70 protein-coding genes and 3 pseudogenes (1 of these 73 only partly in view) are annotated in these 54,987 nt (G+C 60.9%); 55 read left to right on the top strand and 18 right to left on the bottom strand.

The window, feature by feature from the left end; translation table 11 throughout:
- Positions 1–435: 435 nt before the first annotated feature.
- Positions 436–1,053, top strand: a complete 618-nt coding sequence (locus EP30_RS04930) for a M23 family metallopeptidase (RefSeq protein ID WP_094664628.1) — start codon at positions 436–438, stop codon at positions 1,051–1,053.
- 92 nt (positions 1,054–1,145) lie between these two features.
- On the opposite strand, the gene EP30_RS04935 is transcribed toward EP30_RS04930, so the two are convergent.
- The gene (locus tag EP30_RS04935; protein ID WP_094664626.1) at positions 1,146–2,270 is read right to left on the bottom strand and encodes a GuaB3 family IMP dehydrogenase-related protein; all 1,125 of its coding nucleotides are present in this window, start codon (positions 2,268–2,270) and stop codon (positions 1,146–1,148) included.
- Positions 2,271–2,419: 149 nt separating this feature from the next.
- Here EP30_RS04935 and EP30_RS04940 point away from each other — a divergent pair, with 149 nt between their 5' ends.
- The 26 genes from EP30_RS04940 (at position 2,420) to EP30_RS05065 (ending at position 27,544) form a co-directional block, all read left to right on the top strand.
- The gene (locus EP30_RS04940) at positions 2,420–3,634 is read left to right on the top strand and encodes an NADP-dependent isocitrate dehydrogenase (protein ID WP_140556676.1); all 1,215 of its coding nucleotides are present in this window, start codon (positions 2,420–2,422) and stop codon (positions 3,632–3,634) included.
- Positions 3,635–3,819: 185 nt separating this feature from the next.
- A complete protein-coding gene (locus EP30_RS04945; protein WP_158216884.1) occupies positions 3,820–5,340 on the top strand; it encodes a substrate-binding domain-containing protein in 1,521 nt (506 codons plus the stop codon).
- Positions 5,341–5,566: 226 nt separating this feature from the next.
- Positions 5,567–6,067 carry a hypothetical protein gene (locus tag EP30_RS04950; RefSeq protein WP_094664620.1) on the top strand — a complete coding sequence of 167 codons (501 nt, stop codon included), beginning with the start codon at positions 5,567–5,569 and terminating at the stop codon, positions 6,065–6,067.
- A gap of 76 nt (positions 6,068–6,143) precedes the next feature.
- Positions 6,144–8,210 (top strand): long-chain fatty acid--CoA ligase, encoded by a 2,067-nt coding sequence (locus tag EP30_RS04955; protein WP_094664618.1) that lies wholly within the window; start codon positions 6,144–6,146, stop codon positions 8,208–8,210.
- A gap of 3 nt (positions 8,211–8,213) precedes the next feature.
- A complete protein-coding gene (locus EP30_RS04960; protein ID WP_094664616.1) occupies positions 8,214–8,693 on the top strand; it encodes a peptide deformylase in 480 nt (159 codons plus the stop codon).
- Between the two features lie 206 nt (positions 8,694–8,899).
- Positions 8,900–9,724 (top strand): 30S ribosomal protein S2, encoded by an 825-nt coding sequence (rpsB, locus tag EP30_RS04965; protein ID WP_094664614.1) that lies wholly within the window; start codon positions 8,900–8,902, stop codon positions 9,722–9,724.
- Positions 9,725–9,823: 99 nt separating this feature from the next.
- Positions 9,824–10,675, top strand: coding sequence for a translation elongation factor Ts (gene tsf / locus EP30_RS04970; protein WP_094664612.1), 852 nt, complete (start codon positions 9,824–9,826; stop codon positions 10,673–10,675).
- 156 nt (positions 10,676–10,831) lie between these two features.
- Complete coding sequence (pyrH, locus tag EP30_RS04975) at positions 10,832–11,596, top strand: UMP kinase (protein ID WP_094664610.1); 765 nt, start codon at positions 10,832–10,834, stop codon at positions 11,594–11,596.
- Positions 11,597–11,657: 61 nt separating this feature from the next.
- Positions 11,658–12,212 (top strand): ribosome recycling factor, encoded by a 555-nt coding sequence (frr, locus tag EP30_RS04980; protein ID WP_094664608.1) that lies wholly within the window; start codon positions 11,658–11,660, stop codon positions 12,210–12,212.
- A gap of 21 nt (positions 12,213–12,233) precedes the next feature.
- A complete protein-coding gene (locus tag EP30_RS04985) occupies positions 12,234–13,217 on the top strand; it encodes a phosphatidate cytidylyltransferase (RefSeq protein WP_140556679.1) in 984 nt (327 codons plus the stop codon).
- Between the two features lie 67 nt (positions 13,218–13,284).
- Entirely contained in the window at positions 13,285–14,460 is a 1,176-nt protein-coding gene (rlmN, locus tag EP30_RS04990) for a 23S rRNA (adenine(2503)-C(2))-methyltransferase RlmN (RefSeq protein ID WP_140556681.1), read from the top strand.
- A 128-nt stretch (positions 14,461–14,588) separates the two neighbouring features.
- The gene (gene hisF, locus EP30_RS04995; RefSeq protein WP_140556683.1) at positions 14,589–15,359 is read left to right on the top strand and encodes an imidazole glycerol phosphate synthase subunit HisF; all 771 of its coding nucleotides are present in this window, start codon (positions 14,589–14,591) and stop codon (positions 15,357–15,359) included.
- An 81-nt stretch (positions 15,360–15,440) separates the two neighbouring features.
- Positions 15,441–15,863: a phosphoribosyl-AMP cyclohydrolase gene (hisI, locus tag EP30_RS05000; protein WP_094664600.1), complete on the top strand. Its 423-nt coding sequence runs from the start codon at positions 15,441–15,443 to the stop codon at positions 15,861–15,863.
- Complete coding sequence (locus EP30_RS05005; RefSeq protein WP_140556688.1) at positions 15,860–17,425, top strand: anthranilate synthase component I; 1,566 nt, start codon at positions 15,860–15,862, stop codon at positions 17,423–17,425. Before hisI ends, EP30_RS05005 begins: the two co-directional genes overlap by 4 nt.
- Positions 17,426–17,517: 92 nt before the next feature.
- Positions 17,518–19,605 (top strand): bifunctional indole-3-glycerol phosphate synthase/tryptophan synthase subunit beta, encoded by a 2,088-nt coding sequence (locus EP30_RS05010; RefSeq protein WP_140556690.1) that lies wholly within the window; start codon positions 17,518–17,520, stop codon positions 19,603–19,605.
- A 41-nt stretch (positions 19,606–19,646) separates the two neighbouring features.
- Positions 19,647–20,516, top strand: coding sequence for a tryptophan synthase subunit alpha (gene trpA / locus EP30_RS05015; protein WP_140556693.1), 870 nt, complete (start codon positions 19,647–19,649; stop codon positions 20,514–20,516).
- Between the two features lie 92 nt (positions 20,517–20,608).
- On the top strand, positions 20,609–21,541 hold the full coding sequence (gene lgt / locus EP30_RS05020; protein ID WP_140556695.1) for a prolipoprotein diacylglyceryl transferase: 933 nt from the start codon (positions 20,609–20,611) through the stop codon (positions 21,539–21,541).
- 69 nt (positions 21,542–21,610) lie between these two features.
- Positions 21,611–22,276 (top strand): ribulose-phosphate 3-epimerase, encoded by a 666-nt coding sequence (gene rpe / locus EP30_RS05025; protein ID WP_094664652.1) that lies wholly within the window; start codon positions 21,611–21,613, stop codon positions 22,274–22,276.
- A gap of 83 nt (positions 22,277–22,359) precedes the next feature.
- Complete coding sequence (locus EP30_RS05030) at positions 22,360–22,623, top strand: phosphoribosyl-ATP diphosphatase (protein WP_094664590.1); 264 nt, start codon at positions 22,360–22,362, stop codon at positions 22,621–22,623.
- 54 nt (positions 22,624–22,677) lie between these two features.
- A complete protein-coding gene (gene hisG, locus EP30_RS05035; protein ID WP_094664588.1) occupies positions 22,678–23,529 on the top strand; it encodes an ATP phosphoribosyltransferase in 852 nt (283 codons plus the stop codon).
- Between the two features lie 14 nt (positions 23,530–23,543).
- On the top strand, positions 23,544–24,194 hold the full coding sequence (locus tag EP30_RS05040; protein WP_140556870.1) for a CDP-alcohol phosphatidyltransferase family protein: 651 nt from the start codon (positions 23,544–23,546) through the stop codon (positions 24,192–24,194).
- Positions 24,195–24,441: 247 nt separating this feature from the next.
- On the top strand, positions 24,442–25,152 hold the full coding sequence (locus tag EP30_RS05045) for a DUF881 domain-containing protein (protein WP_181160796.1): 711 nt from the start codon (positions 24,442–24,444) through the stop codon (positions 25,150–25,152).
- Entirely contained in the window at positions 25,152–25,484 is a 333-nt protein-coding gene (locus EP30_RS05050) for a small basic family protein (RefSeq protein ID WP_140556872.1), read from the top strand. The genes EP30_RS05045 and EP30_RS05050 overlap by 1 nt, the downstream gene beginning before the upstream one ends.
- Before the next feature lie 6 nt (positions 25,485–25,490).
- Positions 25,491–26,327, top strand: a complete 837-nt coding sequence (locus tag EP30_RS05055; protein WP_140556699.1) for a DUF881 domain-containing protein — start codon at positions 25,491–25,493, stop codon at positions 26,325–26,327.
- 4 nt (positions 26,328–26,331) lie between these two features.
- Positions 26,332–26,772 (top strand): FHA domain-containing protein, encoded by a 441-nt coding sequence (locus tag EP30_RS05060; protein WP_094664582.1) that lies wholly within the window; start codon positions 26,332–26,334, stop codon positions 26,770–26,772.
- Positions 26,773–26,875: 103 nt separating this feature from the next.
- Entirely contained in the window at positions 26,876–27,544 is a 669-nt protein-coding gene (locus EP30_RS05065; protein ID WP_140556701.1) for a MerR family transcriptional regulator, read from the top strand.
- Between the two features lie 188 nt (positions 27,545–27,732).
- Here the strand turns inward: EP30_RS05065 and EP30_RS05070 are convergent, their stop codons facing one another.
- The 15 genes and pseudogenes from EP30_RS05070 to EP30_RS05135 all read right to left on the bottom strand — a co-directional run bounded on the left by EP30_RS05070 (position 27,733) and on the right by EP30_RS05135 (position 42,728).
- Positions 27,733–28,452 carry an HAD hydrolase-like protein gene (locus EP30_RS05070; RefSeq protein WP_140556703.1) on the bottom strand — a complete coding sequence of 240 codons (720 nt, stop codon included), beginning with the start codon at positions 28,450–28,452 and terminating at the stop codon, positions 27,733–27,735.
- 115 nt (positions 28,453–28,567) lie between these two features.
- The gene (locus EP30_RS05075; RefSeq protein WP_094664576.1) at positions 28,568–28,915 is read right to left on the bottom strand and encodes an RNA polymerase-binding protein RbpA; all 348 of its coding nucleotides are present in this window, start codon (positions 28,913–28,915) and stop codon (positions 28,568–28,570) included.
- Between the two features lie 89 nt (positions 28,916–29,004).
- A complete protein-coding gene (locus EP30_RS05080) occupies positions 29,005–31,611 on the bottom strand; it encodes an RNA helicase (RefSeq protein WP_140556705.1) in 2,607 nt (868 codons plus the stop codon).
- Entirely contained in the window at positions 31,611–32,687 is a 1,077-nt protein-coding gene (locus tag EP30_RS05085; RefSeq protein WP_181160797.1) for a diacylglycerol kinase family protein, read from the bottom strand. The genes EP30_RS05080 and EP30_RS05085 overlap by 1 nt, the downstream gene beginning before the upstream one ends.
- Complete coding sequence (locus tag EP30_RS05090; protein WP_140556710.1) at positions 32,671–32,967, bottom strand: hypothetical protein; 297 nt, start codon at positions 32,965–32,967, stop codon at positions 32,671–32,673. The genes EP30_RS05085 and EP30_RS05090 overlap by 17 nt, the downstream gene beginning before the upstream one ends.
- A 103-nt stretch (positions 32,968–33,070) precedes the next feature.
- Positions 33,071–34,138: pseudogene (locus tag EP30_RS11330) on the bottom strand (helix-turn-helix transcriptional regulator); the annotation flags it as partial.
- A gap of 128 nt (positions 34,139–34,266) precedes the next feature.
- A pseudogene (locus EP30_RS11335) lies at positions 34,267–34,993 on the bottom strand (WYL domain-containing protein); the annotation flags it as partial.
- Positions 34,994–35,129: 136 nt separating this feature from the next.
- On the bottom strand, positions 35,130–36,521 hold the full coding sequence (locus tag EP30_RS05100; RefSeq protein ID WP_140556875.1) for a UTP--glucose-1-phosphate uridylyltransferase: 1,392 nt from the start codon (positions 36,519–36,521) through the stop codon (positions 35,130–35,132).
- A 399-nt stretch (positions 36,522–36,920) separates the two neighbouring features.
- Positions 36,921–37,328: pseudogene (locus tag EP30_RS05105) on the bottom strand (DUF805 domain-containing protein); the annotation flags it as partial.
- 274 nt (positions 37,329–37,602) lie between these two features.
- On the bottom strand, positions 37,603–38,388 hold the full coding sequence (locus EP30_RS05110; protein WP_140556715.1) for a class I SAM-dependent methyltransferase: 786 nt from the start codon (positions 38,386–38,388) through the stop codon (positions 37,603–37,605).
- 130 nt (positions 38,389–38,518) lie between these two features.
- Positions 38,519–38,863, bottom strand: coding sequence for a multidrug efflux SMR transporter (locus EP30_RS05115; protein WP_219846793.1), 345 nt, complete (start codon positions 38,861–38,863; stop codon positions 38,519–38,521).
- A gap of 385 nt (positions 38,864–39,248) precedes the next feature.
- Positions 39,249–40,430, bottom strand: a complete 1,182-nt coding sequence (locus tag EP30_RS05120) for a site-specific integrase (protein WP_140556717.1) — start codon at positions 40,428–40,430, stop codon at positions 39,249–39,251.
- Positions 40,431–40,582: 152 nt separating this feature from the next.
- On the bottom strand, positions 40,583–41,827 hold the full coding sequence (locus tag EP30_RS05125; protein WP_140556719.1) for a Fic family protein: 1,245 nt from the start codon (positions 41,825–41,827) through the stop codon (positions 40,583–40,585).
- A gap of 83 nt (positions 41,828–41,910) precedes the next feature.
- Positions 41,911–42,345 carry an ImmA/IrrE family metallo-endopeptidase gene (locus EP30_RS05130; protein WP_140556722.1) on the bottom strand — a complete coding sequence of 145 codons (435 nt, stop codon included), beginning with the start codon at positions 42,343–42,345 and terminating at the stop codon, positions 41,911–41,913.
- A 35-nt stretch (positions 42,346–42,380) separates the two neighbouring features.
- Complete coding sequence (locus EP30_RS05135; protein WP_258185375.1) at positions 42,381–42,728, bottom strand: hypothetical protein; 348 nt, start codon at positions 42,726–42,728, stop codon at positions 42,381–42,383.
- 158 nt (positions 42,729–42,886) lie between these two features.
- On the opposite strand from EP30_RS05135, the gene EP30_RS05140 reads away from it, so the two are divergent.
- The 24 genes from EP30_RS05140 to EP30_RS05230 all read left to right on the top strand — a co-directional run bounded on the left by EP30_RS05140 (position 42,887) and on the right by EP30_RS05230 (position 51,259).
- Positions 42,887–43,138, top strand: coding sequence for a helix-turn-helix transcriptional regulator (locus tag EP30_RS05140; RefSeq protein ID WP_258185376.1), 252 nt, complete (start codon positions 42,887–42,889; stop codon positions 43,136–43,138).
- A complete protein-coding gene (locus EP30_RS05145) occupies positions 43,138–43,392 on the top strand; it encodes a hypothetical protein (protein WP_140556726.1) in 255 nt (84 codons plus the stop codon). The genes EP30_RS05140 and EP30_RS05145 overlap by 1 nt, the downstream gene beginning before the upstream one ends.
- Positions 43,392–43,757 (top strand): hypothetical protein, encoded by a 366-nt coding sequence (locus EP30_RS05150; RefSeq protein ID WP_140556728.1) that lies wholly within the window; start codon positions 43,392–43,394, stop codon positions 43,755–43,757. Before EP30_RS05145 ends, EP30_RS05150 begins: the two co-directional genes overlap by 1 nt.
- A gap of 115 nt (positions 43,758–43,872) precedes the next feature.
- Positions 43,873–44,091 carry a helix-turn-helix domain-containing protein gene (locus EP30_RS05155; RefSeq protein ID WP_140556730.1) on the top strand — a complete coding sequence of 73 codons (219 nt, stop codon included), beginning with the start codon at positions 43,873–43,875 and terminating at the stop codon, positions 44,089–44,091.
- A 12-nt stretch (positions 44,092–44,103) separates the two neighbouring features.
- Positions 44,104–44,280 carry a hypothetical protein gene (locus tag EP30_RS10870; RefSeq protein WP_181160798.1) on the top strand — a complete coding sequence of 59 codons (177 nt, stop codon included), beginning with the start codon at positions 44,104–44,106 and terminating at the stop codon, positions 44,278–44,280.
- Positions 44,281–44,480: 200 nt separating this feature from the next.
- Entirely contained in the window at positions 44,481–45,002 is a 522-nt protein-coding gene (gene ssb, locus EP30_RS05160; RefSeq protein ID WP_140556732.1) for a single-stranded DNA-binding protein, read from the top strand.
- Complete coding sequence (locus EP30_RS05165) at positions 45,002–45,298, top strand: hypothetical protein (RefSeq protein WP_140556734.1); 297 nt, start codon at positions 45,002–45,004, stop codon at positions 45,296–45,298. Before ssb ends, EP30_RS05165 begins: the two co-directional genes overlap by 1 nt.
- A gap of 2 nt (positions 45,299–45,300) precedes the next feature.
- Positions 45,301–45,453, top strand: a complete 153-nt coding sequence (locus EP30_RS10875; RefSeq protein ID WP_181160799.1) for a hypothetical protein — start codon at positions 45,301–45,303, stop codon at positions 45,451–45,453.
- On the top strand, positions 45,450–45,746 hold the full coding sequence (locus EP30_RS05170) for a hypothetical protein (RefSeq protein WP_140556736.1): 297 nt from the start codon (positions 45,450–45,452) through the stop codon (positions 45,744–45,746). The genes EP30_RS10875 and EP30_RS05170 overlap by 4 nt, the downstream gene beginning before the upstream one ends.
- A gap of 10 nt (positions 45,747–45,756) precedes the next feature.
- Positions 45,757–45,993, top strand: coding sequence for a hypothetical protein (locus tag EP30_RS05175; RefSeq protein ID WP_140556738.1), 237 nt, complete (start codon positions 45,757–45,759; stop codon positions 45,991–45,993).
- A complete protein-coding gene (locus EP30_RS05180) occupies positions 45,974–46,333 on the top strand; it encodes a hypothetical protein (protein WP_140556740.1) in 360 nt (119 codons plus the stop codon). The genes EP30_RS05175 and EP30_RS05180 overlap by 20 nt, the downstream gene beginning before the upstream one ends.
- Positions 46,330–47,466, top strand: a complete 1,137-nt coding sequence (locus tag EP30_RS05185) for a helix-turn-helix domain-containing protein (RefSeq protein ID WP_181160800.1) — start codon at positions 46,330–46,332, stop codon at positions 47,464–47,466. Before EP30_RS05180 ends, EP30_RS05185 begins: the two co-directional genes overlap by 4 nt.
- Before the next feature lie 14 nt (positions 47,467–47,480).
- On the top strand, positions 47,481–48,098 hold the full coding sequence (locus EP30_RS05190) for an exonuclease domain-containing protein (protein ID WP_140556745.1): 618 nt from the start codon (positions 47,481–47,483) through the stop codon (positions 48,096–48,098).
- Complete coding sequence (locus tag EP30_RS05195; RefSeq protein WP_140556748.1) at positions 48,083–48,550, top strand: hypothetical protein; 468 nt, start codon at positions 48,083–48,085, stop codon at positions 48,548–48,550. The genes EP30_RS05190 and EP30_RS05195 overlap by 16 nt, the downstream gene beginning before the upstream one ends.
- Positions 48,541–48,741: a hypothetical protein gene (locus EP30_RS05200; protein ID WP_140556750.1), complete on the top strand. Its 201-nt coding sequence runs from the start codon at positions 48,541–48,543 to the stop codon at positions 48,739–48,741. The genes EP30_RS05195 and EP30_RS05200 overlap by 10 nt, the downstream gene beginning before the upstream one ends.
- Positions 48,738–48,932 (top strand): hypothetical protein, encoded by a 195-nt coding sequence (locus EP30_RS05205; protein ID WP_140556753.1) that lies wholly within the window; start codon positions 48,738–48,740, stop codon positions 48,930–48,932. The genes EP30_RS05200 and EP30_RS05205 overlap by 4 nt, the downstream gene beginning before the upstream one ends.
- Positions 48,932–49,075, top strand: coding sequence for a hypothetical protein (locus EP30_RS10880; RefSeq protein WP_181160801.1), 144 nt, complete (start codon positions 48,932–48,934; stop codon positions 49,073–49,075). The genes EP30_RS05205 and EP30_RS10880 overlap by 1 nt, the downstream gene beginning before the upstream one ends.
- Entirely contained in the window at positions 49,075–49,305 is a 231-nt protein-coding gene (locus EP30_RS05210; protein ID WP_140556755.1) for a hypothetical protein, read from the top strand. Before EP30_RS10880 ends, EP30_RS05210 begins: the two co-directional genes overlap by 1 nt.
- Complete coding sequence (locus EP30_RS05215; RefSeq protein ID WP_140556757.1) at positions 49,302–49,580, top strand: hypothetical protein; 279 nt, start codon at positions 49,302–49,304, stop codon at positions 49,578–49,580. The genes EP30_RS05210 and EP30_RS05215 overlap by 4 nt, the downstream gene beginning before the upstream one ends.
- A complete protein-coding gene (locus EP30_RS10885; RefSeq protein WP_181160802.1) occupies positions 49,577–49,735 on the top strand; it encodes a hypothetical protein in 159 nt (52 codons plus the stop codon). The genes EP30_RS05215 and EP30_RS10885 overlap by 4 nt, the downstream gene beginning before the upstream one ends.
- Entirely contained in the window at positions 49,732–49,905 is a 174-nt protein-coding gene (locus EP30_RS10890) for a hypothetical protein (protein WP_181160803.1), read from the top strand. Before EP30_RS10885 ends, EP30_RS10890 begins: the two co-directional genes overlap by 4 nt.
- The gene (locus EP30_RS05220) at positions 49,871–50,062 is read left to right on the top strand and encodes a hypothetical protein (RefSeq protein ID WP_140556759.1); all 192 of its coding nucleotides are present in this window, start codon (positions 49,871–49,873) and stop codon (positions 50,060–50,062) included. The genes EP30_RS10890 and EP30_RS05220 overlap by 35 nt, the downstream gene beginning before the upstream one ends.
- Positions 50,059–50,307: a WhiB family transcriptional regulator gene (locus tag EP30_RS05225; protein WP_140556761.1), complete on the top strand. Its 249-nt coding sequence runs from the start codon at positions 50,059–50,061 to the stop codon at positions 50,305–50,307. The genes EP30_RS05220 and EP30_RS05225 overlap by 4 nt, the downstream gene beginning before the upstream one ends.
- 133 nt (positions 50,308–50,440) lie before the next feature.
- Complete coding sequence (locus EP30_RS05230) at positions 50,441–51,259, top strand: hypothetical protein (RefSeq protein ID WP_140556764.1); 819 nt, start codon at positions 50,441–50,443, stop codon at positions 51,257–51,259.
- Between the two features lie 153 nt (positions 51,260–51,412).
- On the opposite strand, the gene EP30_RS05235 is transcribed toward EP30_RS05230, so the two are convergent.
- Positions 51,413–51,619: a hypothetical protein gene (locus EP30_RS05235; RefSeq protein WP_140556766.1), complete on the bottom strand. Its 207-nt coding sequence runs from the start codon at positions 51,617–51,619 to the stop codon at positions 51,413–51,415.
- On the bottom strand, positions 51,609–51,752 hold the full coding sequence (locus EP30_RS10895) for a hypothetical protein (RefSeq protein WP_181160804.1): 144 nt from the start codon (positions 51,750–51,752) through the stop codon (positions 51,609–51,611). The genes EP30_RS05235 and EP30_RS10895 overlap by 11 nt, the downstream gene beginning before the upstream one ends.
- Before the next feature lie 296 nt (positions 51,753–52,048).
- Here EP30_RS10895 and EP30_RS05240 point away from each other — a divergent pair, with 296 nt between their 5' ends.
- From EP30_RS05240 to EP30_RS05255, 4 genes are all read left to right on the top strand, one after another.
- Positions 52,049–52,396 carry an HNH endonuclease gene (locus tag EP30_RS05240; protein WP_140556768.1) on the top strand — a complete coding sequence of 116 codons (348 nt, stop codon included), beginning with the start codon at positions 52,049–52,051 and terminating at the stop codon, positions 52,394–52,396.
- A gap of 111 nt (positions 52,397–52,507) precedes the next feature.
- Positions 52,508–52,924 carry a hypothetical protein gene (locus tag EP30_RS05245; RefSeq protein WP_140556770.1) on the top strand — a complete coding sequence of 139 codons (417 nt, stop codon included), beginning with the start codon at positions 52,508–52,510 and terminating at the stop codon, positions 52,922–52,924.
- A complete protein-coding gene (locus tag EP30_RS05250; RefSeq protein ID WP_140556772.1) occupies positions 52,902–54,341 on the top strand; it encodes a terminase in 1,440 nt (479 codons plus the stop codon). Before EP30_RS05245 ends, EP30_RS05250 begins: the two co-directional genes overlap by 23 nt.
- Position 54,342: 1 nt before the next feature.
- On the top strand, positions 54,343–54,987 hold the 5' portion of the coding sequence (locus EP30_RS05255; RefSeq protein WP_140556774.1) for a phage portal protein. The gene runs 867 nt beyond the window's last position; 645 of the gene's 1,512 nt are visible here — the first part of the coding sequence; the start codon lies at positions 54,343–54,345; its stop codon lies off the right edge, out of view.

A 54,987-nucleotide genomic window follows, 5' to 3' on the forward strand; every position in this document is an offset into this window, starting at 1 on the left:
CATTCTTGGAAGGGGTTCCTGACGGCATGACCGTCAGGAACCCCTTTGCATACCCGGACAACACCCCCAAATTCTGTCCTATAACCCTATAACCCATAATGGGACTTACTGTGCTCGGACTTTCCATTTGCGTTTTCCCGTTTTACCGGTGATATAGGCATCCGTCTTGCCATACCTCAGACTGGTCCGTAGCAGTTGAGTAAGCTGAGTCCTCTTGTGCGTTTTCGTTTTTGCGTTCCCTTCGGCGCATTGGCGCGGCTAGCAGCTACACATTCAGATATGAAGATCCGTTCTTTATTCATGGTTTCAGCATTGGGTGTGCGTCTGTCTGCAAATCGGAGGAGGGGACATTCGACCACATTGTCCGGCTGATCTGTACTTTTCATCACCGATTCGGTTGCCTTGAATGACACGTCCATTTCAAGGAGGACCACAATGAACAGGGATGATGAGCGTCGTAGGATGTTGCGCCGGCTGATCTGGGGAGCGCATCGCGAGCGCCAGCGACGACGAAGAAACCTGACCACGGGGCTACTGTTGGTTCTCATGGTGTCCATGGGGTTTATCGCGTTTCCGTATACCGAGGTGCAAGCCACGCAAGTCATGTCAGGTTGCGGCTTGGGGTTTGTCTGGCCGATCGAGTCAAAATCATCTCCCATGATCGTGCGAGACTTTGATAATCCAGCGCAGCCATGGCTGCCCGGCCATCGTGGCGTGGACCTTCAGGTATCGTATGGCGTCGTTGTGGTAGCCCCTTCAGACGGAACCCTTGTCTTTGCCGGACAGGTGGGGGGAAAGAATGTGCTGACTATCGATCATGGGAACGGTCTCTCAACCACGTACGAGCCTGCGACGACAACATTGCCCGTTGGCACGGCACTACGCAGGGGAGAGCAGTTCGGCAAAGTCGACGGCCATTCCGATCATTGCGATGGTCAATGCCTTCATTGGGGATTGCGGGAGGGAAAACAACGATATCGGAATCCGGAGCATGCGGTCAGGCAGCAACGAATCGCACTGAAACCGGTCGATGACGCCTCAGCCATTCAATGAACTGATGCTGCACAAACACAAACGTGGTCGCATGCCCCAGAGCATGCAACCACGTCATATATGCAGTTGGTGATTATACGGAATCAGCTGTTTCAGATCTGCTCGTAGGGAGTGACCACCACGCCACAGCGCTGGAATTCCTTCACATCGATGTAGCCGGTATACGCCATAGCTCGACGAAGCGCACCGATGTAGTTCATCGAGCCGTCGGTACGGTTACTCGGTCCGAACAGAATCTGATCCATGTCGCCGACCGTGCCCACATGATAACGACGGCCACGAGGCAGTTCGGCATGCCGGGCCTCGGCCCCCCAGTGCTCTCCATGACCGGGAGCTTCGATGGCACGTGCTAGCGGCACGCCCAGCATGACCGCATCGGCACCCAGCGCGAAGGACTTGACGAAATTGCCGGAAGTGCCGGTACCGCCGTCGGCGATGACGTGCACGTAACGGCCACCGGACTCATCCATGTAGTCACGGCGCGCCGCAGCGACATCGGCAATCGCGGTGGCCATCGGGGCATGCATGCCAATCGTGGTACGCATGGTGGAAACGGCACCTCCGCCGATGCCCACGAGCACGCCGGCCGCTCCCGTCCTCATGAGGTGCAGAGCGGCCTGATAGGTAGCGGCACCACCGACGATCACCGGCACATCAAGCTCATAAATGAACTTCTTCAGATTCAGCGGCTCATGCGTGCGAGAGACATGTTCGGCAGACACCGAGGTGCCGCGAATCACAAACAGATCGACGCCAGCTTCGATCACTGTGGAATAGAATTCCTGAGTGCGTTGCGGTGTCAACGCGCCCGCGACGGTGACACCGGCCTCACGGATCTCATGCAGACGCTGCGTGATGAGATCCGCTCTGATCGGCGCAGTGTACAGCTGCTGCATGCGGGCGGTGCTCTCCTCGGCAGGAGCCTCAGCAATCTCCTTGAGCAGCGGTTCCGGATCATCGTAGCGGGTCCACAATCCCTCGAGATCAAGCACACCCAATCCGCCAAGCCGTCCAAGCTCGATGACGGTCCTGGGGCTCATCACGGAATCCATCGGAGCTCCGATGACTGGGATGTCGAACTCATAGGCGTCAACCTGCCAGGAGGTGGACACGTCCTCGGGGTCGCGGGTTCGACGGGAGGGGACAATGGCGACATCATCCAGCGAATAGCACATGCGGCCGGACTTGCCCAGGCCGATTTCAGTCTCTTGGGTCATGCAACCTAGGCTAATGCGGCGTAGCGACGGGAACATGCATATTCCGTGTTTTATGGACGTTTCTGACGGACGAAACATGAATCATGTATGAAAGACACTGTCATTGTGAGCAAATCAATGATCGTGCCTTAGCAAAAGGAGCAACGTTCATGGCGAAAATCAAAGTCAAAGGCAAGGTCGTCGAACTCGACGGCGACGAGATGACCCGAGTCATCTGGAAGGACATCAAGAACCGTCTGATCCTTCCTTATCTCGACGTTGATCTCGATTACTACGATCTTGGCATCGAGAACCGTGATGCCACCGATGATCAGGTGACCATCGATGCCGCCAAGGCCATTCAACGTGAGCACGTGGGAGTCAAGTGCGCCACCATCACCCCGGATGAGGCCCGCGTCAAGGAATTCGGCCTCAAGAAGATGTGGAAGTCGCCCAACGGCACGATCCGTAACATTCTCGGTGGCACCATCTTCCGCGAGCCGATCGTCATCTCCAACATCCCCCGTTTGGTTCCGGGCTGGACCAAGCCGATCGTCGTGGCCCGTCACGCATTCGGCGACCAGTACAAGGCCACTGATTTCCGCGTTCCCGGCGAAGGCCGACTGACCATTACCTTCACCCCCGCAGACGGCAGCGAACCAATCGAACACGTTGTGTTCGACTACCCCGGATCCGGTGTGGCACAGGTGCAGTACAACCTCGACGAATCCATCAGGGGATTCGCTCGCGCCTGCTTCAACTATGGCCTGCTGCGCCACTACCCGGTATATCTGAGCACGAAGAACACGATTCTGAAGGCCTACGACGGTCGTTTCAAGGACCTGTTCGCAGAGATCTACGAAACGGAATACAAGGCACGCTACGAGCAGGAGGGGCTGACCTACGAGCACCGTCTGATCGACGACATGGTGGCCAGTTCGCTGAAATGGCACGGTGGCTATGTATGGGCATGCAAGAACTATGACGGCGACGTGCAGTCCGACACCGTCGCCCAGGGCTTTGGCTCGCTCGGACTGATGACGTCCGTGCTGATGACCCCCGACGGCGAGACCGTCGAGGCAGAGGCCGCTCATGGCACGGTGACCCGCCACTATCGCCGTTGGCAGAAGGGGGAGAAAACCTCGACCAACCCGATCGCATCCATCTACGCGTGGACCGGTGGTCTCAAGCACCGCGCCAAGCTCGACGGTACGCCGGAAGTCGCGCATTTCGCGGAGACACTGGAACACGTCATCGTCTCCACCGTCGAATCCGGCCGCATGACCAAGGATCTGGCACTGCTCATCGGACCGGATCAGCCCTGGCTGGATACCGAAGGATTCATGGACGCTCTCGACGAGGAACTCGCCAAGGCGCTCGCCTGATCGTGGACGAAGTGCTCGTGACTGCCGCCATGAGCACTTCGATGGTGGTCCTCATAACAAGTGCCGACCGATGCTGTCATCGGCCGGCACTCGTTTTTTCCGCGTCGGTAAAATGCCCTAGAATGCCCATAGTCGGCTTTGACGGACACGGGATGCTCCCGAGCCTTACCGAAGGAAGTGATGTTGTGCGCGGAAGGAACGATTGGGGCGCGAAGATTATTGCGCTGCTGACCGGAACGATGATGATATGGTCGCTTTCGGCCTGTGGGCAGCAGCAGGCTCCCAGTCCGGCACCATCCCCCACGCAGTCGTCGTCCTCCTCGACCGTTGACACGGGGCAGGTCGCGGTTTTCCTGCCCGATGACGGGATCACCCTTTCGCAGAGCACTCCGCTGAACAAGTGGACCAAGCTGAATTCCGCTCTGGAAAATGCATTGACCGACGATGGTTTCGCCGACAAGGATGTCACGTCCGTCAAGTCCAAGAACATTGATGACCAGACCAAGTCCATCAATGACTACATCGATCGACACGGTGATGATGCCCGTCCGTCCACGATCATCATCGCGCCGGTCGCGCAGCCTGATGACATCACACGGCAGTATGGGGATTACGTCTCACAGTCGCTGCCTACGGAGGCGGACGCCTCCTCCGGCAACCCCGACGACATCGATCAGGCTGGACGGGCGGCGAATCTGTCCGCCGCCCTCACCAAGGCGAAGGATGCGGGAATCCACGTGATCATGGTGGCCAACACCATCGAAGGATATGCTCCCGACGCCTACGTCAGCATGTCGAGCATTCGGGAGATCGCTCATACCCAGGCCACACTGCTCTCCGACAAGCTTGAACTGTCCAAGGCGACTGCCGACAATCCGAGGAGCATCGAGATCCTGCTTCCCTCCAACGGCGACGACACGGCCGATCAGGAGGCCTTCGCCGGCATATGGGAGGTACTTGGTCCCTACTTCAAGTCCGGTGCCGCGATCAGCCCATCCGGATTCCTCACCACGGAAAGCGATGAAAACAGTTGGAGCCGGGTGACCTTCTCCGGCACCGATAAGGACTCCGCCAGGTCGGTGCTGACCGAGCGTCTGAAATCGGACTCCGAAAATGCGCATGTGCCCATTGATGGCGTTCTCGCCATGAACGATCTTGTCGCGTCGGGGGTATTGTCCGCGCTTTCGGATCTTGGCTATGAGGGTACTTCGGCCGACATCAATCCGAAGATCACCATCGGCGGGATCGTCGATAACATTGCTGGGAACAAGGATCTCAAAAAGAACAAGGTTCCCGAGCCGCAGAAGATGTCGGGATCGCAGCAGAGCGTCGATGGTGGCTCCGGGGACGGTTCCGGGACCTCGTCCGATGGGCAGCGGCAGCCGGTCGACGATCCGGCCTGGCCGATCGTGACCGGGTATGGCACGTACCTTTCGAACCTGTCCTCGGTGGTCAATGGCCAGCAGTGGAGTACCGGTCTGGAGCGTCGCGATGATTACGCCAAGGCCATAGCCATGGCGAGCGCCGCGTTGAATACCGGCGAGAAGCTCGGTGATGTCAAGGATCTGCCCTTGTCCGGCAATACCGAGATGAACGGTGTTGATGTCTCCACCATTCATCTGTCATTGCAGAATGTTTCGGCGGGCAATCTCAAGAGCGCACTGATCGATCCGGGGTATATCAGTGCGGCGGATGCCGGACTCTGATCATTGCTGAACATCATGTTGTTCTGTGATTGGCGCCGGTGCTGATCGCCGTCGAATAATTGCTGGAAATGTGATCTTGCAGACAGAATCCAGTAATATCTCAGGATTTGTCCACATTTTATGAAGTGTGAGTTGACCAGAAGGTGGGGAAGGGGGCATCCTATGCATGACGGGAGACGTTGCGGGTAGTTCGCTCGTAGCAGGGTCGTCCCAGGAAAGAAGAGAGATGAAGGATAAGAATCCGGATTCAGCGTCGAATCGCATGCCGAACTTCAATGAGGAAGGCATGGCAATATCGTTTGTCGTACCGAACTTCTATGGCGAGAACGCAGAAGGCGGTGTGCGCATGCGTGTCAGTCGTCTCGTGCCTAGGGACATCAGTGTTCAGGAGAGTATGGATCTTGCCGTCAAGGCATGCCGGTTGGCCTGCCTGGGGGCTGATGTCATCCGTGGGCGTCTTCCTGGGCGCATGCTGGAACGGTTCGTGTCGAACAACAGTCTTGACCGCATTCTGTATCTGTCCCAGCTGATGCAGTCCGATTCCAATGAGGGGCCGCTGCATCGGCACATGCCGTCGGTTCCCGCCTATTTGTTCGGGACGGTGGTCAATCGTGACTGCTTCGACGCATGTGTGGGGTTGTCGGTCGGATATGACGACTATCAGGTGAGTCTGGTGTTGCGCCGCAAAGGCGGACGTTGGGTGTGCACGACGTTGGATTTCGGCTGACCGATTCCGGATTTCCGCCGGTCCCCCTGTTGTGGCATGTTCCGAAGCTGACGGCGGTAAAGCTATGATGGTGCCTATGCTGCGTGAATATTCGGTGGATGTCATTCGTCCCACCACGGAAAAGGATACGATCTATTCGCTGCTCGCCAACAGGGTCGAACGTGATCCCGACGATCTCATCGCCCAGTGGCAGGATGAGTCACGACAGTGGCGTGACGTCAAGGCGGGGGAGATGCTGGACTCGGTCCGCGGGGTGGCGAAGGGGCTTATGGGCCTTGGCGTCCGTCCGGGGGACCGCATCGTGATCTATTCCCCTACGTGCTACCAGTGGGGTGTTGTTGATTTCGCGTGTGCGTCCATCGGCGTGGTGAGCGTGCCGATCTATGAGACCGACTCCGCCAAACAGGCCGAGAACATCATCGAGGACGTCGAGCCCCGTCTTGCGTTCGCCGGCGATCACGATCACGCGCAGACGCTTGAGCTGATTCGCAAGGATCACAATTCGCTGGAGTACGTGTTCAACTTCAAGGCCGATGGCATCGCCGCGATCTCCGACTTCGGCAGGTCGGTGACCGATGACGAACTGGATGATGCGATCTCCCACGTGAAGGCCGACGATCTCGCCACGATCGTCTACACGTCGGGTTCGACGGGCAAGCCGAAGGGCGCCATGCTGTCACACCGCAACTTCACCCATACCGTGCTCAACGGATATGAGGTGCTGAACGACATGCTCTACCAGCCCAGCAGGCTGCTGCTGTTCCTTCCTCTTGCGCACTGTTTCGCACGATACATCCAGTATGTGGCGATCGGATCGCACGGTGTGGTCGGCTACATTCCGGGAGCCAAGCACCTGCTGGCGGATCTGCGAGGCTTCAAGCCCACGTATCTTCTTGGTGTACCGCGAGTCTTCGAGAAGGTGTACAACGCCGCTTCGCAGAAGGCCGGCACCGGGATGAGCGGTCGAATCTTCGCCAAGGCCGTCAGCCACTTCGTCCAGTGGTCGAAGCAGGAGCAGGAGAACGGACGTCATTCGATCATCGACCGGATCCTGCACGCTTTCTATATGAAGACCGTGGGCTCTTCGATCCGTTCCGCACTCGGGCCGAACCTCAAGTATCTGGCCTGCGGTGGAGCGCCGCTGAATACGGATCTGGCCCACTTCTTCAACGGATTCGATGGCATCACCTTCATTCAGGGCTACGGCATGACCGAAACGGCGGCTCCGTGCATGGTGAACTTCCAGGACGCGAATGAGATCGGTTCAGTCGGTCTTCCCGGATGCATGGAGGTGAAGCTGGCGGATGATGACGAGCTGATGATCCGCGGCGCCAGCGTGTTTCTGGGATACTACAAGCAGCCCGAGCTCACTGCCGAGGTGCTGGAACCCGACGGCTGGCTGCACACGGGGGATCTTGCGCGCATCGATGATCGGGGATTCACCTTCATCACCGGACGCAAGAAGGACATCATCATCACCGCCGGCGGCAAAAACGTCTCCCCGGCGCCATTGGAGGACACTATCGCCACGTGTCCGATCGTCTCGCATGCCGTCGTGATCGGAGATGGCCGACCGTTCATCTCCGCGTTGATCGCACTGGACCCGGATATGCTGGCATCCTGGATGGCGGCACAGGGCCTTGACGAGACCATGACGCCGGAGCAGATCGCCGACAGCGACGCGGTGAGGGCCTTTATCCAGCAGTATGTGGACCAGGCGAACGCCACCGTGTCCCGCGCGGAGTCCGTCCGCAAGTTCGCGATCCTCGACCATGATTTCAATCAGGAGGAGGGCACCCTCACCCCCAGCATGAAGGTTGTTCGCCCCGCGGTGCTGAAGCGGTACGCCGATGTCATCGACAAGGTGCTGTATGCGCCCAAGGCGGGGGCGAAGACCGCTCAGCCCACGGCGTCGGCCCAGTTCCTTGAAAAGGTTCAGGAGACCGCCATTCCCCGCATCAAGGAGGCGGGAGAACGCCTGGAGCCGATGATTGATCAGGCGAAGAGCGTGGGTGATTCCCTAAATGCCGTGTCACGACGGCTCAAGACTCTCGACGAGGATCAGGAGAAGGACCCGAGGGCGGGGGAGTCCGGTACTCTAGATGGCGACAATGCCGAGAAGACCAACGATAAGGAGCAATGACCAGTGGCTATCAGGCAGATCAGAGTGGTCCCCGATCCGATTCTCCGCACTCCGTGCGACGAGATCACGACGATCACTCCGGCGATTGAACGACTCGTGACGGATCTGCTGGAGACCGTGAACGATCCCGGGCGTGCGGGGCTGTCCGCCAACCAGATCGGTGTGGGACTGCGCGCGTTCTCGTACAACATCGAAGGAACGATCGGGTACGTGCTCAATCCGGTACTGGAGGAGACCAGCGGCGAACAGTATGGCGACGAGGGTTGCCTATCGGTTCCCGGCCTGTGGTACAAGACCCGTCGCGCCGACTATGCCCGTGTGACCGGCATCGATCTGGAAGGCAAGAGGGTGGTGCTGGAAGGCAAGGGGCTCATGGGGCGCATGCTGCAGCATGAGTGCGATCACCTTGACGGGCATGTGTACCTTGACCGTCTGGAGAAGGAGGAGCGGCGCGAGGCGTTGCGCCTCATGCGCTCCAGATGACACGCGGCGTGTCTCATGATAAAGTCTTGCCTTGCGTGCCAATTCGGCGTGTCCATGTAGTCGCAGACATGGATCACCCAATCATTATTCCCTAACCGGCACGTGAATACGCGCCATGCCGGCGACGGCCTGTGTCGGTCGGCTTCCTCGAGGAAGTTGCACGCAGGCGCGCATGGCCAGGAAAGAACCGACAAGAAAGGTATATCATGGCACAGATCACCATGAGCCAGATGCTCAAGGCTGGCGTTCACTTCGGACACCAGACCCGCCGTTGGAACCCCAAGATGAAGCAGTACATCCTGATGGAGCGCAACGGCATCCACATCATCGATCTGTTCAAGTCCCTCGACCTGATCGACAAGGCCTACGACTTCATCAAGCAGACCGTCGCCCACAACGGCACCGTTCTGTTCGTCGGCACCAAGAAGCAGGCCGCCGAGGCGATCAGCGCCCAGGCCACCCGCGTCAACATGCCGTACGTCTCCGAGCGTTGGCTCGGTGGTATGCTCACCAACTTCCAGACCGTGAGCACCCGCGTCGCCCGCATGAAGGAGCTCGAGGAAATGGACTTCTCCGATGTCCACTCCTCCGGTCTGACCAAGAAGGAGCTGCTGCTCCTCGAGCGTGAAAAGGACAAGCTGGTCAAGCAGCTTGGCGGTATCCGCAACATGAACCGCACTCCTTCGGCCCTGTTCGTGGTCGACATCAACAAGGAGTCCCTGGCCGTCGAGGAAGCGCACAAGCTGCACATCCCCGTGGTCGCTCTGGTCGACACCAACACCGACCCCGATCTGGTGGACTACCCGATCCCGGCGAACGATGACGCCATCCGCGCCGTCGAGCTGCTCACCTCCCTGATGGCCGACGCCGTGGCCGATGGTCTGCTGGAGCGTTCCGGCAAGGCCGCAGCCAAGGCTGACGGCAAGGCCGACGCCCAGCCGATGGCCGAGTGGGAGACCGAGCTGCTAAAGAAGGACGGTGCCGCCGAGGCGCCCGCCGCCGAAGCCGCCGAGGAATCCAAGGCCGAGTGACCTGACGTTCAGCCGTCCGCCGAAAAGGGGACGGCTGATGTCTATGATGGTAACGGTCGTGACAACACGGCCGCCTATGTACTGAGGAGACAACAAGCTATGGCAAAGATCACCGCCGCTCTCATCAAGCAGGTTCGTGAAGACACCGGTGCCGGCATGATGGACGTCAAGAAGGCCCTTACCGAGGCCGAAGGCGACGTCGCTCGCGCCAAGGAAATCATCCGCGCCAAGGGCATTCAGGCCGCCGGCAAGCGTGAAGGCCGCAAGGCTCAGGAAGGCACCATCGCCTCCACCGTGGTCGACTCCGCCAACGGTCAGGTCGGTTACGCCGTCGAGCTCAACTCCGAGACCGATTTCGTGGCCAAGACCCCGAAGTTCGTGGAGTTCGCCGATGGCATTCTTGCCGACGTCGTGAAGGCTAACGCCGACAACGTCGAGGCCGTTCTGGCCGCTCCCGCCGAGGATGGCACCGTCAAGGAAGCCATCGAGGAGGCCGCCGCCCTGTTCGGCGAGCACGTCAAGCTCGGTCAGTTCGCCAAGCTCGAAGGCCCGCACGTGGAGATCTACGCCCACAAGAAGTCCGCCGAGATGCCGCCGAGCATCGTGGCCATGATCGCCACCGACGAGGCCGGTGCCTCCGTGGCTCACGAGGCCGCTCTGCAGATCTCCGCCATGGGCGCCCAGTGGCTGACCCGTGAGGACGTTCCGGCCGACATCGTCGAGTCCGAGCGCCGCGTCGCCACCGAGAAGTCCCTGGCCGAGGGCAAGCCCGAGAAGATCGTCCCCAAGATCGTCGAGGGCCGTCTCAACGCCTTCTTCAAGGAGAACGTGCTGCTGGAGCAGCAGTTCGTCAAGGATCCTTCCAAGACCGTCGGCGACCTGTTCAAGCAGGTTGGCGGCAAGGCTCTGGCCTTCGCCCGCGTCGAGGTCGGCAAGGGCGAGGAGGCCTGATCCTCCCGTTCTCGGCATCGTGTCGTGATCGGCACCGCCGGTAGCAGCAAAGGCGATCCCGTGTATGCGGGATCGCCTTTTTCAGTGTCGATCCCGGTGATGTCAGCGTTCGCGGTTACGATTAAATACGGTTTTTGCACAGACGAAAGGTGTGGTATGTCTGACAACTGTTCCCATGGTGCGCATAGCGGCGACCAGAACGGACGTAGGGTCCTGCTCAAACTTTCCGGAGAGGCGTTCGGCGGAGGTCGCGTCGGTATCGATCCTCAGGTGGTCCGTCGCATCGCCTCCGAGATCGCGGAGGCCGTCCGCCGGAATGTCCAGGTCGCGATTGTCGTGGGCGGTGGTAACTTCTTCCGTGGCGCCCAGCTGCAGCAGGCCGGCATCGACCGTTCTCGAGGTGATTACATGGGCATGCTCGGCACGGTGATGAACTGTCTCGCATTGCAGGATTTCCTCGAGCAGGAAGGTCAGGCCACTCGAGTTCAGTCCGCGATTCACATGACTCAGGTCGCCGAGCCCTATATTCCTCTGAAGGCCATTCGCCATCTTGAAAAGGGTCGTGTGGTGATCTTCGGTGCCGGTGCCGGCATGCCGTATTTCTCCACCGACACCGTGTCCATTCAGCGTGCGTTGGAGATCCATTGCGATGAGGTGCTGATGGGCAAGAACGGCGTGGATGGCGTGTACACCGCGGATCCTCACAAGGATCCCGAGGCCAAGATGTTCACCAGCCTCAGCTACAATCGCGCGCTTGTGGACAACCTCGCCGTGATGGACGCGTCGGCGCTGTCCATGGCGAGGGACAATGCGATGAAGATCCGCGTGTTCGGGCTTGAGGGCGTCGGCAACGTCACTGCGGCGCTCAGCGGTCAGCCGCTGGGAACCCTGGTGGGCACGGACGATTCCGAGACGAAGTAGTCCGGCACCCAGAGAAGATTTCAATTGTACGCCGCTGGCGTACCGTCATTAAGGAGACAATATGGCAACCATCGTCGATCAGGCGACCACGCAGATGGGCAGGACGGTCGAGTCCACCAAGGAGAACTTCGCGGGCATCCGCACCGGCCGTGCCAATCCGGCGCTGCTCAATGGCATCGTGGTGGACTATTACGGCGCTCCGACTCCGCTCAAGCAGATGGCGACCATCGGCGTTCCCGAGCCCCGCACCCTCGCCATCACCCCGTTCGACGTGTCGCAGGCGTCCGCCGTCGAGAAGGCGTTGCGCGACTCCGATCTTGGTGTGAACCCGAACCGTGACGGCAACGTGATCCGAGTCACCCTTCCCGAACTGACCGAGGACCGTCGCAAGGAGTACGTCAAGCTTGCCAAGGGCAAGGCCGAGGACGGCAAGGTCGCCATTCGCAACATCCGCCGCAAGGCCAAGGAATCCATCGAGGCCGCTGTCAAGGATGGCGACATGGGCGAGGACGAGGGCAACCGTCTGCAGAAGGATCTCGACAAGGCGACCAAGAAGGTCACGGACGAGATCGATGCGCTGTTCGCCGCCAAGGAGAAGGAAATCCTTGAGGTCTGATCGGACTACACCATCGCTGCAATGAGCACATCCAAACGTAAGGAGGAGGCCGAGGAGGCCATCGACTCCATCAACAAGCGAACCGGCAGGAACATGCCGCAGGCCATAGGTACGGGGGCGCTGCTTGTCGTACTGATACTGGCCAGCCTGTTGATCAACGTCGATGTCTTCGTCGGCCTCGTCGTCGTCTTTATGATTCTGGCCCTGTGGGAGCTTCGCGTCGACTTCGCGACGGTGGGCATCCGCATTCCGGTGTTGACGCTGTGGCTGGCATCCGCCGTGACCTTGGTCTCCACGTACGCATTCCCGAATCATATCGCCGCGATGTCGGCAACGGTTTCGGTCGCTCTGGTCGTTGTGGCGCTGACCGCCTCGACACGATTGAGCATGGTGGGGCAGCGCGTGTCCATGGCGGTGGCGTCGAAACTGTCGAGCTCGGATGCGCAGATGCGTGAGTTCTCGTCATTCAACGTCGACCCCGCATCCCATCGGGTATCTCGTCTGACGAACGTCAGCGTATCGTTGTTCACCATGATGTACGTGCCGTTTCTGGCGTGCTTCATCATACTGCCGCTGACGGGGGAGCATCCGGTGGCCCATGCGTTCTTCCTGGTGTTCGTCCCGTCGCTGGGCGACATCGGAGGACTCGTGTTCGGCGCCTGGATGGGCAAGCACAAGCTGTCCCCGCGCATCTCCCCGAAGAAGTCGGTGGAGGGTCTGCTGGGATCCATCCTGTTCTGCTTCCTTGGTTCGCTGGTGATCTTCCTGGCCACGTACGATCATGCGATCTGGTCGAGCCGATGGTGGGTGCCCCTCCTGCTGGGCGTACTGGTCGGCATGGTGGGTACGTTCGGTGATCTGTGCGCGTCCATGCTCAAGCGTGATCTGGGCATCAAGGACATGGGGCATCTGCTCAAGGGCCATGGCGGCGTGCTCGACCGCGTCGATTCCATTCTCATGGCCGCCCCGTTCATCTGCATCACGCTGGCCGCGACCGGCCTGTGACCTGTGATAGGATGGCCGATCTGGAAACCGCATTACGTCCAACATATCGAGGCACGTGGGGGAGAGCATGAACGAGGAGATTGAGACCGGCATCACCGCAGGAGGCGCAGACGGGGCGTTCAGGGACATCCTATCCAAGGATCATGCGCGGCGAGGCAAGCCTCCGGTGCATTTCGTCGACATGACGCCCGAGGAGCGCATCGCCGTGGCCGGCGAACTGGGACTGCCGAAATTCCGGGTCAAGCAGCTTGCCAACCACTATTTCTCCCATTTCGATGTCAATGCCGAGGAGTTCACCGATTTCCCGGCCAATGCCAGGGCGGCGGCGGCCAAGGCATTCTTCCCCACGCTGATCACGCCGATGCTGCAGCAGAAGGCCGATCAGGGCCTGACCGTCAAGACCCTGTGGAGCCTGTTCGATGGCTCTCGCATCGAATCGGTGCTCATGCGCTACCCCAATCGCGCCACGCTGTGCATCTCCAGTCAGGTGGGGTGCGGCATGGGCTGCCCGTTCTGCGCCACCGGCAAACTGGGCCTCACCCGCAACATGTCCACCGGCGAGATCCTCGAGCAGGTGCGCGTCGCCGCCGTCCAGATGAGGGACGGCGATATCGCCGGCGGTCCGGGACGTCTGAGCAATATCGTCTTCATGGGCATGGGGGAGCCCATGGGCAACTATCGTTCCGTACTGTCCGCGGTTCGTCAGATCAGCGCTCCAGCGCCGGAGGGGTTCGGCATTTCGGCGCGTAACATCACGGTCTCCACGGTGGGAGTGGTTCCCGGTATCAGAAAGCTCGCCGCCGAGGGCATTCCGGTCCGTCTGGCGGTGTCCCTGCACGCGCCCACCGATCGGTTGCGTGACGAACTGGTGCCGATGAACCGCCGGTTCAACACCACGCAGGTGCTTGATGCCGCCCATGACTACTATCTGGCCACCAAGCGCAGGGTGAGCATTGAATACGCACTGATGCGGGGCATCAATGATCAGGCCGTCCATGCGCGTCAGCTCGCGAATCGTCTGAACTCCTACGGTGACGACTGGGCGCATGTCAATCCGATTCCGCTGAACCCGATCGAGGGGTCCAAGTGGACGGCCTCGGATCCGGAGGACGAGCGCACGTTCCTCGACATTCTTCACAAGGCTGGCATCACCGCCACACTGCGTGATACGCGCGGCTCCGATATCGATGGCGCTTGCGGACAGCTTGCCGCCAAGACCATGGAGCGTCACGTCCGGTTCTGAGCCGGGCAGGCCAGACACATACCGGTGGTTTCACCATGTGGGCATGTCCCCGATGAAACCACCGAACCGTCTGATAGTGACGTTAACCTGTTTCCCAGTGCACACGATACGAGCGCAAAGGGGTAAACATGTCGCTGGCGGTGAGAGTCATTCCATGCCTTGACGTAGATGCTGGGCGTGTGGTCAAGGGCGTCCACTTCGAAAACCTGCGGGACGCCGGAGACCCGGTGGAGCTTGCCGCGGAATATTACCGGCAGGGTGCCGACGAGCTCACGTTCCTTGACGTGACGGCGTCGAGTTCGCACCGTCAGACCATGTACGACGTGGTGCGACGCACCGCCGAGGAACTGTTCATCCCCCTGACCGTGGGCGGTGGCGTCCGCACGGTCGACGACGTCGATATGCTGTTGCGATGCGGCGCGGACAAGGTTGGCGTCAATACCGCGGCCATCAACAATCCCCAGATGATCAGCGACGTCTCCAGCCGGTTCGGCCGTCAGGTGCTGGTCCTGTCCGTGGACGCCCGACGGGAACGCGGCGAGCGCCACACGAAGTCGGGGTTCGAGGTCACCACGATGGGCGGTCGGGAATCCACGGGCATCGACGCCCTGTGGTGGGTCAAACGGGCCGAACAGCTCGGCGCGGGGGAGATCCTGCTGAATTCCATGGACGCCGACGGCACGCAGAACGGATTCGATCTTGACATGATCGAGAAGGTACGCAACGAGGTGTCGATTCCGATCATCGCCAGCGGCGGTGCCGGCAAGGCCGAGGATTTCCCACCGGCGATCAAGTCCGGTGCCGATGCCGTACTCGCCGCGTCGGTCTTCCACTTCGGACAGATCACCATCGGCGAGGTCAAGGCCGAACTGGCGGCGCACGGGTACGCGGTCCGCTGACGTCGACGGCACGTGACCATATCGGTCACGAGGATACGCCGGACGATCTATGGACCGATCGAAATGACAAAGGGAAGCAGCATGCAACAGCAGCAGGATGAGTACGACAACACCACTGGCCTCGACCCGAGGATCGCGGCGCGGCTGAAACGAGACGCCAAAGGGCTGGTGGCCGCGGTGATCCAGCAGTACGACACCAGGGAGGTGCTGATGGTCGGCTACATGAACGATGAGGCCCTCCGTCGCACCCTCACCACCGGCCGGGTCACGTTCTGGTCCCGGTCCCGACAGGAATACTGGCGCAAAGGCGACACCTCCGGCCACCGGCAGTATGTGAAGAGCGTCCGTCTGGACTGCGATGGCGACGCCCTGCTGGTGGAGGTCGATCAGGTGGGCGCAGCCTGCCACACCGGCAAACGATCCTGCTTCGACGAGGGCGGCCCACTGCCCGTGGTCATCGGCGAACGCAATCAGGAGGACGACAACGAGGAGGTCCGGGCATGAGCGAGAACACAACCAGCGTAAGGAACCTGCTTTGGGGACAGACATGGCCCGACCGTGACACGTTCCATGCGCTCGCGTCCGAGGGGTATCGCGTGATCCCCGTGGTGCGTCGTCTGCTTGCCGATTCGCTGACCCCGGTCGGCTTCTATGAGCGTCTCGCCCGAGGCAGGAGCGGAACCTTCATTCTTGAGTCCGCGGAATACGGCGGCTCCTGGAGCCGGTACTCCTTCATCGGTGTCAACTCCATCGCGCAGCTGCGTTCAAACGAGGGACGGGCCGACTGGCTGGGCACCGTTCCGACCGGCGTGCCCACGGAGGGCGACGTGCTTGACGTGGCCCATGCCGCACTCCGCCTGCTCACCTCCCCAAGGGTTGATGGACTGCCCAGTCTGACCAGCGGTCTTGTGGGCAGTGTCGGCTGGGATGCCATCCGACACTGGGAGCCGACGCTGCGAGCCGAGGCGCCCGACGAGACCGGCCAGCCCGAAACCGTCCTCGCCCTGGCCACGGACATGGCCGTGGTGGATCATGTGAACGGCTCCGTATGGCTGGTCGCCAACGCGGTGAACTTCGACGACCAGCCCACACGCGAAGGAGAAGCCTACGACGACGCCGTACGTCGTCTGGACCGCATGCAACGGGATGCGGCCACCCCCGTCACCAACGAGTCCAAGGTCAACGTCCTCGACCCCAGCGTCCCCCAGCCGGAGCTGCGGTTCCGCACCGCCAAGGAGGACTACGAGCATGCCGTCGAAACGGCCAAACGCCACATCGTGGACGGCGACGTGTTCCAGGTGGTCATCTCCCAGCGACTGGACATCGACTCCCCGGCCGACCCCTTCGACGTCTACCGTGTGCTCCGCACCCTCAACCCCAGCCCGTACATGTACTTCTTCTCCCTGACCGACGCGCAGGGCAGGGACTTCAACGTCATCGGCTCCAGTCCGGAAACCCTGATCAAAGTCGAGGACGGTCATGCAATGACCTTCCCGATCGCCGGCTCCCGCCCCCGCGGCGCCACACCGGAGGAGGACGCACGACTCGCCCGCGAACTGCTGGAGGACCCCAAGGAGCGCAGCGAACACATCATGCTGGTCGACCTGGCCCGCAACGACCTCTCCCGCGTCTGCGACCCCAGCAGCGTTGAGGTCGTCTCCCTCATGGACATCAAACGGTTCAGCCACATCATGCACATCTGCTCCACGGTCACCGGCAAGGTGCATCAGGGCATGACCGCATTCGACGTGTTCACCTCCGCATTCCCCGCAGGCACCCTGTCCGGAGCCCCCAAGCCCCGCGCCGTGGAGATCATCGACGAGATCGAACCCGCGGACCGCGGCATCTACGGCGGCACCGTCGGATACTTCGACTTCTCCGGCAACATGGACATGGCCATCGCCATTCGCACCGCCTTCCTCCGCGACCACGAGGCCAGCGTGCAGGCCGGTGCCGGCATCGTACTCGACTCCGTCCCCGCCAACGAATGGCAGGAGACCCGCAACAAGGCCGAAGCCTCCGTCGAAGCCGTACAGATCGCCGCACAACTGAAAACCGTCAAATAAGAGCAATACGAGCAAATAAGACAATCTGCGAACACCCCCGCAAACTGTGCTATAAGAAGGGTGTCAACACGAAAGCTCGCTAAAGGAGAACCATGTCGGTATTGGACGAATTGGTAGCGGGCGCACTGGAGGACCAGCAGTCCCGCGAGCGCACCGTATCGCTGAAGGAAGTGCGGCAGGCCGCCATCACGGCCCCCGCCCCGATCGACGCGGTCCGATGGCTCAAACGCGCCGACGGCATCCCCGTGATCGCGGAGATCAAGCGAGCCTCGCCGTCCAAAGGACACCTGAGCGACATCCCCGACCCCGCGGCCCTGGCACGCGAATACGAACGCGGAGGAGCCAGCGCGATCTCCGTACTGACCGAAAGACGCCGCTTCCACGGATCCCTGGACGACCTCGACAAGGTCCGCGCCGCAGTACACATCCCCGTACTGCGCAAGGACTTCATCGTCACCGACTACCAGATCTACGAGGCACGCGCCCACGGCGCCGACATGGTGCTGCTCATCGTCGCCGCGCTCGCCGATGACACGCTGCGTCATCTCATCGCGCTCGCCCATGACCTGAACATGACCGTGCTGGTGGAGACCCATACGCGTGAGGAGATCTCCCGTGCCGTCGCCGCCGGCGCCAAGGTGATCGGCATCAATGCGCGCAACCTCAAGAACCTCCGCGTGGATGTGCACAAGTACAGTGAGCTGGCGGCCGATCTGCCCGATGACGTGATTCGCGTCGCGGAGTCCGGCGTGTTCGGCGCCGTGGAAGTGGAGGACTATGGTCGTGCCGGTGCCGACGCGGTACTGGTGGGCGAGGGAGTGGCCACCGCCGACGATCATCAGCTTGCAGTGGAACGACTAGTGAAGGCAGGAGCAAGAGTGAAAGCATCCGAGACCACGCCATTGAGCGAACATCAGGGACCGTACTGGGGCCAGTTCGGCGGCCGATACGTGCCCGAGGCCCTGATCACCGCACTGGATGAACTCGAACATGTGTACGAAGAGGCGAAGGCTGATCCGGAATTCCACAAAGAGTTCATGACGCTGCAGCAGCGTTACGTTGGCCGTCCAAGCCCGCTGACCGAAGCGCCGCGATTCGCGGCCCTCGTGCGGGAGAAGACCGGACTCGACGCCCGCATCTTCCTCAAGCGTGAGGACCTGAACCACACCGGCGCGCACAAGATCAACAACGCCCTGGGACAGGCCCTGCTGGTCAAGCGCATGGGCAAGACCCGCGTGATCGCCGAAACCGGTGCCGGACAGCACGGCGTGGCCACCGCCACCGTATGCGCAATGCTCGGCCTGAAATGCCGCATCTACATGGGACAGATCGACGCCCGCCGTCAGGCGCTCAACGTGGCCCGCATGCGCATGCTCGGCGCGGAAGTCGTCGAAGTCACCCTCGGCGACAAGATTCTCAAGGACGCCATCAACGAAGCCCTGCGAGACTGGGTCACCAACGTCAAGGACACCCACTACCTCCTCGGCACCGTAGCAGGCCCCCACCCATTCCCCGCCATGGTCCGAGACTTCCAGAAGATCATCGGAGAAGAAGCCAAGGAACAACTCCAGGACTGGTACGGCATCGACCACCCGGACGCGATCTGCGCATGCGTGGGCGGCGGCTCCAACGCCATCGGCATCATGAACGCATTCCTCGACGACGACCGCGTCAACCTGTACGGGTACGAAGCCGGCGGCAACGGACCCGAATCCGGCAAACACGCCATCCGCTTCGCCCCCGGCACCGGCCAGCTCGGCATGTTCCAAGGCGCAAAAAGCTACCTGCTCGAAACCGACGAAGGCCAAACCCTCGACACCTACTCCATCTCCGCAGGCCTCGACTACGCCTCCGTCGGCCCCGAACACGCATGGCTCAAGGACATCGGCCGCGTCAACTACAGCTGGGCCACCGACGAGGAAGCCATGAACGCATTCCGCGACCTGAGCCAGACCGAAGGCATCATCCCCGCCATCGAATCCTCCCACGCCGTCGCCGGCGCCTACAAGGCCGCCGCCGACCTCAAGAACAAGGGATACGACAAAGCCGTGATGATCGTCAACATCTCCGGCCGAGGCGACAAGGACATGGCCACCGCCGGCAAATGGTTCGGATACCTGACCGACGACCAGGCCGCCGCCCTCGACGTCACCGGAGCACACGGCAACACCATCGCCTGAAGACAGACACGGCCACCACGGCCAGAACAAGGAACGCGAACATGACCAACGCAACAACCACACCATCAGGACAGCCCCTGGGCATCAGCCACAAGCCCAGCCCAACGGAAACAATGTTCACCACACTGCGCGCCGACAACAGGCCCGCCTTCATCGGCTACCTGCCCTACGGATTCCCCGACCCCGACACCTCCCTCGACGCACTCCGCACCATGGTCGAACACGGCGTCGACGCCGTCGAAATCGGACTCCCATACTCCGACCCAGTCATGGACGGCCCCGTCATCCAGGCAGCCAGCCAAATCGCCCTGAACAACGGAGAAAGCATCACCAACGTATTCAAGGCAGTCGAAACCGTAGCCAACGCCGGCGGCGTCCCCCTCATCATGAGCTACTGGAACCTCATCTACCATTACGGCGTCGAACGATTCGCCACCGACTTCGAAAACGCCGGCGGAGCAGGCCTCATCACCCCCGACCTCATCCCCGACGAAGCAGGCGAATGGATCGAAGCCTCCGACCGACACGGACTCGACCGCATCTTCCTCGTCTCCCCGGACTCCTCCGACGAACGACTCGCCATCGTAGCCCGCAATTCACGAGGATTCGTCTACGCAGCCTCTCGCATGGGAGTCACCGGAGAACGAGCCACCATCAGCTCCTCACCCGAACACCTCGTCGAACGCACACGCCAAGCCGGAGCATCACACGTATGCGTCGGCATCGGCGTCTCCACCGCCGACCAAGCAGCAACAGTCGGAGCCTACGCCGACGGCGTCATCGTCGGATCCGCCCTCGTCCACACCCTGCTCAACGACGACAACACCACCGCACGCGACACCAACGAAGGCCTCCGCAACCTCGCCGCCAAAACCGACGAACTCGCCGAAGGCATCCGTCGCGCTCGCTAGCGGACACACAACCACCCCATGACAACACTGCGGCGACCGTGGCAATCCTACGGTCGCCGCACGCATATCACCGATCAACAGACAGAGGCACGATGAATCTGGCGTCCATCCCATCACCAACATTCTCCGAATTCCACATCGGACCACTCACCATCCACATGTACGCGATCTGCATCCTGATCGGCATCTGCCTCGCCGTCTGGATCCTGACAACCCGCTGGAAACGATACGGAGGCACCTTCGACCAAGTACTCGACACCACACTCGTCGCCGTACCAAGCGGCCTCATCGGCGCTCGCCTGTATCACTGCATCACCACGCCCAGCGCCTATTTCCCCCCGACCGGAAGCCTGATCAACATCGTCAAGGTGTGGGAGGGCGGCATGGCCATCTTCGGCGGTATCCTGTTCGGCTCGCTGGGAGCATTCCTGTGGTGCCGCCACAAGAAGTACCCATTCGCGCTACTCGCCGACGCGCTCGCACCGGGACTCATGGTCGCGCAGGCCGTGGGGCGTCTTGGCAACTGGTTCAATCAGGAGCTGTACGGCAAGCCGACCACCCTGCCGTGGGGACTGGCCCTCAATGATGCCGACGCCATCGGCAAGACGCAGGTCTGCTACGATGGACAGCCCTGCCCGGTGGGCACGCTGTTCCATCCCACGTTCCTGTATGAGATGATCTGGAACCTGGTCGGTGCCGCGTTGATCGTGATGATCGGTCGCCGTCTGACCGGTACGCTCAAAGCAGGCCAGCAGTTTGCGATGTATCTGATGTGGTATGGCCTTGGCCGTACGTGGATCGAAATGCTGCGCATCAACTATTCGACCATCATTCTGGGGCTGCGTATCAACGTGTGGACCGCGATCCTGGTGTTCATCCTCGGCGGCGTGCTGTTCGTGCTGCTGTGGCGAAAGGGGAGCGGCACGGCGGTGTTGTCCCGTCATCTGGTCGAGGTCACCGCGGAGGAACGCGAGCGCATGGCGGTCGAACAGTCCGCTGAAAAGGCATCGGGAAACGGTCGATGATGCCAAATACCGAGAAGAAGCGGGGAAATGAGCGCCCAATCGTCGTTCTGCATCCCTAGAATGGGTCATATGACGATTCAAATTGCACCAAGCATCCTATCCGCGGATTTTTGCAATCTCGAACGCGATCTTCATGCGATTGCCAATGCCGATCTGGTCCATGTCGATGTGATGGACCATCATTTCGTCCCCAATCTGACGCTGGGCGAGCCCATCGTCAAGCGCATCTGCGAAGTCAGCCCGCTGCCTGTCGACGTGCATCTGATGATCGAGGACCCGGATCGTTGGGCCCCTGAATTCGCCAAGTGCGGAGCCCAGTCGGTGACCTTCCACATGGGTGCCACCCACGCTCCCGTCCGTCTGGCCCGTCAGCTGCGCGACATGGGATGCAAGGCCTGCTTCGCCGTCCGTCCCGCCGAACCGGTCGAGCCGCTGTTCGACATCCTCGACGAGTTCGACATGATTCTGATCATGACCGTCGAACCCGGTTTCGGCGGACAGAAGTTCCTCGCCAACCAGATGGCCAAGACCCGTCGTCTGCGCGATGAGATCACCCGCCGTGGCCTCGACACCCACATTCAGGTGGACGGTGGCGTCAGCCGCGACACCGCCCACATCGTGGCCGAAGCCGGTGCCGACGTCCTCGTGGCCGGCTCGGCAGTATACGGTGCCGATGACATCGCAGCCGAGATCGACCTGATCCGCTCCAACGCCCAGGCTGCATACCGAGACTGAACGTCGCCCATCCGGGCGGTCGTCCACACGGCCGGTGGACACCTATGCCACCGGCCGAAACCGATAAAGGAGAAACCCAAGTTATGAAGACCTTCGATTCCTTGTTCGAGGAACTCAGCGCCAAGGCGGCAGCCAAGACCGAAGGATCACTGACGGTCGAAGAACTGGCCAAGGGCACGCATTTCATCGGCAAGAAGCTGGTGGAGGAAGCCGGCGAAAGCTGGATCGCCGCCGAATACGAAGGTGCCGATCGCACCGCCGAGGAGCTCAGCCAACTGCTGTACCACATTCAGGTGATGATGATCGATCGTGGCATCAGCCTTGAGGACGTATACAAGCACCTGTGATGTCGCCGAACGAGACATCACCAACCGCATCGAAATAAAAGGAGATCGATTCCAATGTTGAGAATCGCCGTTCCTAACAAGGGAATGCTATCCGAACCGTCATGGAACATGCTCCAGGAGGCCGGATACCGACTGCGTTCGAATTCCCGTCAGCTTGTCGTGGAGGACCCGGACAACGGCATCGAACTGTTCTACCTGCGTCCGCTGGACATCGCCGTATACGTGGGACGCGGCACCGTCGACGTCGGCATCACCGGCCGCGACCTGCTGCTGAACTCCGGAACCGAAGCCGTGGAAACCATGGGCCTGGGCTACGGCGCATCCACCTTCCGCTTCGCCGCACCAAACGAATCCGACATCGCCACCCTCGCCGACATCGACGGCAAGCGAGTCGCCAGCTCCTACGACAAACTAGTCCACGACTACCTGGAAAACCGCGGCATCCACGCCGAAATCATCCACCTCGACGGCGCCGTGGAATCCTCGGTGCACCTGGGCGTAGCAGACCTCATCGCCGACGTGGTCTCCACCGGAACCACGCTACGCAACGCCGGACTGCGCACCTTCGCCGACCCGATCCTCCACTCCGAGGCCATCCTCATCCGTTCCCCCCGCCTCGCCGAAGGCAACGAGGAACTCAAGATCCTGTCCCGCCGTCTCAAGGGCGTGCTCACCGCACACAACTACGTGCTCATGGATTACGACATCCCCGTCGAAAAGGTCTCCGCAGCCGTAGCCATCACCCCCGGCTTCGAATCCCCGACAGTCTCCCCGCTGCACGATTCACAATGGGCCGCAGTCCGCGTCATGGTGCCCCGCGCGCAGGTGAACAAGCTGATGGACGACCTCTACGAAGTAGGAGCCAGAGCGATCATCGTCACCGCGCTGCAGGCATCCCGAATGTGAATACACTTGCATTCATGAGCCGACAGCCAACACACAACAATACGGAGGAAGAAGCGTTCAGCCCCGAGCCGCAGAACATCATCTGGACCGTACCGAACGCCATCAGCTTCCTCCGTATTCTCTCCATACCAGTCATCGCGGTACTGATCTCCAAACGCTACCTCGTCTGGTCACTGATCATCCTCGCCATCTCATCCGCATCAGACGGCATCGACGGCTACATCGCCAGACGATTCAACCAAGTCAGCCGCATCGGACAGATACTCGACCCCATCGCCGACCGACTCCTCATCATCTGCTCCATGCTCGCCCTCGGCTGGGCAAACATTCTCCCCTGGTGGCTCCTGATCGCCGTCGGATCACGAGACCTGATCATGCTGATCGAAGTACTCATCCTTTCCAACAACGACTACGGGCCACTACCAGTACACTTCGTCGGCAAAGCCGGAACGGCACTACTCCTCATGTCAGTACCCGTACTCATCGTCGCCGACCTCGCCACAACACCATTCTTCATGGTGCTCCACTTCATCGGCGTAGCAGGCGCCATCTGGGGAGCCGCACTCTACTGGACCGCCGGAGTCATCTACATCACCCAAGGAATCATCCTGCTCCAACACGACAACAGCCACACCGCTGAAAGGCGGCGCGCACATGTCCGATGAGCGCACCCCGATATCCTATCCAACAGACTCCGGGAATGCGCCCATACATCGCCGATCAGCCCATTCCCGGTCCGTATTCGGACTCATCAACCGACACGCCATCAACGACGGCACCCACGTCGCCGGAAGATCACGCCGCCGTCGAGTCGTCGACGAATCACTCCACCTCATCGACGACCTCACCAACCGCCCCATCGACCCACTATTCGAAGACTCCACACTGGTCGTACAAGAACAATCAACGGACATGATCTGGATCACCAAGATCCTCACCTTCATCTTCTGCGTCATCGTCGGCATATCCGGCTGCGTCATCGTACAGGAACTCCACATGAACACCCGACAAAAAGTACGCCAGGAACTCGCCAGCCAAGTCGCCGCACGAAACGACGAACAACACAAACTCGAATCCGACGTCGCCACCCAGCGCTCGCAGATCGACGCCCTCACCCAGTCGCTGAAGCAGGGGGAGGAGAATTCCCAGACCACCAAGGACGCCATTGCCAACGGCACCATCGCGGTCGAAGGCAGCGGGGTCGTAGTCACGCTGACCGACCCCATTGCGGCGGAGGACCAGAAGGGCGACCTTCCCCGTGACAAGAACGGTCATATCATCCGCGTGGTGTCCGACTCCGATCTCCAACTGTTCATTTCACGGCTCTGGGCGTCCGGAGCCGAAGCCATATCGGTCAATGATGTCCGCATTGGCGTCCAGTCGTCGGTGCGCGTGGCCGGACAGATCATTCTTGTCGGGGTCACATCCGTGCAAAGCCCGTATCGGATACAGGCGATCGGCGATCAGTCCGCGCTGGAGAACTCGGTCGACAAACAACACAATACCGACCTATATCAGTCGCTGAGCGAAGTCGGCATATATCCTGATGTAGCGAAGTCGTCTAAGCTTGCATTGAAGGCGTCGGGCGCACCCGACCTCAAATATGCGAAAGGGGTGGAATGATGCCGGCAATCATCGGACTCATCGTTGGAGTCGTCGTGGGCATATTCATCAAACCGAACGTGCCCATCGCCCTGCAGCCGTATCTGCCGATCATGGTGGTGGCGGCCATCGACGCATTGCTCGGATCCGCACGAGCGTACTTTGAGCGCAGCTTTTCGGATCGTGTCTTCGTCATCTCGTTCCTGTCCAATGTCATCACCGCGGCACTGCTGGTGTTCCTTGGCGACCAGCTCGGAGTGGGATCCCAGCTGACCACGGCAGTGATCGTGGTGCTGGGCATTCGCATCTTCTCCAACGTGTCGGCCATTCGTCGTTTCATCTTCAGAGGCTGATGATCGATGGCAAGGATCCAACACAACGAGGGGGAGAAGGCCTCGCAGAAGCCGGCGTTCAAACGATTCCGGCATCAGGAGATGACCGACGAGATCAATGACGACCTGTCCACGGGTACGTTCCCGCAGGTCAAGAAGAGGCCGCCGCGGGCGAGGAGGGGATCGAATCGGGCCAAGATCCTCACGTCCGTCCTTATGGCTTTGCTGTGCGCATTGCTTGGATTCGGATACGTCACCCAGTTGCAGAACTCGCAGTCGTCATACTCCACGCTGAGCGAGGACGAGCTGGTCCGACTGCTCGACGAGACCAGCAAGCAGATCGACAATCTGGAAAGCCAGAAGTCCCAGCTGTCCGAACAGCTCAAGTCCATCCAGTCCGCGGCCGACAAGCAAAAGGAAGTCGAACGCGTCGCCAAGGAAAACGAGGAGAGCAGCGGCATCCTGTCCGGCAGACTGCCGGCGCAGGGGAAAGGCGTGATCATCACCATAGGGCAGAAGGACAAGCACATTCCCGCATCCACCATGTTCACCCTGATCGAGGAACTCCGCAACGCCGGAGCCGAGGTCATAGAGTTCGACGATGTGCGGGTCGTGACATCCACGTCGCTGCTCGACACCGAAAACGGGTTGAACTGCAGTGGGCAGAATGTGGAACCGCCGTATGTGATCAAGGCCATCGGTGATCCGTCCTCGTTGCAGAACGCCGTGCAGATCGCCGGCGGAGTGGGCTCGCAGCTGCGTGTGAAATACGACGCCGGCGTGTCCGTCAAGCAATCCGACAATGTGCAGATCGACTCGGTGAGACAATCAACCGACTATAAGTACGCCAAGACTGTAGAATAGAACCATGACTGATCCGATTCCTACCGCCGGAGAGACTACCATCATTGGTATCCCGGCCATTCATATTCCGATTACCAGCACAGGGGACAGGCCTCTGACCCAGCAGGATCTCGATACGATCGCGAGACTGGGTGATGATTCGGCCTTGCTGATCTCCACACGTGGCGCGGTATCGGGATCTCGCTATCTGCTCGATGAGGACACCGTCAACGTTGGACGCGATCCTCGTTCCGACATTCTACTCGATGATTCCACGGTCTCCAGAGCACACGCCGTCTTCCACCGAGTCAACGGCCATTTCACCGTTCAGGATGCCGGCTCATTGAATGGAACCTATGTGAACCGTCAGCGTGTGGATGAAGCCGTGCTGCACAATGGCGACGAGATCATGATCGGCAAGTTCCGACTGGTCTTCTTCACCAAGTCGGCCGTTGTGACCGCCTGAGCGGCGCGTTCGACACGTCGTTTTTTAAATTCCGTGTCCCTCCCGGGCAATGCCCTACACTGGATAATGCAGTCCAGTTCAGCATTGCGTGGGAGGGACTTCAATGATCGAAGACTCCACGGTTCTTCTTAGTTTGCACGTCCCGGCACGAGGACGAATGAAGTCGTTGCCTCACGCCGTTCAGGGACAGTTGTTTGATATGGGGGAGAGCACCTCCCGTCTAAGGGGATATCAGGGGACGGTGGCGTCCAGAGTAGCCGGGATCACTCATCGACAGCTTGATTACCTGGCTCGTAAACGGATAGTCAAGCCTTCCATATTGCTCGCGCATGGTGCCAAGATATGTAGGCTGTACACGTTCGACGACGTGGTCCGTTTGACGGTGTTTCAGAATATGTTGAATGCCGGTGTGAATCTGCAGGCCGTGATCACAGCCATGCATTGTCTTGTACGGCATACGACCGAGGAACTTGAGGGTATCGCCATACTGTGCGATGGCGATACCGTCTATGAATGTGTGACTGATGACCAAGTGATTCGTTTGATCCGTGACGGTCGCATGGTGGTTGGCGTATCGGTCGGTGCTGTGTATCGGTATGTGAACGATGCGCTGAAAAATGAGAAATTTGTGGATGTCGAGGATAAGGACGTACGCACTTCGGATATGACGCTGGATGAGTTCACGGAAGTACGGCTGCGCAGACAATATGGTCAGCAGAGCGAAGTCGTGCGCCAGCGGAAGCTTAGAGGGGAAGAACGCGAGGAGGCGTGAACAGGATGGTGAATTGATAGGTAACGAAGTAGTCAGGAATCTAATCTGACATAACGTACATTATCGGATATATATGGGCGGTTGAGGATGATACAGGAAACGGGCTGTGCCTACGGTACATACCTGCCATAAGTCACAGCCCGTCACAGCCCGTTCGCGATGTGCACTACATAACCGTACGTGTCATGTCAGCGTGCGAAATATTCCTGAACCGCGTCATACAGTTGGTCGACGGTGTCGATGATCAGCGTAGCCTTATGCTCCTCAAGCTCGTTCGGCTCGGCATAACCCCAGCGACATCCGATCGACCCGATGCCCGTTGCCGTCGCGCCATCCATATCGGTCCAGCGGTCACCCACCATGACCGCCTTGTCGCCGGCGGCTTCGTCGTATCCGATGTGATCGAAGCAGTATCGGATCACCTGATCCTTATCCAGACGCGACGTGTCCATGCTGGCTCCGTATACGCCGTCCACCATGCCGGTCAGATGGAAATGCTCGCATACCGGAATGGCCTGCGGCTCAGGCTTGCAGGTCGCAATGGCAAGATAGTATCCGGCTTCACGCAGCTTGGACAGCTGTTCCGGGATTCCCGGGTACACCGTATTGAACAGGCGCCCCGGTACCTTGTTGCCGGGTTCGTTGGGATCGTCGAACACAGCCGCATCCGAATAGTAATGACGATAGATGCTGATGGCGCGATCAAGTTCGTCACCTGTCGGGATGCCGTTGCGCTGGAACGATTCCATGATCGAAGGACCGATGAATCGATGCAATTCGGCGTCATCGGGAACGGGCCTGCCCAGTTCCTCGAACGCCTTGGTCACGGATGCGATGATGCCGGGATCGGACTTGGTCAAGGTGCCGTCCAGATCAAGCAGGACGACATGCTTCGGATGCGTGGTCATGGGTTTCCTCTCCTATTATGTTCGCTGATCGATCGAATTGATATGCGTCGTCGAAGACACGACCGTCATGATGATGCCCGACCACGATATCAATCATGGCCGGGCATCAGACCGCCTACTCGTAGTCCGGGATCCACCCCTCGCGGTGCATCTTCAGACGCTTGTCGAGCAGCTCCTTGAGCTCCTCCTCGTTGCGCCGTTCCAGTAACATGTCCCAATGAGTACGGGTCGGCTTGGCGATCTCATTCGCCTCGGCATCCTCGGCGCCTTCGCGGTGCGCTGTGAGACCGCAACGGCATTCCCATTCCGCAGGCACTTCAGCTCCCTCAGCCAGCGGCAGGATCGTTCTGTGGCCCTTCGGGCATACGTATGCCACATCATTACGGGCGGCGAAATCGACGTTGTCGTCCGATTCCAGTGACTTCGCACCAATGCTCATACCGCGAAGCGAACGTTCAGCCATGCTATTCCTCCTGTACCTATACAACCGTTTCCACGCTACAAAACAGGGCAGACCTTGATATTATTCCCGGTTCTCCCCTGTCTCGGCCGTCAGTCGACTCCCGAATACGCGACGATACCGCGATTGACAAGATCCGCGGCCTGTCTGGCCGTCGCAGCCACATCCTCACCGTCGACGTCAAGATATGGGCCGGTCTGTGCCACCTGACCCAGAATATCGGCCAGCCGCTTGCACGTACGGACGAAATCACCGCCGGTCATATCGTTGTTCTGCAATACGACGGACAGATCGCTTCCCTTGGCCCATTCGTAGGTGATGTCGACCATGCCGAAATCCAACTGGCGTGGAGCGTCGAGACCAGCATCCTCGCAGATCGCGTTGATGCGCGACCATATCCGCTTCGTCTGCACCGCAACCTGTTCCAGCCTGCCGGGATACCGACGAGGCTCCCCCGACCCTCCTCGGCGAGACTCATAGACGAACGCGCTGCACAGTGCGGCGACCTCGGCGGGCTTGAGGTCAACAAACAGACCGGATATCAGACATTGCGCCAACACCAGATCAAGTTCACTGTACAGCCGGCGCAGCAATTGTCCCCGCTCCGTCAGTACATAGTCGGCGGGACGTCCAGGCAACGAACGTGCATCCGACAATGGCGTGGGAACGCCCTCGAGATATCCCAGATCCTCCAGAATCGTGCAGATTGCATCAAACCGTCGGGCAACCGAACCGGTTCGCGAATCATACCGATGCCGTACGCGTTCCAATTCACGACTTTCGCGCATCCACCGGTGCCCCCAGCGCATATGCTGCGCCAGATCGGGACAGGATCGGCACGGATGCCTCCGATCCCGCTCGCGAAGCTCCGCGATACGCCGGTCAAGGTCACGGAACGCCTGTGACCGCTCCTGTTCGGAATGGAAATTACGATGCTTGAGCGCCTTACGTTCCCCGCGTTCTAGATCAGTGAGCTGCATCCTCACCTGAAGAAAATCGCGGAAGTCTCCCCTGTCACAGACGAATGCCCGTTCATATCCATCCAATGCTGCGGTCAGCGTGGTGATCTGCGACTCCAACGTCTCCGCCGACTCATTCGCCTCCCACTGGGCAAAGGAGTGATCCAACGTGGCGCGCGCGGTGCGATAATCACTGGAATCCAACAGATTGACCGCCATGTTGAACGTAGGTCGGAAACTGGAATGCAACGGATACACGCGCTTCGACGACAGCGCCGCCGCCGTGGCCGCCTGAAAATCACGATGATCAACCACCACGGCATGACCGATGGAATCAATGCCGCGCCGTCCGGCACGACCGGTCAGCTGGGTGAACTCCCCCGGCGTCAATGGCACATGCCCGGTTCCATTGAACTTGTCCAGCTTCTCTACCACCACGCATCGGGCAGGCATATTGATACCCAGCGCCAGCGTCTCCGTGGCGAATACCACCTTCACCAAACTCAACTCGAACAGGCGCTCGACAATCTGGCGGAACAGTGCGATCATTCCCGCATGATGCGGAGCGAAACCCTCCTCCAACGCGAAACGGAAATTCGCAAAATGCAGGGTTCGCAACTCATCACGAGTCAGCTGCCCATCCACCATCTCATCCACGATCTGCCTGATCCGACGCGCCTCCTCCGGCGTGGTGAGCTCCAAACCGGCATTGATGCACTGCTGCACCGCCATATCACACCCATTGCGGGAAAAAATGAAGTAGATGCCCGGCAGCAAATCAAGATAATGCAACTCATCAACCACAGCCCAACGCTTTGGCGTATATCGTTGCGCACGGGACTCGCGGCGATCCATACGGCCTCGGCCTCGCCCATGAGAGCCATGCGTGCCGGAACGTCGCTCCGCCATACGATCCAACTCCGACATACGCGACACCAGATCGGGATTGAGCTGCGCACTGGTAGCGGAACGATACAGATCATAGATCTCAGGCTCGTGCCGTTCATCACGCTGCACCATCACATGCTGCTCCAGCGGCACGGGTCGACGCTCGGACACCACCAGGGCGGTATCACCTCTTGTCGACTCGATCCATGCGGAAAAATCCTCCACATTGGAAACCGTGGCGGAAAGACCCACCACACGCACCTGACGGGGCAGATGAATAATGACCTCCTCCCACACCGGGCCACGGAACCGGTCGGCAAGATAATGCACCTCATCAAGCACCACATAGCGGAGGGCGGTAAGCGTCGTGGACTGCTCATACAGCATGTTGCGCAGCACCTCAGTGGTCATCACCACAATATCCGCCTCGGAATTGATCGAAGTGTCACCGGTGAGCAGACCGACCCTGTCCTGACCGTACAATTCGACCAGATCATGGTATTTCTGGTTGCTCAATGCCTTGATCGGCGTGGTGTAGAACGCCTTGACGTTCTGCTCCTGAGCCAGGAACACGGCAAAATCAGCAACGATGGTCTTACCGGCACCAGTCGGCGCGGCGACTATCACATTGTCTCCGGACTCCAAGGCATTGATCGCATCCAGCTGGAAATCATCAAGGGAAAAATCCAGCGTCTGCGCAAAACGATGCGCCGCGCTCGCGGCATGCTTTTGGCGCTCTCGGAACGCCTGATATCGGGCCGCCGGGCTCGAGTCCTCTGACCGCAACCCGATGCTGTCCTGTTCGGTATTCTCGGTGGTCCTGTCGTGCCTGTGACGATGACGTCGTGCCATCAGTGGTCCTTCCCCGTATGACGGTTGTCTTCCACAATGTTCCAATGTTCGCGTGCCGCCGGAGGTACCAGCAGGCGCAAGGCCTTGCTGTGCACGTCAACGGTGACAGGAAGCGTGCCGATGCACTCCCCATCGGACATCAGGACAGGGGGCTCCTTCCCCTCCCCGGTGGTGTTGATCGTGATCGAACGAATCCTGCGGTAGCCGATTACCGGCTCGTCAAGGTGCTCGCCACGATATGCCTTGGCAAGTATCCGTAATGCCGCCGGTGCCGTAGGTAGCCACTTGGCCCAGAGCATTTCCAATAGTCCATCGTCCAGATCGGAGTCCGGCGACGCCTGGATGCCGCTGCCGATATAAACGGCATTGGCGATGGCGAGAAGCGGCGTGAGCAGATCATAATCATCCACGGAGTAATCGTCGTTGGTGACCGCAACATGGAATCCGTAGTTGCCCACGTGTGCGGCTTCGCGGATGCCCGCCTCCAGATAACGAAGCGTGCCGAACGGCAATCGGGATTGATTGGCACGGTCATTGATGGCCGCATCGATCGAACAGTTCAGCATACCAGCGAAGAAGGTGTCGATACGGTGTCCCCCGTCCTCCGGGGAACGGACATGGCCAAGATCCAATACGATCGTTGAATCATATGACAATGCCGCAGCGATGCCTTCGGCGCTGGTTGCGATACGACCGATCGGCAATTCAACGCCTCTGGCGAAGTCATTGCCGGATCCACAGGCGATGATGCCAAGTGGCACGTCGCAATCAGCCACTGCGTTGACGCCGATCGATACCATGCCATCCCCGCCGACGACGACCAGCGCCTTGGCATGGGTGATCGCTCGGCAGGCGTTTTCCAAAGACTCGTCACGACTATGTCCGGTGACATCCACGACGGCAAAGCCATGCCGTCCGCAGGCTTCGCGCAATGCGGCGACTGCTTTACGGGATGCGTGGGATCCATGCCCATTGTCAGCCGCAGGATTGGTCAGAACCGCGACTATACCGCGGCGATGGGTGGCAGCGGAGTCTCCCCTGTCGTGATGATTGTCGTGATCAGCGGCCAAGGTCATTGAACGTCTTCCAGCGTTTCCAAATGGCTGCATGCCTGTTCCTGATCTCCTCCTGATGCCTGATCACAGCGGAATGGGCATCGGCGTATCGTTCCGCGGATACGTCAATCGGCAGAACAAAAGAGGGCACCTGCTTCTCGCGGGTCTCGGGGTCCTGTTCCAGACGAGCCAGTGCGTTGGTGATGTCGTCACCCGTTCCGGCGACGACATGCAGAGCCGATATCGCGTGCCTGACTGCATATATGATGCCGCTCACCAGCATCACAAGAAAAAAGATCACTAACACTACCCAGACCCATCCCGGCATGCGTGCGTCTCCTTACGATTCATATCAGCCCACTATTCAGACTAGTAGATCCTCCTGATGGGTGGCATGTATGACGTTACTGGGCCCGTGACGGCTGTGTGGGCGTATTGTCGCCTAAGGACAGTTCCCTTGTGGCGCGGGCCGTGATCATGGATCGCAACGTACCCGGCGAAACCGCCACGATATGACGGGCATGAGCGATGCAGAAGGCCACGAACCAGGAATCGGACGAAACCGTCAGGTACACTTTCTCACCGTTGCCGCAACGTTCCACTCGGGCATCCTGCAACGATTCGATGAACGGCAATCCCGGTTTGTCGGTGACGAAGGACGCCGCCGTTCCGTTGTCGAAGCTCCACTGTCGAAGCTCCGACAACGGAACGTCAGGTACTTCGATCGGCTGATCCGGATTGACGACCTCGGCGCGGCTGATGCGAGCCAACCGTAATACCTGCCAATCTCGATGACGCTGATCGTTGCTGTCGGGAGATGGAATGCTGAACGATGACTCGGTGGCGCCTTTCCACACGGCGGTGTAATACACGCCTTCATCCACGAAGATCTTTGCCGGGGCTACCAGCTTCTCACGGATACGTCCGGCACCATCGGTGTATTCGATGTTGAGCAGTGCCTTGGAATGAATGGCACTGTCCACGGCCTGGAAGCATTGTGGCTCCATCTCATAGCCGGTCAGCGACAGCCACGGGGTCTCCCCCGGTTCGGTATGCTCACGCAGGCGTGCATACAGTGAACCAGCCTGGCGGCGGGACTGTGCCGGCAGCAGCGGCGAATGCGCAAGGTAGCTTACCGACGCGGTCAGCAGACTGAGATACTGAGGCGAGATGCCGGCAAGACGCTCCAAGCCTAGGGAATTGGTGGCGCTGATAATGCCTTCCGCTTCGAGCAGTGACCAGTCGATGTCGAAGAACTGGCTGCCCGCCATTTCTCCGTCATCGGAAACCGTGGTGAGCGTGCCGATGTCCTTGCGGATCACGGCGACCGACTTCTTGAGCTCGTCCTCGTTCTTGGCGTGACCGATGAAGCGTTCAGCCAGATCGGTCATCGGGAATTCCTCGCCGATGTGTGCGGAAAGGAACAGCATAAGCCGCAGACGTCGATCCACTTCGGAACCTGTCTGGAACGATGCGCTAAGCGCTTTCCGCCCTTTTGTCTTGCCTTTGGCGTCCTCGATGTCGGCATTGTGATCTGAGGACATCGCCAGATCGCGTCGAGCCTTGATTGCCTCTTCCGGATGGTCGGCGGAACCCAGCTGAGTGGCGGCGTGCAGACGACGATTGAACGCGTCAACAGCCTCCTGAGGGCTGATGATCGAGGAGCCGGGATGCTCAAGCACGAACATGGCGAGATCATCGGAATCGGTATAGGCCACGTTAATGTGCTCACCATCGACGTCCACAGTGGCGGCGAAACGTCGGGAGTCGATGACCTTCACCAGTGCGTCAGGAATGGTCTGGGTGCCAAGGCCGGGGGCGATGGAGTCCAGACCAAGACCCGGAACCGGCATTTGTGGTACGCGAGGAGCGGTACGCGAAGCCTTGGTGTTCTCCTGCGATTCCATGCGCTGGGATGCCGAGGACAGTGAGATCGACTGGGCGAGATAGTTCGCCGCGGCGAGAACCGGGAGATCCTCCTGCGCAAAACGCATGCGGATCCTCGGTTCGTCGCCGAGCTGCAGTCGATATGATGCGAAATCCTGTCCTTCTGACTTTGAGGAGTATTCCGGCTGTCGAGATTCGATGGCGATGCCCATGGCCGCCAGTTTGGCCCGATCCCTCTGGAACTGCTTGGCGAACGCCGCTTTGGCCGCCTGATCAGCCAACTCACCATACGAATCGGCATAGGCCTTGACTCGCTGGGCGATTTGGCGGGAAGTCAGCCATTGGGGGAAAGCCGATGAAAGTACGGCCAGCACATCCAGCTCATGCTTGCCCCATTTATCGGAGAAACGGCGCCTTCCGTTTGAAGTTCCCTCAGCCATCTGTCCTCACGTCTCGTTAACGTTGATAGTTGTATGTAGGCGCAGAAGCGCCTTTAGACATTCTACGGGTATTTCTTCATAAAACCACGGTTTTATGAAAAATTATCCTAGTGGGCGATTTCTCGCCCACTGTCATTTACAACCAATCATCCGGTTCGACGCCCAGAGGTCCGACAAATTCACCGTTTGGCACGTATGCCGGTTCTCCCTTGTCCTCCAGCAATGCCGCCGAGAAGCATTTCACATTCTGACCGAACGTCCAGTCGCCCTTGACGGTGAAGGACTTGGCGGCGGCAAGCGAAGGCACGCCGTACGGGAAACGCTCATCGAAGTCGGCAATGTTCTTGTAGTAGCGAGGATCGAGATCCACCTCGGGGAAGATGTAATTGCCATCCTCCATCTCGTAGGAATCCGTCAGATGGAAACGATCGGAACGCATGATGAACAGGTCGTTGGTGGTCTTCACCGGAAGGAATCGAGGACGATCCACTTCGATGCAGGTGGCACCATCGAACAGGGAGATGGCTGCACCCATGGCGGTTTCAAGCTGAATGACCTTGGTGGTGGAGGAATCGGTAGGGTCGACGGTCTTACGGTTACGAATGACCGGAAGCTCCAACACACCGTCGGTGGATGCGAGCTTGTCACGCAGATCGCGCACACGGACCCAGATGTTGTTGGTGTTGAAATACGGATGCTTGGCGATGTTGGTCGCATCGGCCTTGTCGTCCGGATGCACCTGACTCATCTCACGCAACGAAAGACGCCCGGTCTTCTTGTCGCGCACGATATGACCGCCCTTGCGATCGGCAGGGGTCTTGTGAGCGACCTCCACCATGAAGGGCGCACCGGACTGGGCGAATGCACCGGCCAGCGTGGTGGACGGGCGGGCACCCAGATTATCGGAATTGGAGATGAACAGGTATTCGATGCCGTGCTCCAGCAGTGAGTCAAGCAGACCAGACTCCCACAGCGTGGCAAAGACGTCACCATGTCCCGGCGGGCACCATTCGAGTTCCGGGTTCTCCGGATGCTCAACGGGGGCGCCGGTGGCCGCATCGAGCTTCGGCTCAACGTGCTGGATGATCTCCATGGGGATGTCATCCTGGTGGAAGCGGCGGTTGTGGTGCAGTACGGCCATGGATTCCTTGGACGTACGGAACGAGTTCATCAGCGTCAGCGGCAACTGCACATTCTCTCGGGTGCGGGCTGTGATGACCTGCCCCAGAATGATGTCGAGGAAGCGCATGCGCTTGGCCTTGTGACGGCGGACAGGCAGCAGGGACTTCGGGCCGGCGAGACCCATTGAGGTTCCCAAGCCGCCATTGAGCTTGAGGAATGCGGTCTTGCGGAATGCTTCAAGCGCCTTGTCATGGTCGATGGTGTCGTGAATGTCGCGTACGGCCGGAATATCGGTCAGAGGCTCAACATCCTCTTCGCGGATCCACTCGGACTGATCGGCCTGCCATGTGCGGTAGAGTCGCTCGAATTGCGAAATGGCGATTTCGCTCATGCCATGTTCGCGCATCTTGGCGGCGGACAGGCTAAATGAATCGTTGGACACGGTTCCCCTTTCGTTTGGACACGGAATTCCATTTTATAGGACAAAAGCAAATAAGGGGGCATCGGTTGTCAAAAAAGATGCTTGCCGTTCAACTGCCGTTGGGGTTGCGCACAGGGTTTTCCCGCGATGGTGATGTGTGGGTACCGTGGCAGGAGTGTGATGACAGCTAGCAGTACCAGTGCAGTGATGGCATCGAGGACTGATTCGGGGTGGAATGCCAGTAGCGAGGCCAGCCATATCACCGCGGCGAATAGCCATACCTTGACGGGGAAAGTCAGCTCATGCCACCATGTGGCCGGGTGGTCGCTCAAAGATGCGGAACCCATAGTACGGGGTGGCTGAGGGTCAGTCATCCGGGTCATTTCACTGCCTGTTTCGCGAGTTGTCGAACCGGGATCCCCTGGGATTGGCAGGCAGTACGAACAGTACGATCTGGCTGGCCAGATACGCTGCTCCCATCAGGAGCGAGACGAGCAGCCCGGCCACCATGATCCGGTTGGGATCAGAGATCGAGACGGCACCGATCACCATGAACGCCAGAAGGAATGCCAACGGCAGCAATATCCACCATCCGTTGAGGTTCTCATCGTGCAGACGGCGTACGCCGATCGTCACAGTCGGTACCAGAAGCACCAATTCCACGATGAAAACCACCCATGTGGATAGAGGGCCATCTCCGCTGGCGTCATGCCAGATGATCGCATCCCCGGCTTGCGTCACCAGCATGACGACGGCTTCGATGAGAAGACACAGCGGCATCGCCCACCAGTATTCCGCGCGATGCCCGTCCCCGCATCACGAGAGCCTTTTTCCAGAAACGACGGGAAGCGTCCTTGAACCCGATGCCATACCAGGGTTTTCTCAGCGGTGGCACCGTGCGGCCTCCAGCGCTCGCATAGGCGCTGGTGCCAGTTCCGCTCGTGTTCGTCTTGTTTGGTGGCATTTCCTCCGTACCCTCATGAAACCGTATCCGGCTCGGCGTATCCAATAACGGGGGGCGTTGTACACATTCATGTACAACGACCGAAAAACCAGCTGGAGGATTTCAGATTCGTTTGAGTTCGGCCATGGCTGCGTAGTGCAGTATGTCGAACCGTTTCGGGGCGATACGTTCAAGCATCGCCATATGCTCGTGCTCCCATGCGATGATCTGTTCCGGATCAAGCGATGCCCCGATGCCGCGGCAGGCTTTCATCCGCCCGTTCCAGCTTTCCCGGGTGAACGGCACTTTCAGCTTGTGCTCCTCGTGATGAATAAGCTCGAAACCGGAACGATAGCAGTCCGGGATCTCGATCGGGTGCATCCGCTCCCCCGCGCCGCTCCAATGCGGACTGTACTTGAGCACGAGCCGTTCGCTCTCGCCGGCGATCATGTCCTCGAACGGTAGCCACTCCATGACCAGCACAAGGAACCGTCCGCCCGGTTTGAGCAGATCACGCAGCTTGTGGCATACGGTTTCATGGTTGAAGTACCAGAAGCACTGGCATGCCGTAGCCACATCAAACGAACCGTCCGGGAAATCGACATCTTCCGCTGAGGACACCCGGTATTCGATGCCGCTCATGCCTTCGGACAAATAGCGGGCCTGCCTGATCTGTTCGGCGGAAATGTCGGTGCCGACCCATGTGGCACCGTACCGAATCATATTGCGCGGCAGCACGCCGGTGCCGGTGCCCAGATCGAGTATATGCTGGCCGTCCCGACACAGACCTCGGTCGAGGACCATCCGATAGAACTCCGGCGGGTAGATATCACGGTATTTCGCGTAATCGGCCGACGTCCTCCCCCAGTCGAACGGCGTGCCGTCATCTATACGCTGGTCAACGATCATCGCGAATCACCCTTTCTGATCGACCCCGGATTCAATCCTTCACCCCCTACAGGCTACTCGCCTGGCCGTCTTAGGAATCCGGGCCTCCCGCAATCATCGCGACATCGAACATTGAAAAGTCATTCGCGGTCTATTCAACGGCCGTGTGACTGCCCCACTGCAACACGACGATGCCAACGATCATGATCATCATGCCCAGCCACATGCGCCAGTTCAACGGGTCGCGGAAGGCGAAATGCGCGATGATCGCGGTGGCGATGATGCCGACGCACGACCACACGCCATACGCCAGCGCGGTCGGCATGCCGCGGTCCAGCACCTTCGCGAGCAGGAAGAAGCAGAAGCCGTACCCAAACACCACTGGAACCACCCAGGCAAGTTTGCTGAACCCCTCCGATGCGCGCAACGACAACGTGGCTGCCGCCTCACTGAAAATAGCCCCGAACAGCATCAGCCATGTCAGCGCCATGGTCATCTCCTCCTTGCAACTCCATTCCAAATCAGCCGCGATATATAGCAACCCATGCATATTAACAATCCATTCAGAAAACGACCCATAGAGAGTCTGTCCGCATGCCTACCCGCTACTGCGTCGTGATGTTCTTTATAAGACGCGAGATTTATAAGGCCATCTCGAACCAGTAACCTGCCACGCGTCGTCACGTTGACTGAGGAACCGTGCGCGGTCGGGAGCAACCTAGGTCCAAGGATGCGAAGGCCATTGTGTCCAATCGTGTCCAAAACTGATTTCTCACGGAAAAACAAGGCCCGGAATCATTGAGATTCCGGGCCTTCTGGTCGGACCGGCGGGATTTGAACCCGCAGGCGCAATCACCGCTCCCATCTACTGCCGCAACGAGTCACGCTGCTCTCGATACCCCGTCTGCCCACATTTTGCCCACATTGCCGCGAACCAGCATCCGTCCGAGCTCCTCGCCCAGCGAATCCAGATCATCATCGAAGAGATCCGCATACACATCCAGGGTCATCGCCGCGGACTTATGACCGAGCTGATGCTGGACCGCCTTGACGTTCGCTCCCGCGCTGACCAGCAGCGACGCCGCGGTATGACGCAGGTCATGGATCGTCATCCTGGGCACCTCGGCGGCATCGCACGCACGCGAGAACCAATTGTCTCCCGCCTTCGGACTATGCGGCTGATGCACGTACCCATCCACCGTGGAGGGATCCTCGAACACCAGCGCATGATCGGGCTTGCCCTGGCATTGCAATCGCAATAGCTTCTCCAATTGGATGGGATACGTGATGCTGCGGATCTCCCAGGTCTTCGGCGTGCCGACGATGATGTGCCTCTGCACCTGGGTGGCGCTCTTGTCCACACTGATACGCCGATGATCGAAGTCGATGTCGCCGACGGTCAGGCCGATGCACTCCCCCCATCTCATCCCCGTCAACCCCAGCGTAAGAATGAGCGTGCGCCGCTGTCCCTCGCATTGCATGCCCAGTGAATCCAATTGCCATGCGTTCAGATACGTGTGGCCGCGTTTCACCTTGCGTGGCAGTTCGAGCTTGCGGACGGGATTGTCGTGGATCCTCCGGTCCGCCACCGCATCATCAAGGATCCCTGCCAGCACGCCATGCGCCCGGAGCACCACGCTCGCGCTTTTCGGCTTCTCGATCACGATCCGTTTCCCGTTGTCCTCGCCTACCCGTCCCCGGCTGATCGTGGTGACCCACTGCTGCGCCTGCTCCCTGGACACCATGGACACTGGGACGTCCCCCCACGCGGGTTCCACCCACCGATGCCATGCGCCCTCGAGATCGTCATAATAGCTGGGCTTGACGCTCATGCGCTTCTTGTCCAGCCACGCGTCAGCCAACTCCCCCACAGTGATCCTTCCGGCCTGGGGGTCAATGAACGTGCCTTCCGCCTTCGCCACGGTGACATGCTTCGCCGCCCACGTCTCCGCGTCGAGCTTCCGCCTGAACCCACGCTTGTCCGTCTGCGTGCCGTCCGGCTTCCGATACCGGACCCTCCATCGCACGCCCTTCGCGGTCTCGTACCTGCTGATGTTCGCCATGAAAACGCTCCATTCCCCGTCCCGCGGTAGAATTGAGCCCGGAACGGCCTTCTGAAATCTGGTAGATGCTGTTTCAAAGCCGTGCAAGTGTTGGTAGCGCTCGCCGGCGTTTGGTCCCGCGTGTTGGTAGCACGCGGGACCTTTTCGTTTGTTCAGTTCTCGTTCAGCAGCCTCCTTCGTGTGTCGTCGCCGAGTGAATACCAGACCGGGCGCACGCCCTCCGTCGACATGATGCCATTGGCGGCCAATGGCTCCAGTGCCGCGTTCACGCGTTTGCGACCGAACCGCAATCCTTCCTGTAGTTGTGGACGGGTGACCCGGTGTGGGGGCACTCCGAAGAGTTCCTCCTGGATGAGTACGCCGACGATGTCGATCTGGTCATCGGTCCAGCCTCGTTCCCGTCCGATCTCGTACAGCACGGTCTTGGCGCGGGAAAACGCACCGTGCTTCTCAGACAGGTCGTCGATGATACGGTTCTGTGCGTCGGCTACGAATTTCATCATCCGGTAGGAGAACAGGCTCGCATCGCAGCAGTTCAACGGGTGCTGCGCATCCTCGAACGCTTTGTAGTAGCGGTCCTTGCCGTCCGAGATCACGGGGCTGAGGCTGATGGCGGTGGGCACGCTCAGGTGTCGTCTGAGCTGCAGGGCGAACAGGAATCGTCCGGTCCTCCCGTTGCCGTCGTAGAACGGGTGGATGTACTCGAATGCGAAATGGCACATCGTGGCCCGAAGCAGCGGTGGGACGTCCCGGTTGCCGGTGAAGGCGAGCCATTGGGTGAGCAGCACCTTGATCTCGGATTCCGGGGTGATGCCCGTGTGGATGCGCCGTCCTGAGGCCTCGTCGTCGATGTACACCGGCCCGTTGCGGAACAGGTCCCCGTCCGGCTTGTCGTTGTCGTCCAGTTCGCCGGAGACCACCTGATCGTAGATGGAACGGATGTCCTCCAGACTATGCGGGAGGGCGAGGTGTTCGGGATCGTTGTCGCTGAGTGCGAGGAATAGTTTGGCGAATTCGCTGAACCGTTTGTGGGGGCCGTTCGCCATGGCGGTCTCGAGTGCGTCGCTGATCTCCTTGCGGGTGGACCGAACGCCTTCGATGCTGTTGGTGCTCTGCATTTCGGCGCCGATGAGGTCCATGATGTAGGCGCGTCGGGCGATGGGAGGCAGATCGTTCCAGAGGGCGTTCACCATGTTTTCCTGTTCGCGGACGCGGTCGAGGATGGTGGCGAGCTCCCGGAAATTGACGACGAATACCTCGTGTCCGCGCAGGACGATGCCTGACCGGAATGTGCTCCATCCCTCCAGCCGTTGCTGGTATTCGTGTTCGGCGATGGTTTTTGGGGGTTCCGTGGACCGGCTCATATGCGTCATCTGCCGGATGCTTTTGTATTGCATATGACCCCTTTCAGTGTTTTTGAATCAAAAGAGTTGCCAGAATTCTACTTCTATTGTCACTTTTCGGCAAAAAGGAACAATAGCTACGCCCGTAGCGGTATATGTGTCTCCCGCAGGATGTGCTGGTAGTCGTGGATGACCTGGGTGGTGACGCCGAGTTCGTGGCTGATGCGCCATATGTCTCCGTCGTACATTTGCTCGGCGGTGGCGTATTCGATGGGGTTGATGAGGAGTAGCGCGGTTTTTCTGCGGCAGCGGTTTTCGGCCTTGGCTGCGGCCCATCCGTGGCTGGTGTCGTCTCCGTGCTGGTAGTGGACGAGTTCGTGGACGAGGGCGCATTTCTTGCGGGTGTCGGTCTGGTTCTGGTCGATGAGGATGACGTCGATGTTTGGGCAGCAGGCTCCGGCGAGGTCGTCGGGTAGTTCGACCTGGTCGATTCTGAGGTGTGGGTGCAGGCTTGTTATGGCGTCGAGGATGCGGTCGTAGTCCATGCCGGGGGTGATGGGGAGTGGGTTCATGAGCTGTACCTCCTGCTCATGTGTGGTCGTGATGGTCAGGCGGCTTCGTTGTCGTCGGGGTCGAGCTTGTGGGGGTCGTGCAGGGCGGCAAGGCCCATGTCCTGCCGGCCGGCGCTGAGGGCACGGACACGAGCCAACGCCTCCTCAACACGAGCATCACCTGACACCGATGAGTCCATGTAGTCCTCGACGATCCCAGGGTCCAGAGAGAGTCTTTCAGCGTCTGACACGATTTCAGACAGTGGCATCCGTAGGGCAATTGCGATCTTGCGCAATTGCTCATAATCCGCCACCGTGTTGAGCTCGAGGATTTTGCGGAGAGTCCCATAGGGAATCCCCGCTTCCTTTGCCAGCCCTGGAGTTTTCAACTCTCTAGTTGCCATAGCTCGTTTAATCGCTATTGACAGCGCCTTGGATTCCACTGTCGGGGTCTTTCGTCCTGTTGCCATATGGGACACGATAGCACTAATCGACACTCAACACGTCCCAAATGGGACGCGCGCGATTTGACTACGCTCCATTAGGGCGTAATACGTGCCACATGGAACATAATGAGCCCACTTCGGCACAGCTTGGTGCCGCGTTGAAGCAGATCCTCTGTTCAAACAACATGACACAAGAGGATCTGGCAACCTTCGCAGGCATCCCCCGAAACACGCTGAACCGCAAGATCAACGGCGGCGTTTTCACCTTCGATGAACTAACCAGAGTTGCCCATGTCGTCAAAATGCCCCTATCCAAAATCATCGCGCTCGCTGAGGCCTCCGCGCTCGCCGGCAAGGAGGCGGAGTGATGAGCGGTCAGATCAGGCTTATTGAGGATGGTTGGTCGTATGAGATGGATAACCGGACGTCCGTGACGGTGTATCGCCGGCCCGACGCGGAGTCCGGTGGTTATCCGTTCGTTGCATGCCTGTGTCTCGTGGATGAGCGCGGTGCCGGTAACGGCGAGGCCAGGGCGTTTGGCCTGTTCCGTTTGACCAAGACGGACATGCGCAACATCAAGAGCATCATCAACCGCCTGCTCACGGACAGGGAGGCGGAGTGATGAGCGGGTTCGATGATCTGCGTGGTCTGGCGGTGGAATTGGAGTCCGTGACGGCGAGACTTCGTCGTCTCGCGTCGATGGGCGCCTCCCCCGCCGACGGGGTGGACGTGTCCGCGCAGCGTGTGGGGGAGAATCTCCTTCGCCTGCGGAACCCGGTCTGTTCGCAGGCCGGTCTGGCGGCGAGGATGCGAGACCGCGGGTTCAAGTGGTCGGCGGCGACGGTATGGGCCATCGAAAAGGGAGAGCGTTGTCTCCGGTTCGACGAGGCGGTCCTGGTATTGGGCTGCCTGGGACTGGACGTCACGTCACTGCCCGAACTGTACGCACCGAAGGAGGGCGGCATCTCCCGTAGCTACGGCGGCTGACCTCCATATCAATATCAGTTCTTCCCCGGCTTGCCGGGGGTTGTGAATGCATCTACCGGATAGGGTGCCGGCGGCTACCAGACGCCGGCACCCGCTACTTGAAAGGATCGTCATCATGGCGAACACTACGATTCCCGCGGATGGCTGGGATATCCAGCGCACAGCGGCATTCCTGGGCTTGAAGGTCAAGACCCTTTACAACTGGGCGTATCTGGACAAGCCCCCCATTCCCCGCAGGGTGGGCTCACGGCTCGTGTACGCGCCGGAGGAGGTCATCGCCTTCCGTGACGGGACGTGCCGGAGGACCCGTCGTCAGATCGTCAACGGACGTTGAAAGGACAAGAAAGTGAACAAGATCATCACTGTCAGCGGGCTGGTCCTGCTTGCCTGTCTGTTTCTGGGCGCGGTCCTGCTGGGCGGATGGCCTGGCACGGGCTGCATGGTCCTGACATGCGCGGTGGGCGTGGCCCTGGCGTTCATGGACGCGGACCGGATCCTGCGCGCGCTGGGCTGGGAGGCGTGATGCGCCGGGACAGGAGGACCCGTGACAGGTTGCGTCGGCGGCTGCTGGTGCCCGTGACGGTGTTCGCGCTGCTGGGGCTTACACGGCTGCTGACGGCGGTGCACGAGGTGGACGGGTACGGGATCCTGCAGGGTCTTGTGCTGTTGACGTGCGCGTGGCTGGTCGCCTGGTCGAGGGAACGACTCTAGGAAAGGAAAAACATGGCGAATGACATCATCACCTGCGTGGTGGGCAATCTGACCGCGGATCCGGAGATCCGCACGATCCCGTCCGGCGGCACGGTCGCGAACTTCACGATAGCGGTGACGCCGAGCCGGTACGACTCGCGTTCGGGCCAGTGGCAGGACGGGGAGACCACGTTCCTGCGGTGCAGCGCGTGGGATGGTGCGAAGCGCATGATGGCGACGAATATCGTGCAGTCCCTGGCCAAGGGGCAGCGTGTGGTCGCGCAGGGGTATCTGAACCAGCATGACTACACGGGCAATGACGGTTCCCCGCGTACGAGCATCGAGCTGCGGGTGATCGCGATCGGCCCTGACCTGTCCACGCAGATCGCGGTGTGCGAGCGTAACCCCAAACCCCAGCAGCAGCCGCAGGAGGCTCAGCCTGCTGGCTATCAGGGTGGTTTCGCCGGCGCTGCGCGTAACCGGCAGTCCGACAGTCAGGAGCCGTGGGCGTCCCCGGCCACGTATGGCGCGTCTGACGGGGAGCCCGAGTTCTGATGCAGGAGAAGAAGACACGACGGCTGGTGGACTGGGAGCGTGACCTGGTGCGTGAGGCGGTCCGGGATCTCGGGGACGTGCAGGCGCGCAAGGCTGACGGCACGCTCCGTCCCGGGCCGGCAGGGGATGTTGCGAGGAGCATCATCCGTCGTCTGGGCCGTGACCTCGACCGCAAGGGCCGTCATGGGGCTCCGCTCGCGTTGGCGCGTGCGGAGCTGATCGCCGGTAACGGGTGGATCCGTGAGGCGATCGACATTCTGAACTCGATGATCGAGATGGGAGGAGAAGACAGGTGAGAGTGGCGGTTGCTACCGAGGGCGGCCAGTCGGTCGTCCACATGGAGGATGTGGAGTACGTGGCCTGGAACGTGGGCCGTAACCGGCGTATCGATCTGATGCTCACCCCGGAGGATCTGGGAGAGCTGGCATCGGTGCTGGGAGGCGAATCATGAGGAAGGTGAGCGTGTATGCGCACGTCGAGCGTCACCTGCTGCTGCATGCCACGTTCGACGTGCGTGTGGACGGGGTGCGTGTGATGCCCCTGATCCTTGTGCGCGCGTTGACCGTCGGCATGGCCCGACGCATGGCGGTCCCGGTGATCCTGGGCACGCTCGAAAAGCGGCGTGATGATGACGGGCACGAGCATTCCGCCCGCTGTCTGAGGAACCAGGAGCTGGCGCGCCGCTACTGGGAGCGTCACGGCTGGGACGAGACCGAGGTGGGGGCGTGCGATGACACCGAGTGAACGCAGGACCATGAGACGCCGGGTGGATCGTCTGGCCGTGGGCGTGGGCATGCTCGACCATGTGTCGGCGGTACTGGCCACGGAGAGCGAGCAGATCGGCCGGCTGACGGACCTGCAGCTGCCGATCGACGTGATGCACCAGGTGGGGCGGATCCTCGACGAACTGCGTGTGACACGCGATCAGGTGATGCTGTTGCGCGAGCAGGCGTGGAGGGAGGTGTCCGATCATGCGCAGGGAACCCTCTGAACGGTTGAAACAGGTGGTGGACGAGCGTGACCTGTGGTCGTGCGCCAGGTGCGGCGTCTCCCTGTATTCGGTCGGTGGCAGCCGGCATCACCGTCAGCTGCGTAGCCAGCAGCCGCAACCGAATCTGCTGAACCGCCCGTCGAACCTGATCCTGCTGTGCGGATCGGGGTCGACGGGCTGTCATGGCTGGGTGCACGCGCATCCGGCCGAATCGTATGAGCAGGGCTGGCTCGTCCATGGATGGGACGATCCGGCCCTGATCCCGGTCCGGTACAGGGTCGGGGACCGTTTCGTCATGCTGCTGCTCGACGACGAGGGCGGCAGGGAGGAGGCATCATGAGCGTCGGAGCGATCGACTGGGCGCTGCGCAAGGCCCCCGTGGGCCGTAATCAGGCGGCACGACTGGTGTTGATCGCGCTCGCGAATCTCGTGGATGACGAGGGGCGTGACGCGCATCCCACGGTCTCGAAGCTGGTGGAGTGGCTGGAGATGAGCGAGTCCACGGTGCGTAGGGCGTTGAGGTATCTGGAGGACGAGGGGCTGATCCGTAGGGGCGATCCGCGGCTCGTGGACCATTACGACGAGTTCCACCGCCCGGTGGTGTGGGATCTGGTCATGACACGGGCACGCAGGCTGTCGCTGAAGGATGATCCGGACACGGCCAAGGGCGGACGCCCCACGAAACCCGGTGTCAGAAAGACAGGTGGTTCCAACCGCAAACCCGGTGTCAAAACGACAGGAGGTTCCACGAAACCCACTGTCAAAACGACACCCGGTTCCACCCAAAAACCCCCTGTCACCCATGACACCACCCAGGTGTCACCAGTGACAGACACTACATCCCTAGTACGTAATAACCCTTCTGTCCCCTACGGGGACATCTCCCCTGCCGGGGAGAACCCGCCCGCCAAAAACCAAACCACGAAACCGGACACCGCGCTCGCCGACTGGATGACCAGCCTGCTCGAGGCCCACCACATCGACGGCAACGCGAAATCCCGCCGCAGGGAACTGCAGGCCGCACGCCGACTGCTCGACCGGGCCGACACGGACACCATCCAGGCACTGGCACGCTGGGCAGTCACGCACGACTGGTGGCAGTCCACCATCCGCAGCCTCACCGCACTGGACCGCAACTGGAGCACGCTCCAGGCCCAGCACGCCCGAGACACCCGAGACCCCCAGCCCCGCAAACAACCCCGGCTCGAACCAGCCAAGCCCACACCGATCCCGGCCCGCCACACCAGCGGCACGCACCGGCACACGCCAGGCTGTCAGCACGTCACCACCCTGATCCGACCGGTCGAACACCTGTTCAGCACCGACCGCGTCCAGGGACGCTTCGGCAGCAGCCAGCTCTCCCAGGCACGCCAGTACCTCGCCGACCAGCTCAACGAGGGACTCGAACCCCAGGAGGCGCTCGCGGTGCTGATGGGGTGCAGGGCGCCGGACGAGCTCGAACAGATCGCCTAGAAAGGACAATCTTGATGAATGTCAACGATGAGAGGCCGCTGCGTCTGCTGTGGCTGGATATCGAGACCACGGGCGTGGATCCGAGGACGGATCGTGTGCTGGAGATCAGCGCGTGGGTCACTGGCATGGACGCCGGCCGGGTGCTGGCACGGTTTCATGCGATCTGCCGCCCCTACGCGTGGGAGAGTTTCCGGCAGGGCCTGTCCGCGTGGGCGGATCGCACGCATTCGGCCAACGGGCTGCTCGCCGCGGTCGACGCCGCCGACCCGGTGGATGCCCAGTGGGTCGAGACGCGCCGCAGGTTCGACCGGTTCGTGGCCGAGCAGGCACAGGAGGCGCGACTGCGCCCGGCGGGCTGGAACGTCCAGTTCGACGTACGCTGGCTGACCAGACTGACTCCGGGCACGATGCGCCTGCTGGACTACCGGCAGATGGACGTGCAGTCCCTGTGCGCGCTCATCCAGGATCTCAACCGTCCCGTCGGGGATCTGATCATCAGCCAGGCCGGGACCACGGACCACAGGAGCGAGCACTGCCTGACCATGGAGGTGGAACGCTACCGGCTATGCAGGGCCGCGATCCTCAACGGCCCTCTGGGATCCCACAAGGAGGCATCGTGTACGACGAACTGACCGACGCCGACTGGGCCCTGATCGAACGGATGCGCCAACCCCATGTCCGCCTGTGCACCGGATGCGGCACCCCGACGGACAACCTGTCCGGACTGTGCCGCACCTGCCTGAAACGCCACAGGGGCCAGTGCGTGACCTGCGGCACCCAGATCGGCAACCGTATCGCCAGCGGACTGTGCAAACCCTGCTACAGGCACGCATACCGGCACCGCCACCAGCTCGAGGACCGCCAGTACAAGCGCGAATGGCGGCATCGCAACCACGAGCGTGTCCTCGCCACGGCCCGCGCGTGGAGGGAACGCAACCGGCAGCGGATGCGCGAAAACCAGCGCCGATGGCGTGAGGAGCATCGCGAGGAGCTCCGCACGCGAGCGATGGCCTACTATCACGCTCACCGCGACGAGATCAACCGCAAACGAGCCGAACGACGAAAGGAACAACGATGCAACTGAAAGTCAAAGCCCAGGCCAGCGCCCACGGCGGCTGCGTCCTACTGAAAACCGACCTGACCAGCGAGCATGGGCCCAAAGCCCGCCAACTGACCACCTACCGGCTCACCCAGGAACAGGCCGAAGCGCTCGCCGACCAGCTGGACCAGGCGATCGACGAATGCGAGCGCCGGCAGAAGGAGGAGGATCGATGAGGATCGTGATCACCGGGCGTAAGCCTGTGGACAGGGAGTTTTTGCAGGATACGGCGCATTACGTGGTTCGGTATCAGACGGAGTCGGAGTCGCATGTGTATGCGGATTGGGTGCGGCCGACTCCGGAGATGATCGCGGATCTGGTTCGCGCGTCCCGCTTGGAGACGGTTTCGAAGGTTGAGGTGGTGTGATGGATCGGATTCGTGTGGTGTTCTCGGCGAAGAACCTGAATGACACGTCGTTGGAGGAGGCTCGGCGTCGGCTTGAAATGGCCGGGTGGAAGCACGTGAACGTCGAACTGTTGGAGGCCGTGTATCCAAGGGAGGAGGAGTGATGGGTGACGTGTTGACCGCCAGGATATTCACTCGCCGTCAGCTCATGGACGCGTTGCAGGACCAGCTTGATCGGCTTGGTCTGGCCATCGTGCCGGACCATTGGCTGGATGACACGTATACGAGCGAGGATGTGGAGGCGCTCGCCGATGCCGTGTATGCGAGCGCGGGTGTTGAGACCGATGTCTCGCCGCTTGTCGAGACGGGTGACATTGCCGGGGAGGTGCTATGAGTGTTTTCACGACACAGCCGGAGCCGGTGACCATCGAGTCGGTTCGGCATGACTACAGTCGTGCGTTCGCGTCGGATCCGGACGATATTGATCTGCGTCGTTGCCGGTTTGACCGGTGGCTGGTGGAGTATGCGCGGCTGGTTGCGGCGAACGCGTGGGCCGAGGGGTGGGAGCAAGGTCAGGCGCATGCCGAGGAATGGTATCTGCATGGGGTGTCGGACCCTGATACGAGCATCCGTTCCAACCCGTATCTCACCGTTGAGGAGGAGTCATGACCAGTCAGACGATCGAGAACGCTCCAACGGAGCATGACCGGCGGATCATGGCCCAGGCGTGGGCCGAGGGCGTCGTCTACGGCATGAACGCGGTCCGGGCATCCGCGAACGCCACCAGAGTGGACCTCTACGAGAACCCGTACCTCGAACCATGACCAGCCAGAAAACCCTGCGGGCCATCATCCGCTATCACAGGAGGGGACTGACCGTCGACCAGATCAGCCTCCTGCTGCCCTTCACCCCGCGCATCGAGATCGCGTACACCATCGCCCACCAGCAGAGGAGCCAGCATGATCAACATCACCCAACGCAACCAGGCGTATGACCACGTCATCAGCCAGATCCAAGCCATGATCGACACCGCCGGCGAACACATCCACGACACCCGCGAGTACTCCGGCTACATCAGCATGGGCTACGAGATCATCAACACCCTGTACGACGAGATGCTCCCACCCGCCAGCATGAGAGCACGACAATGAACTGGATGCGCCACGCCGCATGCCGGGACGTGCCACCGGACCTGTTCTTCCCCACCCAGCAGAACCGCACACGAGCCCGCCACGCGCTCGCCGTATGCGAGTCCTGCCCCGTGATCGACCAATGCCGCGCCTACATGCAGCACATGTCCCGCCAATCCGGATACCCGCTGGTCGGCGTGTGGGCCGGCATATGGCTCGACGACCCCGACCGGCCCACACGCCGATACCAGCCACGAACCCGATAGCACGCCACCCCAAGCGAAAGGAGAAAAAGGGAGACTCAGCAGGGAGAAACAGGGAGAAAAAAGAGCCCCCACCCGAAGGCAGGAGCCGAAAACCACCACAGCCAGCATACACACCAACGGGAGGGAAACAACCATGACTGCACACCCAACCAACCCCACCCAACACGACACCACCACTCCCCCAGCCAACCCCGCATGCCCTACATGCCCCATCTGCCATGCCAACGCGCTCGCCGACGGGTGGACGATCTGCCGGGCGTGCATGCGCTCCTATGCGCGTCAGCTGGCGCTCCTGCGACGGCATCTGGCGGTGCTGCAGCTGGTCATCCGACGCGAGGTACGCCTGCATGACCGGGATGGCGGCAGGGGCGCGTTCGCGTCGCTGGGCATCGACGTGTCCGCGGCCGACATGGAGGCGGAGGCCGAACGGCTGATCGACGGGATCTGCGCCGATGCGGGACTGCCCGGAGGCCGATGGGCTAGGGCGCTGCCACGCCTCGCAGCGAGCCTGCGCGTGCTGGCCGGGCTTCCCGACGCGGCGGACTGGTTCGAACGTCTGGTACGGCTCAACGGCATGCTGCAGCGGGCGACCGACCGCGTGCCACGGGCGCGACGGCTGGCCGGCGTGTGCGACGTGTGCGGGACGATGGTCCACGCCGCGCCGGACGAGGAATGGGAGGTGTGCCCGAGGTGCGACAGCCTGCTGCACCTGCCCTCGGTGCGCCGGGCGGCGCGCAGGCGACTGGACTCGATGCACACCACGCAGACGCCGTCCGGCGCGGCCCTGTGGGTGAGCCGCGAGACCGGCATCGACGTCACCCGCGACGACATCAACAACTGGCTGAGGCGCGACAGGCTCCCCGCCCGCCGGCTCGAGAACGGCTATTGGGAGTTCCCCGTCGCCACGCTCATACGACTGGCCGAGGCGAAACTGGATTCCAAGCGGGAGTAGGGTGACACTCACCTGTGATATACTCGCTACAGCGATAAGTATGAAACCCCGGCATCCCTTGCGGATCCGGGGTTTCTGCGTATCGCCAACCTCTCTCTCAACTCACACGTGCCGCATCCCCGTCGGCAGTCAGCGGGGATGCGGCACGCCGACTCATTCCTTCGGGCGCTTGCGCGGCCTGCCACCGCCGACACCACGGCCGGGACGGTTCGCGTTCCACTCGTCGATCGTCTCGGGAAGCCACCCGCGCGTACGACCGATGGTCGCGTCCGGCTCGGGGAGTTTGAGGCTAAGCAGTGCGCCCTTGGTGATGCCGAGCCGCTGGGCGACGTCGGTGACACCGAGATATTCAGTTGTCATGGCGCATTCCCGCGGAGATGGCGATGACGACGCCGCACAGGCCGACGACGCCGGCCGCGAGTGCATGGTCGGTGACGCCGAGGGCGAGGGATGCGATCCCGCACGCCAGTGGGATGACGGTCTTTCGGCTCATGGGTTCGTGGACTATTCTGGAACGTGGGGCTCGGTCCCGGATAGGTAGAGAATCCGGGACCGGCCTTTACTTATCTCGGTGGTTCGTGGCCTCGATGTAGGCCGCGATGCCGACGATGATCGTTCCGATGCCGACGAGCAGGTTGCTCAGGGCGTCGATCGCGTTCCAGAAACCGTCCATGTCACCTCCTTTCCTGTGTTGTCCTTACATAAGTATCATACCTCAGCAATGGTAATTAATCAAGCCAAGACAACCGCGACACGCCAGTGATTCCAATGTTTTCCTCGAGGTTCGCAATGAGTAGACCCAACCCCCGCAATGCCAACGGGCATCGACGCCGGCAGATACAGGCGCGGGTGCTCGCCGCCTACGACACCTGCCACCTATGCGGCAGGCGCGTCGACAAGACCCTGCCCGCGGGGCTGCCGGGTTCTCCCGAGGTGGACGAGATCATACCCGTCTCACGTGGCGGCAGCCCGTACCAGTTCGCCAACTGCCGTCTTGCCCATCGATGGTGCAACCGCATCCGGTCGAACCACAGCGTCGCATGGGCAAGACAGGAGATCCGACGCGCCCTCGACCACGAGCCCTCGTCCGCAATCCGCCCGACAAGCATGCCGTTGACGACCAGCGGCGGCTGGTGACCCACGGGGAGGGACCCCCTCCACGGCCTCCGTGGCCGGTTCACGTGCAGGGCCGATTTCTCCCCGCGGTTTCCATCCGTGACATGTCACGGCAGACAGGAGGTGTCACGGATGCGCACATGCGCCCACTGCGGTAAGCCACTGCCCGTGAACATGCGTTCCACCGCCAAATACTGCGGAGCCACATGCCGGAAGGCCGCGCAACGCTCCCGGCAGGGCGGGGCCGGACCGTCCCGTCAGACGGTCAAGCCCCTGCCGAAGCGGGATGCGAAGCCGGGACCTCTGACGGGCCGTGAGTTCGAACGGATGATGGACGGCAAGCTGGAGGACGTGCTGCGCCGCAACCGCGACAGACTCCAGATCGCGCTCGACGACCCCGGAACGCCGGCCACCGCGCTGCCGGCCATCAGCCGACAGCTCATCGCGGTGTGCCGCGAGCTGGACGCCATGGGCGGCGGGGACCCGCTGCTCGACATCGAGGACGAACCCATGGAGGTGAGCGAGGATGCCGGAGCGTCGATTGTCTGAGATCGCCCAGGTACTCAAGCAGCCGACCGGCATCGTCTCCTCCGATTTCACCCGGCTCAACAAGGCCGCGTGCAGGGCGGGCATCCGGTACGACCTGTGGCAGCAGGGGCTGCTCTACCTGCTGCTCGCCCGGCGGCAGGATGGACGGTACGCGTGCGGCGAGGGCGGCACCGTGGTCTCCTCGTGCCGGCAGATCGGCAAGACGTTCACGCTCGGCACCGCCATGTTCCTGAAATGCATCCTCAAGCCCGGCCTGAAGGTCATCTGGACCGCGCACCACACGCGCACCTCGGACGAGACGTTCAACGACCTGTGCGACCTGGCGAAGAACAGGCTGCTCGCCCGCTACGTGGAACGCATCCGCCGCGCCAACGGCCAGCAGGAGATCACGTTCCGCAACGGCGGACGCATCATGTTCGGCGCCCGCGAGAACGGTTTCGGCCGAGGCCTGCACAGCGTTGACGTGGAGATCTTCGACGAGGCGCAGATCCTCACCGTCAAGGCGCTGGACAACATGCTGCCCGTCGTCAACACGAGCCCCGACCCGCTGGTGGTGTTCCTGGGAAACCCTCCCAAGCCCGGCGACCAGTCCGAGGTGTTCGAGGAGAAACGCAGGAACGCGCTCAACGGCGTGGACGGCATGGTGTACGTGGAGCTGGCGGCCGACCGTGACGCCGATCCCGACGACCGGGACCAGTGGGCGAAGGCCAATCCCTCGTACCCGAAACGCACCCCGGAATCCGCGATCCAGCGCATGCGCAACCTCATGGCCCCCGACAGCTTCCGACGGGAGGCCCTCGGCATCTGGGACGAATCGACCACCCGCAGGGCCATCAACCCCGAACAGTGGGCGCAGGCCGCCATCGACCCCGGCCGGGTGGACAAGACCGGACTGGTCGGCTACGCGCTCGACATGAGCCCCGACCGCTCCAGCCTCGCCATCGGCGGAGCCATCAAACACGCGGACGGCACCGTGCACATCGAGCTGCGCGCCTTCGAAAGCACCCAGTCCAAAGGCACCATGTGGGCGGTGGACCGGATCGTCGAGGCCTGGCCGCGCACCGCAAGCGTCGTCATCGACGGGCAAAGCCCCGCCATGAGCCTGCTGCCCGACCTGAATGCCCGGCACGTCAAGGTCATCGTCACGAACGCGTCCGACATGGGCCGCGCATGCGGACGCCTCCTCGACATGCTGCGCGACCGCAAGCTCACCCACCTGCCCGACAGCGAACAGCCCGCCCTCGCCACCGCGGTAATCAACGCCACCACCAGGAACATCGGCCAGTCGGGCGCGTTCGGCTGGAACAAGACCGGCTCGGACATCGACATCAGTCCCCTGGTCGCGTGCACGCTCGCCCTGTACGGCACCTTCATCACCAAACGAGACCCCAACCGAAGACAGGAGGTGATGGTCTGACATGACCGACCTTTCCATAGCCTCCGGAACCCCATACCTCAACACCGCAGGATCGCAGATCAGCCGCATCGCGGGCGTTCCCGACGACGACATGCGCGCCATCCGCCGACTGTTGAAGGTATGGCGCGACCACTACGCGCGCAATCTCCTGCGCAGCGCGTTCTACGACGGCAGGCAACGGTTCAACAACCTCGGCATCAGCATCCCCAACGTCGTGGCGGCCAAGGCCGGAGTCGTGGTCGGCTGGCCGCAGAAAAGCGTGCGCGCCCTGGCTGACAAGAGCGTGTTCGAAGGCTTCGAGACGCCGGACGGCGATCCGAACGGCATCACGAGCATCGTGTCGGACAACGCACTGACCGACACGATGGGCGAGGCGATCATCAGCTGCTACAAGCACTCCTGCTCGTTCCTGACCATCGACTACGACCCCGACGACCCGTCGGGCGAACGCATCCTCGTCACCCCGCGTTCGGCGGACTGGTCGGCCGCGATCTGGGACAACACGCGCCACCGGATCGCCGCCGCCCTGACCATCACCGACAACGACCAGTACGGGAACATGACCGCGTTCAACGCATGGCTGCCCGGACGCAACTACGCATGCCGGCACGATACGGGCGGCTGGAGCGCGGAACGCCAGGACAAC

This window comes from Bifidobacterium sp. UTCIF-39, assembly GCF_006408715.1.
GTDB lineage: Bacteria > Actinomycetota > Actinomycetes > Actinomycetales > Bifidobacteriaceae > Galliscardovia > Galliscardovia tissieri.

Bases quoted from the DNA above. Each gene is read 5' to 3' on its own strand.
- EP30_RS05130 (WP_140556722.1), bottom strand. From the start codon at position 42,345: ATGAACCCACTCCCCATCACCCCCGGCATGGACTACGACCGCATCCTC.
- EP30_RS05030 (WP_094664590.1), top strand. From the start codon at position 22,360: ATGAAGACCTTCGATTCCTTGTTCGAGGAACTCAGCGCCAAGGCGGCA.
- EP30_RS04985 (WP_140556679.1), top strand. From the start codon at position 12,234: ATGAGCACATCCAAACGTAAGGAGGAGGCCGAGGAGGCCATCGACTCC.
- EP30_RS05085 (WP_181160797.1), bottom strand. From the start codon at position 32,687: ATGACCTTGGCCGCTGATCACGACAATCATCACGACAGGGGAGACTCC.
- EP30_RS04930 (WP_094664628.1), top strand. From the start codon at position 436: ATGAACAGGGATGATGAGCGTCGTAGGATGTTGCGCCGGCTGATCTGG.
- trpA (WP_140556693.1), top strand. From the start codon at position 19,647: ATGACCAACGCAACAACCACACCATCAGGACAGCCCCTGGGCATCAGC.
- EP30_RS05185 (WP_181160800.1), top strand. From the start codon at position 46,330: ATGAGCGTCGGAGCGATCGACTGGGCGCTGCGCAAGGCCCCCGTGGGC.
- EP30_RS05230 (WP_140556764.1), top strand. From the start codon at position 50,441: ATGACTGCACACCCAACCAACCCCACCCAACACGACACCACCACTCCC.
- EP30_RS05215 (WP_140556757.1), top strand. From the start codon at position 49,302: ATGAGTGTTTTCACGACACAGCCGGAGCCGGTGACCATCGAGTCGGTT.
- EP30_RS05250 (WP_140556772.1), top strand. From the start codon at position 52,902: ATGCCGGAGCGTCGATTGTCTGAGATCGCCCAGGTACTCAAGCAGCCG.
- pyrH (WP_094664610.1), top strand. From the start codon at position 10,832: ATGTCTGACAACTGTTCCCATGGTGCGCATAGCGGCGACCAGAACGGA.
- EP30_RS05205 (WP_140556753.1), top strand. From the start codon at position 48,738: ATGAGGATCGTGATCACCGGGCGTAAGCCTGTGGACAGGGAGTTTTTG.
- EP30_RS05220 (WP_140556759.1), top strand. From the start codon at position 49,871: ATGATCAACATCACCCAACGCAACCAGGCGTATGACCACGTCATCAGC.
- EP30_RS05045 (WP_181160796.1), top strand. From the start codon at position 24,442: ATGATCTGGATCACCAAGATCCTCACCTTCATCTTCTGCGTCATCGTC.
- EP30_RS10895 (WP_181160804.1), bottom strand. From the start codon at position 51,752: ATGAGCCGAAAGACCGTCATCCCACTGGCGTGCGGGATCGCATCCCTC.
- EP30_RS10880 (WP_181160801.1), top strand. From the start codon at position 48,932: ATGGATCGGATTCGTGTGGTGTTCTCGGCGAAGAACCTGAATGACACG.
- EP30_RS05170 (WP_140556736.1), top strand. From the start codon at position 45,450: ATGAGGAAGGTGAGCGTGTATGCGCACGTCGAGCGTCACCTGCTGCTG.
- hisI (WP_094664600.1), top strand. From the start codon at position 15,441: ATGCAACAGCAGCAGGATGAGTACGACAACACCACTGGCCTCGACCCG.
- EP30_RS05080 (WP_140556705.1), bottom strand. From the start codon at position 31,611: ATGGCACGACGTCATCGTCACAGGCACGACAGGACCACCGAGAATACC.
- EP30_RS05190 (WP_140556745.1), top strand. From the start codon at position 47,481: ATGAATGTCAACGATGAGAGGCCGCTGCGTCTGCTGTGGCTGGATATC.
- rpsB (WP_094664614.1), top strand. From the start codon at position 8,900: ATGGCACAGATCACCATGAGCCAGATGCTCAAGGCTGGCGTTCACTTC.
- EP30_RS05175 (WP_140556738.1), top strand. From the start codon at position 45,757: ATGAGACGCCGGGTGGATCGTCTGGCCGTGGGCGTGGGCATGCTCGAC.
- EP30_RS05010 (WP_140556690.1), top strand. From the start codon at position 17,518: ATGTCGGTATTGGACGAATTGGTAGCGGGCGCACTGGAGGACCAGCAG.
- EP30_RS05150 (WP_140556728.1), top strand. From the start codon at position 43,392: ATGAGCGGGTTCGATGATCTGCGTGGTCTGGCGGTGGAATTGGAGTCC.
- EP30_RS05040 (WP_140556870.1), top strand. From the start codon at position 23,544: ATGAGCCGACAGCCAACACACAACAATACGGAGGAAGAAGCGTTCAGC.
- EP30_RS04940 (WP_140556676.1), top strand. From the start codon at position 2,420: ATGGCGAAAATCAAAGTCAAAGGCAAGGTCGTCGAACTCGACGGCGAC.
- EP30_RS05180 (WP_140556740.1), top strand. From the start codon at position 45,974: ATGCGCAGGGAACCCTCTGAACGGTTGAAACAGGTGGTGGACGAGCGT.
- hisG (WP_094664588.1), top strand. From the start codon at position 22,678: ATGTTGAGAATCGCCGTTCCTAACAAGGGAATGCTATCCGAACCGTCA.
- EP30_RS05165 (WP_140556734.1), top strand. From the start codon at position 45,002: ATGCAGGAGAAGAAGACACGACGGCTGGTGGACTGGGAGCGTGACCTG.
- EP30_RS05235 (WP_140556766.1), bottom strand. From the start codon at position 51,619: ATGACAACTGAATATCTCGGTGTCACCGACGTCGCCCAGCGGCTCGGC.
- EP30_RS05200 (WP_140556750.1), top strand. From the start codon at position 48,541: ATGCAACTGAAAGTCAAAGCCCAGGCCAGCGCCCACGGCGGCTGCGTC.
- EP30_RS05100 (WP_140556875.1), bottom strand. From the start codon at position 36,521: ATGCGCGAACATGGCATGAGCGAAATCGCCATTTCGCAATTCGAGCGA.
- EP30_RS05135 (WP_258185375.1), bottom strand. From the start codon at position 42,728: ATGGCAACTAGAGAGTTGAAAACTCCAGGGCTGGCAAAGGAAGCGGGG.
- EP30_RS10890 (WP_181160803.1), top strand. From the start codon at position 49,732: ATGACCAGCCAGAAAACCCTGCGGGCCATCATCCGCTATCACAGGAGG.
- EP30_RS05075 (WP_094664576.1), bottom strand. From the start codon at position 28,915: ATGGCTGAACGTTCGCTTCGCGGTATGAGCATTGGTGCGAAGTCACTG.
- EP30_RS05070 (WP_140556703.1), bottom strand. From the start codon at position 28,452: ATGACCACGCATCCGAAGCATGTCGTCCTGCTTGATCTGGACGGCACC.
- EP30_RS05005 (WP_140556688.1), top strand. From the start codon at position 15,860: ATGAGCGAGAACACAACCAGCGTAAGGAACCTGCTTTGGGGACAGACA.
- EP30_RS05060 (WP_094664582.1), top strand. From the start codon at position 26,332: ATGACTGATCCGATTCCTACCGCCGGAGAGACTACCATCATTGGTATC.
- EP30_RS05145 (WP_140556726.1), top strand. From the start codon at position 43,138: ATGAGCGGTCAGATCAGGCTTATTGAGGATGGTTGGTCGTATGAGATG.
- EP30_RS05065 (WP_140556701.1), top strand. From the start codon at position 26,876: ATGATCGAAGACTCCACGGTTCTTCTTAGTTTGCACGTCCCGGCACGA.
- EP30_RS05210 (WP_140556755.1), top strand. From the start codon at position 49,075: ATGGGTGACGTGTTGACCGCCAGGATATTCACTCGCCGTCAGCTCATG.
- EP30_RS05240 (WP_140556768.1), top strand. From the start codon at position 52,049: ATGAGTAGACCCAACCCCCGCAATGCCAACGGGCATCGACGCCGGCAG.
- EP30_RS05225 (WP_140556761.1), top strand. From the start codon at position 50,059: ATGAACTGGATGCGCCACGCCGCATGCCGGGACGTGCCACCGGACCTG.
- EP30_RS05110 (WP_140556715.1), bottom strand. From the start codon at position 38,388: ATGATCGTTGACCAGCGTATAGATGACGGCACGCCGTTCGACTGGGGG.
- ssb (WP_140556732.1), top strand. From the start codon at position 44,481: ATGGCGAATGACATCATCACCTGCGTGGTGGGCAATCTGACCGCGGAT.
- EP30_RS05140 (WP_258185376.1), top strand. From the start codon at position 42,887: ATGGAACATAATGAGCCCACTTCGGCACAGCTTGGTGCCGCGTTGAAG.
- EP30_RS05125 (WP_140556719.1), bottom strand. From the start codon at position 41,827: ATGCAATACAAAAGCATCCGGCAGATGACGCATATGAGCCGGTCCACG.
- EP30_RS04950 (WP_094664620.1), top strand. From the start codon at position 5,567: ATGAAGGATAAGAATCCGGATTCAGCGTCGAATCGCATGCCGAACTTC.
- EP30_RS10885 (WP_181160802.1), top strand. From the start codon at position 49,577: ATGACCAGTCAGACGATCGAGAACGCTCCAACGGAGCATGACCGGCGG.
- rpe (WP_094664652.1), top strand. From the start codon at position 21,611: ATGACGATTCAAATTGCACCAAGCATCCTATCCGCGGATTTTTGCAAT.
- EP30_RS05055 (WP_140556699.1), top strand. From the start codon at position 25,491: ATGGCAAGGATCCAACACAACGAGGGGGAGAAGGCCTCGCAGAAGCCG.
- tsf (WP_094664612.1), top strand. From the start codon at position 9,824: ATGGCAAAGATCACCGCCGCTCTCATCAAGCAGGTTCGTGAAGACACC.
- frr (WP_094664608.1), top strand. From the start codon at position 11,658: ATGGCAACCATCGTCGATCAGGCGACCACGCAGATGGGCAGGACGGTC.
- EP30_RS04935 (WP_094664626.1), bottom strand. From the start codon at position 2,270: ATGACCCAAGAGACTGAAATCGGCCTGGGCAAGTCCGGCCGCATGTGC.
- EP30_RS05120 (WP_140556717.1), bottom strand. From the start codon at position 40,430: ATGGCGAACATCAGCAGGTACGAGACCGCGAAGGGCGTGCGATGGAGG.
- hisF (WP_140556683.1), top strand. From the start codon at position 14,589: ATGTCGCTGGCGGTGAGAGTCATTCCATGCCTTGACGTAGATGCTGGG.
- rlmN (WP_140556681.1), top strand. From the start codon at position 13,285: ATGAACGAGGAGATTGAGACCGGCATCACCGCAGGAGGCGCAGACGGG.
- EP30_RS05245 (WP_140556770.1), top strand. From the start codon at position 52,508: ATGCGCACATGCGCCCACTGCGGTAAGCCACTGCCCGTGAACATGCGT.
- lgt (WP_140556695.1), top strand. From the start codon at position 20,609: ATGAATCTGGCGTCCATCCCATCACCAACATTCTCCGAATTCCACATC.
- EP30_RS05155 (WP_140556730.1), top strand. From the start codon at position 43,873: ATGGCGAACACTACGATTCCCGCGGATGGCTGGGATATCCAGCGCACA.
- EP30_RS05115 (WP_219846793.1), bottom strand. From the start codon at position 38,863: ATGACCATGGCGCTGACATGGCTGATGCTGTTCGGGGCTATTTTCAGT.
- EP30_RS04955 (WP_094664618.1), top strand. From the start codon at position 6,144: ATGCTGCGTGAATATTCGGTGGATGTCATTCGTCCCACCACGGAAAAG.
- EP30_RS05050 (WP_140556872.1), top strand. From the start codon at position 25,152: ATGCCGGCAATCATCGGACTCATCGTTGGAGTCGTCGTGGGCATATTC.